The 57495-nt window shown below is 59.1% G+C and carries 47 protein-coding genes, 2 tRNA genes and 2 pseudogenes (1 of these 51 cut by a window edge); 17 read left to right on the forward strand and 34 right to left on the reverse strand.

Annotation, left to right across the window (positions count from 1 at the left end; all coding sequences use genetic code 11):
- Window positions 1-418, reverse strand: partial view of a LysR family transcriptional regulator gene (locus tag ACS5RD_RS16560; RefSeq protein ID WP_489928312.1) — the 5' end (the start) only. Its footprint begins 470 nt before the window's first position; the window shows 418 of its 888 coding nt (coding positions 1-418); its start codon is at window positions 416-418; its stop codon lies off the left edge, out of view.
- A 100-nt stretch (window positions 419-518) separates the two neighbouring features.
- On the opposite strand from ACS5RD_RS16560, the gene ACS5RD_RS16565 reads away from it, so the two are divergent.
- Window positions 519-2018, forward strand: a complete 1500-nt coding sequence (locus tag ACS5RD_RS16565; protein WP_489928313.1) for a CoA-acylating methylmalonate-semialdehyde dehydrogenase — start codon at window positions 519-521, stop codon at window positions 2016-2018.
- A 113-nt stretch (window positions 2019-2131) separates the two neighbouring features.
- Window positions 2132-2323, forward strand: a complete 192-nt coding sequence (locus ACS5RD_RS16570; RefSeq protein WP_054009074.1) for a YgaP family membrane protein — start codon at window positions 2132-2134, stop codon at window positions 2321-2323.
- 58 nt (window positions 2324-2381) lie between these two features.
- On the opposite strand, the gene ACS5RD_RS16575 is transcribed toward ACS5RD_RS16570, so the two are convergent.
- Window positions 2382-3812, reverse strand: a complete 1431-nt coding sequence (locus ACS5RD_RS16575) for an NCS1 family nucleobase:cation symporter-1 (RefSeq protein ID WP_054009073.1) — start codon at window positions 3810-3812, stop codon at window positions 2382-2384.
- A gap of 418 nt (window positions 3813-4230) precedes the next feature.
- Here ACS5RD_RS16575 and ACS5RD_RS16580 point away from each other — a divergent pair, with 418 nt between their 5' ends.
- Window positions 4231-4635 (forward strand): hypothetical protein, encoded by a 405-nt coding sequence (locus tag ACS5RD_RS16580; RefSeq protein ID WP_489928314.1) that lies wholly within the window; start codon window positions 4231-4233, stop codon window positions 4633-4635.
- 13 nt (window positions 4636-4648) lie between these two features.
- Here ACS5RD_RS16580 and uvrA read toward each other — a convergent pair whose 3' ends face one another.
- The 8 genes from uvrA to ACS5RD_RS16620 form a co-directional block, all read right to left on the reverse strand.
- Window positions 4649-7513 (reverse strand): excinuclease ABC subunit UvrA, encoded by a 2865-nt coding sequence (gene uvrA / locus ACS5RD_RS16585; RefSeq protein ID WP_489928315.1) that lies wholly within the window; start codon window positions 7511-7513, stop codon window positions 4649-4651.
- A gap of 108 nt (window positions 7514-7621) precedes the next feature.
- Window positions 7622-8788: an MFS transporter gene (locus ACS5RD_RS16590; protein ID WP_489928316.1), complete on the reverse strand. Its 1167-nt coding sequence runs from the start codon at window positions 8786-8788 to the stop codon at window positions 7622-7624.
- A 22-nt stretch (window positions 8789-8810) separates the two neighbouring features.
- Window positions 8811-9029: a DUF6500 family protein gene (locus ACS5RD_RS16595; RefSeq protein WP_054009070.1), complete on the reverse strand. Its 219-nt coding sequence runs from the start codon at window positions 9027-9029 to the stop codon at window positions 8811-8813.
- Window positions 9029-10423: a dihydrolipoyl dehydrogenase gene (gene lpdA, locus ACS5RD_RS16600; RefSeq protein ID WP_489928317.1), complete on the reverse strand. Its 1395-nt coding sequence runs from the start codon at window positions 10421-10423 to the stop codon at window positions 9029-9031. Before lpdA ends, ACS5RD_RS16595 begins: the two co-directional genes overlap by 1 nt.
- Window positions 10424-10498: 75 nt before the next feature.
- Window positions 10499-11086: a DUF924 family protein gene (locus ACS5RD_RS16605; RefSeq protein ID WP_054009068.1), complete on the reverse strand. Its 588-nt coding sequence runs from the start codon at window positions 11084-11086 to the stop codon at window positions 10499-10501.
- Between the two features lie 63 nt (window positions 11087-11149).
- On the reverse strand, window positions 11150-12382 hold the full coding sequence (locus tag ACS5RD_RS16610; RefSeq protein ID WP_489928318.1) for an MFS transporter: 1233 nt from the start codon (window positions 12380-12382) through the stop codon (window positions 11150-11152).
- An 87-nt stretch (window positions 12383-12469) separates the two neighbouring features.
- Window positions 12470-13501: a tRNA preQ1(34) S-adenosylmethionine ribosyltransferase-isomerase QueA gene (gene queA, locus ACS5RD_RS16615; protein ID WP_489928319.1), complete on the reverse strand. Its 1032-nt coding sequence runs from the start codon at window positions 13499-13501 to the stop codon at window positions 12470-12472.
- Entirely contained in the window at window positions 13498-16911 is a 3414-nt protein-coding gene (locus tag ACS5RD_RS16620; protein ID WP_489928320.1) for a YhdP family protein, read from the reverse strand. Before ACS5RD_RS16620 ends, queA begins: the two co-directional genes overlap by 4 nt.
- Window positions 16912-17052: 141 nt before the next feature.
- Here ACS5RD_RS16620 and ACS5RD_RS16625 point away from each other — a divergent pair, with 141 nt between their 5' ends.
- From ACS5RD_RS16625 to ACS5RD_RS16645, 5 genes are all read left to right on the forward strand, one after another.
- On the forward strand, window positions 17053-17514 hold the full coding sequence (locus ACS5RD_RS16625; protein ID WP_489928321.1) for a peroxiredoxin: 462 nt from the start codon (window positions 17053-17055) through the stop codon (window positions 17512-17514).
- Window positions 17514-18275, forward strand: a complete 762-nt coding sequence (locus ACS5RD_RS16630; protein WP_489928322.1) for a ferritin-like domain-containing protein — start codon at window positions 17514-17516, stop codon at window positions 18273-18275. The genes ACS5RD_RS16625 and ACS5RD_RS16630 overlap by 1 nt, the downstream gene beginning before the upstream one ends.
- 211 nt (window positions 18276-18486) lie before the next feature.
- Window positions 18487-19815 carry a DUF5930 domain-containing protein gene (locus ACS5RD_RS16635; protein ID WP_489931397.1) on the forward strand — a complete coding sequence of 443 codons (1329 nt, stop codon included), beginning with the start codon at window positions 18487-18489 and terminating at the stop codon, window positions 19813-19815.
- Window positions 19805-20314, forward strand: a complete 510-nt coding sequence (locus ACS5RD_RS16640) for a bactofilin family protein (protein ID WP_054009063.1) — start codon at window positions 19805-19807, stop codon at window positions 20312-20314. The genes ACS5RD_RS16635 and ACS5RD_RS16640 overlap by 11 nt, the downstream gene beginning before the upstream one ends.
- A 21-nt stretch (window positions 20315-20335) precedes the next feature.
- The gene (locus ACS5RD_RS16645; protein ID WP_489928323.1) at window positions 20336-21790 is read left to right on the forward strand and encodes an MFS transporter; all 1455 of its coding nucleotides are present in this window, start codon (window positions 20336-20338) and stop codon (window positions 21788-21790) included.
- Here the strand turns inward: ACS5RD_RS16645 and ACS5RD_RS16650 are convergent.
- The 6 genes from ACS5RD_RS16650 to ACS5RD_RS16675 form a co-directional block, all read right to left on the reverse strand.
- Window positions 21774-22547, reverse strand: a complete 774-nt coding sequence (locus ACS5RD_RS16650; protein WP_489928324.1) for a DUF2189 domain-containing protein — start codon at window positions 22545-22547, stop codon at window positions 21774-21776. The two genes, ACS5RD_RS16645 and ACS5RD_RS16650, sit on opposite strands and share 17 nt — an antisense overlap.
- Before the next feature lie 105 nt (window positions 22548-22652).
- Entirely contained in the window at window positions 22653-23780 is a 1128-nt protein-coding gene (gene prfB, locus ACS5RD_RS16655) for a peptide chain release factor 2 (RefSeq protein ID WP_054009061.1), read from the reverse strand.
- Window positions 23781-23849: 69 nt separating this feature from the next.
- Window positions 23850-26399, reverse strand: coding sequence for a penicillin-binding protein 1A (locus tag ACS5RD_RS16660; RefSeq protein WP_489928325.1), 2550 nt, complete (start codon window positions 26397-26399; stop codon window positions 23850-23852).
- Between the two features lie 130 nt (window positions 26400-26529).
- Complete coding sequence (locus ACS5RD_RS16665; RefSeq protein ID WP_489928326.1) at window positions 26530-27738, reverse strand: N-acetylmuramoyl-L-alanine amidase; 1209 nt, start codon at window positions 27736-27738, stop codon at window positions 26530-26532.
- A 37-nt stretch (window positions 27739-27775) separates the two neighbouring features.
- Window positions 27776-28930, reverse strand: a complete 1155-nt coding sequence (locus tag ACS5RD_RS16670) for a pyridoxal phosphate-dependent aminotransferase (RefSeq protein ID WP_489928327.1) — start codon at window positions 28928-28930, stop codon at window positions 27776-27778.
- Window positions 28931-29036: 106 nt separating this feature from the next.
- On the reverse strand, window positions 29037-29594 hold the full coding sequence (locus tag ACS5RD_RS16675; RefSeq protein ID WP_489928328.1) for a recombinase family protein: 558 nt from the start codon (window positions 29592-29594) through the stop codon (window positions 29037-29039).
- Window positions 29595-30392: 798 nt separating this feature from the next.
- On the opposite strand from ACS5RD_RS16675, the gene ACS5RD_RS16680 reads away from it, so the two are divergent.
- Window positions 30393-31064 carry a hypothetical protein gene (locus ACS5RD_RS16680; protein WP_489928329.1) on the forward strand — a complete coding sequence of 224 codons (672 nt, stop codon included), beginning with the start codon at window positions 30393-30395 and terminating at the stop codon, window positions 31062-31064.
- Between the two features lie 131 nt (window positions 31065-31195).
- Here ACS5RD_RS16680 and ACS5RD_RS16685 read toward each other — a convergent pair whose 3' ends face one another.
- Complete coding sequence (locus ACS5RD_RS16685; RefSeq protein ID WP_489928330.1) at window positions 31196-32071, reverse strand: SHOCT domain-containing protein; 876 nt, start codon at window positions 32069-32071, stop codon at window positions 31196-31198.
- A 106-nt stretch (window positions 32072-32177) separates the two neighbouring features.
- A complete protein-coding gene (locus tag ACS5RD_RS16690; protein WP_489928331.1) occupies window positions 32178-33371 on the reverse strand; it encodes a tyrosine-type recombinase/integrase in 1194 nt (397 codons plus the stop codon).
- Between the two features lie 312 nt (window positions 33372-33683).
- On the opposite strand from ACS5RD_RS16690, the gene ACS5RD_RS16695 reads away from it, so the two are divergent.
- Complete coding sequence (locus tag ACS5RD_RS16695; protein ID WP_489928332.1) at window positions 33684-34430, forward strand: DsbA family protein; 747 nt, start codon at window positions 33684-33686, stop codon at window positions 34428-34430.
- 129 nt (window positions 34431-34559) lie between these two features.
- Here the strand turns inward: ACS5RD_RS16695 and ispG are convergent, their stop codons facing one another.
- The 4 genes from ispG to ACS5RD_RS16715 form a co-directional block, all read right to left on the reverse strand.
- Window positions 34560-35690 (reverse strand): flavodoxin-dependent (E)-4-hydroxy-3-methylbut-2-enyl-diphosphate synthase, encoded by a 1131-nt coding sequence (gene ispG, locus ACS5RD_RS16700; RefSeq protein WP_489928333.1) that lies wholly within the window; start codon window positions 35688-35690, stop codon window positions 34560-34562.
- 94 nt (window positions 35691-35784) lie between these two features.
- Window positions 35785-36990 (reverse strand): helix-turn-helix domain-containing protein, encoded by a 1206-nt coding sequence (locus tag ACS5RD_RS16705; protein WP_489928334.1) that lies wholly within the window; start codon window positions 36988-36990, stop codon window positions 35785-35787.
- A 115-nt stretch (window positions 36991-37105) separates the two neighbouring features.
- Window positions 37106-38329 (reverse strand): 5-aminolevulinate synthase, encoded by a 1224-nt coding sequence (gene hemA / locus ACS5RD_RS16710; protein ID WP_489931398.1) that lies wholly within the window; start codon window positions 38327-38329, stop codon window positions 37106-37108.
- A gap of 108 nt (window positions 38330-38437) precedes the next feature.
- Entirely contained in the window at window positions 38438-38842 is a 405-nt protein-coding gene (locus ACS5RD_RS16715) for a hypothetical protein (RefSeq protein WP_054009055.1), read from the reverse strand.
- Between the two features lie 121 nt (window positions 38843-38963).
- On the opposite strand from ACS5RD_RS16715, the gene ACS5RD_RS16720 reads away from it, so the two are divergent.
- Window positions 38964-40334: a M20/M25/M40 family metallo-hydrolase gene (locus tag ACS5RD_RS16720; protein WP_489928335.1), complete on the forward strand. Its 1371-nt coding sequence runs from the start codon at window positions 38964-38966 to the stop codon at window positions 40332-40334.
- A 48-nt stretch (window positions 40335-40382) separates the two neighbouring features.
- Here ACS5RD_RS16720 and ACS5RD_RS16725 read toward each other — a convergent pair whose 3' ends face one another.
- Window positions 40383-40646, reverse strand: a complete 264-nt coding sequence (locus ACS5RD_RS16725) for a DUF1344 domain-containing protein (RefSeq protein ID WP_054009053.1) — start codon at window positions 40644-40646, stop codon at window positions 40383-40385.
- A 221-nt stretch (window positions 40647-40867) separates the two neighbouring features.
- Here ACS5RD_RS16725 and ACS5RD_RS16730 point away from each other — a divergent pair, with 221 nt between their 5' ends.
- Window positions 40868-41311: a GNAT family N-acetyltransferase gene (locus ACS5RD_RS16730; RefSeq protein ID WP_489928336.1), complete on the forward strand. Its 444-nt coding sequence runs from the start codon at window positions 40868-40870 to the stop codon at window positions 41309-41311.
- Window positions 41312-41463: 152 nt separating this feature from the next.
- Here ACS5RD_RS16730 and ACS5RD_RS16735 read toward each other — a convergent pair.
- From ACS5RD_RS16735 to ACS5RD_RS16755, 5 genes and pseudogenes are all read right to left on the reverse strand, one after another.
- Window positions 41464-41540: transfer RNA gene (locus ACS5RD_RS16735), tRNA-Asp, on the reverse strand.
- Between the two features lie 337 nt (window positions 41541-41877).
- Window positions 41878-42006 (reverse strand): HNH endonuclease, encoded by a 129-nt coding sequence (locus tag ACS5RD_RS16740; RefSeq protein ID WP_489931399.1) that lies wholly within the window; start codon window positions 42004-42006, stop codon window positions 41878-41880.
- Between the two features lie 56 nt (window positions 42007-42062).
- Complete coding sequence (locus ACS5RD_RS16745; protein WP_489928337.1) at window positions 42063-42236, reverse strand: hypothetical protein; 174 nt, start codon at window positions 42234-42236, stop codon at window positions 42063-42065.
- A 10-nt stretch (window positions 42237-42246) separates the two neighbouring features.
- Window positions 42247-42643, reverse strand: a pseudogene (locus ACS5RD_RS16750) (transposase); the annotation flags it as partial.
- 62 nt (window positions 42644-42705) lie between these two features.
- Window positions 42706-43417, reverse strand: a pseudogene (locus ACS5RD_RS16755) (IS5 family transposase); the annotation flags it as partial.
- A 155-nt stretch (window positions 43418-43572) separates the two neighbouring features.
- Between ACS5RD_RS16755 and ACS5RD_RS16760 the strand changes: the two are divergent.
- Complete coding sequence (locus ACS5RD_RS16760; protein WP_489928338.1) at window positions 43573-44691, forward strand: IS110 family RNA-guided transposase; 1119 nt, start codon at window positions 43573-43575, stop codon at window positions 44689-44691.
- 374 nt (window positions 44692-45065) lie between these two features.
- Here the strand turns inward: ACS5RD_RS16760 and ACS5RD_RS16765 are convergent, their stop codons facing one another.
- The gene (locus ACS5RD_RS16765; RefSeq protein ID WP_489928339.1) at window positions 45066-46493 is read right to left on the reverse strand and encodes an efflux transporter outer membrane subunit; all 1428 of its coding nucleotides are present in this window, start codon (window positions 46491-46493) and stop codon (window positions 45066-45068) included.
- A gap of 143 nt (window positions 46494-46636) precedes the next feature.
- On the opposite strand from ACS5RD_RS16765, the gene ACS5RD_RS16770 reads away from it, so the two are divergent.
- The 4 genes from ACS5RD_RS16770 (at window position 46637) to ACS5RD_RS16785 (ending at window position 52022) form a co-directional block, all read left to right on the forward strand.
- A complete protein-coding gene (locus ACS5RD_RS16770) occupies window positions 46637-47245 on the forward strand; it encodes a TetR family transcriptional regulator (protein WP_489928340.1) in 609 nt (202 codons plus the stop codon).
- Window positions 47246-47300: 55 nt separating this feature from the next.
- Window positions 47301-48476: an efflux RND transporter periplasmic adaptor subunit gene (locus tag ACS5RD_RS16775; RefSeq protein ID WP_489928341.1), complete on the forward strand. Its 1176-nt coding sequence runs from the start codon at window positions 47301-47303 to the stop codon at window positions 48474-48476.
- 3 nt (window positions 48477-48479) lie between these two features.
- Window positions 48480-51638, forward strand: coding sequence for an efflux RND transporter permease subunit (locus ACS5RD_RS16780; RefSeq protein ID WP_489928342.1), 3159 nt, complete (start codon window positions 48480-48482; stop codon window positions 51636-51638).
- Between the two features lie 183 nt (window positions 51639-51821).
- Window positions 51822-52022 carry a Fic/DOC family N-terminal domain-containing protein gene (locus ACS5RD_RS16785; RefSeq protein ID WP_489928343.1) on the forward strand — a complete coding sequence of 67 codons (201 nt, stop codon included), beginning with the start codon at window positions 51822-51824 and terminating at the stop codon, window positions 52020-52022.
- A 410-nt stretch (window positions 52023-52432) separates the two neighbouring features.
- Here ACS5RD_RS16785 and ACS5RD_RS16790 read toward each other — a convergent pair.
- The 5 genes from ACS5RD_RS16790 to tgt form a co-directional block, all read right to left on the reverse strand.
- A tRNA-Val gene (locus tag ACS5RD_RS16790) sits at window positions 52433-52507 on the reverse strand.
- A 13-nt stretch (window positions 52508-52520) separates the two neighbouring features.
- On the reverse strand, window positions 52521-52847 hold the full coding sequence (locus ACS5RD_RS16795) for an HU family DNA-binding protein (RefSeq protein WP_489928344.1): 327 nt from the start codon (window positions 52845-52847) through the stop codon (window positions 52521-52523).
- 313 nt (window positions 52848-53160) lie between these two features.
- Entirely contained in the window at window positions 53161-55569 is a 2409-nt protein-coding gene (gene lon / locus ACS5RD_RS16800; protein ID WP_489931400.1) for an endopeptidase La, read from the reverse strand.
- Between the two features lie 197 nt (window positions 55570-55766).
- Window positions 55767-56312 carry a hypothetical protein gene (locus tag ACS5RD_RS16805; protein WP_489928345.1) on the reverse strand — a complete coding sequence of 182 codons (546 nt, stop codon included), beginning with the start codon at window positions 56310-56312 and terminating at the stop codon, window positions 55767-55769.
- Window positions 56313-56321: 9 nt separating this feature from the next.
- The gene (tgt, locus tag ACS5RD_RS16810) at window positions 56322-57449 is read right to left on the reverse strand and encodes a tRNA guanosine(34) transglycosylase Tgt (protein ID WP_489928346.1); all 1128 of its coding nucleotides are present in this window, start codon (window positions 57447-57449) and stop codon (window positions 56322-56324) included.
- Window positions 57450-57495: the final 46 nt, after the last annotated feature.

A 57495-nucleotide genomic window follows, 5' to 3' on the forward strand; every position in this document is an offset into this window, starting at 1 on the left:
CCATATCAGCCTCGCGTTTCGAGAGGTTGAACACGCGCGGCAGGGCAACGATTTGCACCTCTAGCCCCGGATTGGCGTCGCAGATGCGGGCGATGACTTGCGGCAGCAGGTAGTTGGCGCAACCGTCGGGGGCACCGATGCGGATTTGGCCGGTAAGGCCTTCGGGACCGCTCAGGGCTTCGGAGGCGCCATCAACCGCCGCCTCGGTGCGAATCGCATGGGTAAGCAGGCGGGTACCTTCTTCGGTCAGGCTGTAGCCCTGCGGGGTTTTGGCGAACAAGCGGGAGCCTACGGCGTCTTCCAGCCGCGCGATGCGGCGGCCCACGGTGGCGGGGTCTATTTTCAATCGCCGCCCTGCCCCGGACAGGCTCTCAGAGCGCGCCACCGCCAGAAATACCCGCAGGTCATCCCAATCCATCTTGTCACCTTTGCAATTTTGCAAAACACATTTGAAACCTTGCCTCTACCTTCCGCAATTTCGCAAGGCTATTGTTGCGGCAACTCATGGGAGAGAAATGATGAAAGAGATCGGTCACTGGATCAACGGCAAGCTGGTTGCGGGCACCTCGGGCAAGTTTGCCGACGTGTTCAACCCGGCGACGGGCGAAGTGCAGGCGCGGGTGGCTTTGGCCTCCAAGGCCGAGTTGGACGCCGCCACCGCTGATGCCGCGAAGGCTCAGGTGAAATGGGGCGCCACCAACCCGCAGCGCCGCGCACGGGTGATGATGGCGATGGTGGGCCTTTTGAACCGCGATATGGACAAGCTGGCCGAGGCGCTTTCGTCAGAGCATGGCAAGACCATCCCTGATGCCAAGGGCGACATTCAGCGCGGGCTGGAAGTTATCGAGTTCTGCATTGGTGCACCGCATCTGCTGAAGGGCGAGTTTACTGACTCGGCTGGCCCCGGCATTGACATGTATTCGATGCGCCAGCCGATTGGCGTGGCGGCGGGGATCACTCCGTTCAACTTCCCGGCGATGATCCCGATGTGGAAAATGGGTCCGGCGCTGGCTTGCGGCAACGCGTTCATCCTGAAGCCGTCCGAGCGCGCGCCGACGGTGCCTTTGATGTTGGCGGCATTGATGAAAGAAGCGGGCCTGCCTGATGGCGTGATGCAGGTGATCAACGGCGACAAGGAATCGGTCGATGCGATCCTTGATAACGAGGCAATTTCCGGTGTGGGCTTTGTCGGCTCGACTCCGATTGCGCAATATATCTATGCGCGCGGCACGGCGAACGGCAAGCGGGTGCAGTGCTTTGGTGGTGCGAAAAACCACATGATCATCATGCCGGATGCTGACTTGGATCAGGCGGCGGATGCTTTGGTCGGCGCGGGCTATGGGGCTGCTGGCGAGCGCTGCATGGCGATCTCGGTGGCGGTGCCTGTTGGCAAAGCTACGGCGGATGCGTTGATTGAGCGGCTTATTCCGCGGATCGAAAAGCTGAAGGTCGGGCCTTACACGGCGGGCAATGATGTTGACTACGGCCCGGTGGTGACGGGGGCTGCCAAGGCCAACATTCTGAAGCTGATCGAATCCGGTGTGGCGCAGGGGGCCAATCTGGTCGTCGATGGCCGCGATTTCAAACTGCAAGGCTATGAAGATGGCTTCTTCGTCGGCCCGCATCTGTTCGACAATGTGACCACCGATATGGAGATTTACCGTAAGGAGATCTTCGGGCCAGTGCTGTCGGTGGTGCGCGCCAAGACCTATGAAGAAGCGCTCGGCATGGCGATGGACCATGAATATGGCAACGGCACCGCGATCTATACCCGCGATGGCGACACCGCGCGCGACTTTGCCGCAAGGATCAACGTGGGGATGATCGGGATCAACGTGCCGATCCCGGTGCCGCTGGCGTATCACACCTTTGGCGGCTGGAAGAAATCCTCGTTTGGCGATTTGAACCAGCACGGGCCGGACAGCTTCCGGTTCTACACCCGCACCAAGACGATCACCGCGCGCTGGCCGTCGGGGATCAAAGAAGGTGGCGAGTTCAACTTCAAGCAGATGGAATAAAACGCCTGATCTGACCCCGGAAATCTGGGGTCAGATCAAAGTCGATGTGGCGGATATGGGTTACCTTCCGGACAAAGCCGCCGTGCTGGCGGCGGTGTCTGGGAGGAAGCATCATGTTGAAAACCAATGTTGGAAATCTGGACCGCATTCTGCGCGTGGTGGTGGGTGTCGCTTTGCTGCTGTGGTTTTTCATGGATCAGGGCACGGGGTTTTGGCATTACGCCAAGCTGATCGGGCTGGTGGCCATCGGGACGGCGCTACTGCGCACTTGCCCGCTTTATACATTGTTGGGTCTGAAGACCTGAAGTTTAGGGTTGAAAAAGGGCGGGATGAACTCCCGCCCTTTTGCTTTGCTGTCAGGGCTTACTTCGCGCCCATCCGCAGCAGGAAATACACCCCACCGCCGATGCCGACGCCGAAGAACCAGCCATAGGTGCCCCACCAAGCGGGCAGGATCGTGGTGAAGGTCGGCAGGATCGACGAGAACACCATGCCAATCGCCAGTGCGACGAAGGCTTTGACGTGCCAGCCGCCTTCAAAGCGGAACTCGCCGTTTTCTTGATAGAGCGCGTTGACGTCGATCTTGCCTTGGCGGATCAGGTAGTAATCCACCATCATGATGCCGAAAATCGGGCCCATGGTGGAGCCGATGAAGTTGACGAAATGCGCGGCACCCGTCTCCCACGGTGCCCAAGGATACAGGATCAGCGCGATAGCCGCAGCGATATAGCCGCCGCGTTTGAAGCTGATGTGACGCGGGAACACGTTGGCAAAGTCGAAGGCCGGAGAGACAAAGTTTGCCACCACGTTGATGCCCAGGGTGGCGACGGCAAAGGTCAGGGCTGCGAGGGCTGCGAGGAACCAGCTGTCGAATTTGGCGCTGATTTGCTCGGGGTGCAGCAGAACCTCACCATAGACGGTGAAAGCGGCCGTGGTGGTGATGCCTGCGACCAAGCAGAACGCCAGCAGGTTGATCGGCAGGCCCCAGAGGTTGCCTTTGCGCAGGGCGGCCTCGGATGTGGCATAGCGCGAGAAGTCGCAGAAGTTGAGGTAAAGCGCTGCGAAATAGGTGATCCATGTCGCAGCTACGGCGGCAAGGGCTGCGGTAGAGCCGGGAACACCGGGGACACCTGCATCAGCGGTGGCTTTCAACAGAACATCTTGCGGGATTTCGGCACCGAATGAGAATGTGCCGGCTTTCACCACCAGATAGACGGCGAGCAACAGCATGGCGATCCAGACCGCCGGGCCTGCCCAATCCTGGAACTTGCGCACGGTTTCCATGCCGCTTTGGATGATCAGCAGCTGCAGGCACCAGACGACGAAGAAGCAGATCACCTCAAGCGTCGAGTGGCCGAGCAGGTGGGAATTGGTGTGAAACTCCAACATGCCGGGGCTGCGGATCAGCAAAGCCACGATGGCCCCTGATGCTGCCGAGGTCTGCGCACCATACCAAAAGCAGGCGACGATCGCCCGGACCAAGGCCGGGGCATTGGCGCCAAAGGTGCCAAACGAGGCCCGCGCCAGCACTGGGAACGGCACGCCTGTACGGACGCCTGCGTTGCCGACCATGCTCATCAGCACGAAGATCACCAAAGACCCCGCACCAATCGCGATGACGAAGTTAACGAAGCTGCCGCAGAGCAAAAACAGGCTGGCGGCCAGATAATAGCCCCAAAGGCTGTGAACGTCCGAGGTCCAGACGTTGAAAATCGAAAACGCGCCCCATTTTCGCTCAGTCGCGGGCGCCAGATCCTCGTTATGGAGCGAGGGTGACGGGTTGGTGAGTTGCATCGTGCTGTCCCTATCCTATAGCGCAGATACGCTTTTATCGACGCCAAAGCGCCCAGCATAACTTGCGAAAACCGTGTTGCCCGTTTTGGGCCTGTGTTGGTTTACCGAATGGCTGTTGGCTTTCGGTCGCGGGCCCGGTCTTGCGCCGGATTGTCGCAGGCGCAGGGTGCTCCTGATCAGGGTTTCACACAATCGTGTTAATCTGAAATGGACCTTTCGGGAAATTTTGAAAATGTTTCGGGTAACGCTGGTGAATTGCCCTGATTTTTGGCGAAAATGAAATCGGCCTTCGGGCGTATTATGACACCAATACCCGATCTCTGATGCGCGCCAAATCGCTGACGGGCTGATTTTGTCGGAACGGAAACCCTGGATTGGCGTTAAGGTTGCAGTGCCAATCTGTCGTCAGGATCTCACCATGAACATGATCAAAGCCCTCTGCATTCCCCTCACCGTTTTAGCCTTGTCGGCGGGCTCTGCCTTGGCTGACTCGAAAGGCCACGGCGACAAGGGCCATGGTAAAAAGCCAAAAGCGCATCACGCGACGCAGTTTTGCCCTCCGGGTTTGGCAAAGAAGTCACCGGCTTGCATCCCACCCGGCCAAGCGAAGAAACACGGACATGTTGACGATGACGACCATGAAGGCCATGTCATCTACTACCGCCTCGGCGACGTGGTGCGCGACGATTGTACGGTCGTGCCATACACACGCTATCGGTCGCTGCCCGCTGGTACCTACTGCCGCTACGAAGATCGGCTGATGCGGATTGACCCGGAGACCCGAGCGGTCCTGACGATTTTGGACATTCTGACCAATAATTGACGCGCAGGCGTGCTTACTCCGCCGCTGCCCGGCGCGGAGTAAGCAGGTCTTTCAGGTAATGCCCGGTGTGGCTGTGGCCCGCCTTGGCGATGGTTTCCGGCGTGCCAACCGCAACGATCTGACCACCGCCATCACCGCCTTCGGGGCCAATGTCGATCACCCAGTCAGCGGTTTTCACCACATCAAGGTTGTGTTCAATCACCACCACGGTGTTGCCCTGATCGACCAATTCATGCAGCACTTCCAACAGCTTGCGCACGTCTTCAAAGTGCAATCCGGTGGTAGGCTCATCGAGTATATACAAAGTGCGTCCGGTGGCGCGGCGGGAAAGCTCCTTGGAAAGCTTGACCCGTTGCGCTTCGCCGCCTGACAAAGTCGTCGCCTGCTGGCCGACCTTGATATAGCCAAGGCCAACCTGACACAGCGCATCCATCTTCTCACGAATGCTCGGCACGGCTTGGAAGAACACCTGCGCATCTTCACATGTCATATCAAGAACATCGGCGATGCTCTTGTTTTTGAACTTAACTTCCAAAGTCTCGCGGTTATAGCGATGGCCCTTGCAGGTCTCACAGGTGACATAAACATCCGGCAGGAAGTTCATCTCAATCTTCAAAACGCCGTCGCCCTGACAAGCCTCACAGCGCCCGCCCTTGACGTTAAAGCTGAACCGCCCCGGCAGATAGCCGCGGGCTTTGGCTTCGGGCAGGCCAGCAAACCAATCGCGGATCGGAGTGAACGCGCCAGTGTAGGTCGCCGGGTTCGAGCGCGGCGTGCGGCCAATCGCGCGTTGGTCAATGTCGATCACCTTGTCGAGATGCTCAAAGCCCTTGATCGTCTCACAGGGTGCCGGTGTTTCGTGCGCGCCATTGAGGCGGGTGGCGGCGGTTTTGAACAGGGTTTCGATGGTTAAAGTGGACTTGCCGCCGCCAGAAACCCCGGTGACGCAAACGAACATCCCCAGCGGAAATTCGGCGGTGACGTTTTTCAGGTTGTTGCCGGTGGCTCCCACCACGGTCAGCTTCTTGCCACTGCCCTTGCGACGGACCTTCGGCACCCTGACCTCACGCGCGCCGGAAAGATACTGTCCGGTCAGGCTGTTAGGGTCGGCAGCCACCTGCGCCGGAGTGCCATGCGACACCACGAAACCGCCATGCACACCAGCACCAGGCCCCATGTCGAAAACGTAATCCGCCTCACGGATGGCGTCTTCATCATGTTCCACCACCAACACCGTATTGCCCGCATCGCGCAGGTTTTTCAGCGTGGTCAGCAAGCGGTCGTTGTCGCGCTGGTGCAGGCCAATGCTGGGTTCATCCAGCACATAGAGCACGCCGGTCAGGCCGGAGCCGATCTGGCTGGCCAAGCGAATACGCTGGCTTTCACCGCCCGAAAGCGTGCCTGCGTTGCGCGAAAGTGTGAGGTAGTTCAGGCCGACATTCACCAAGAACCCCAGACGCTCACGGATTTCCTTCAGGATCGCCTTGGCGATTTCGTTCTTTTGCTTGGTCAGATGTTCAGGGGCGGCGCTGATCCAATCATGTGCTTCCGAGATCGACATTTGCACCACCTGCCCCGCATGCAAGCCGCCGATTTTCACCGCCAGCGCCTCGGGTTTCAGACGATAGCCGCCACAAGCGCCGCAGGGGCGATTGTTCTGAAACCGCTCCATTTCCTCACGGCTCCACGAGCTGTCGGTTTCACGATAGCGGCGTTCCATATTGGGGATGACGCCTTCAAACACCCGAGAAACTTGGTAAACGCGGCCACCTTCATCATAGCGGAACGAGATTTCCTCACCGCCCGAGCCGCGCAGGAACACCTGTTTGACGTTTTCGGGCAGATCCTTCCATTTGGTTTTCTTATCAAAGACATAGTGCTTTGAGATCGCCTCGATGGTCTGGGTGAAATAGGGGCTTTTTGACTTTGACCACGGCGCGATTGCCCCACCGAGCAGGGTTAACGATTGATCCGGCACGACGAGGCGTTCGTCGAAAAACAGCTCCATGCCAAGGCCATCGCAGACCGGGCAAGCGCCGTAGGGGGCGTTGAACGAGAATAGGCGCGGCTCAATTTCGGCAATGGTGAAGCCAGAAACGGGGCAGGCGAATTTTTCGGAATAGGTGATGCGTTGCGGATCGCCTTCGCCCTCGGCAGGGGCGGTTTCAATCACCGCGATGCCATCGGCAAGGTTCAAAGCAGTGCGAAAACTGTCGGCAAGGCGGGTTTCCAAGCCTTCACGCACGACGATGCGGTCGACCACCACGTCGATATTGTGGCGGAATTTCTTGTCCAGAACCGGAGGCTCCTCCAGCTCGAAAAACTCGCCATTTACCTTAATGCGCTGGAAACCCTGTTTGCGCAGGTCGATAAATTCTTTCTTATATTCGCCCTTACGGTCGCGGATGATCGGGGCCAGCAGATACGCGCGGCTGCCCTCGGGCATCGCCATCACCGCATCGACCATATCCTGCACCTGCATCGCGGTGATCGGCAGACCCGTGGCGGGGCTGAACGGGGTGCCGACGCGGGCGAACAACAGGCGGAGATAATCGTAAATCTCGGTCACAGTGCCAACGGTCGAGCGCGGATTTTTTGAGGTGGTTTTCTGTTCAATCGAAATCGCAGGGCTCAGGCCGCTGATATGATCCACATCAGGTTTTCCAGCCATATCAAGGAATTGCCGCGCATAAGCCGACAGGCTTTCGACATAGCGGCGTTGGCCTTCGGCATAGATCGTATCAAACGCGAGGCTGGATTTACCCGAGCCCGACAGCCCGGTGATCACCACGAACTGGTCGCGCGGAATGTCCACGTCGACGTTTTTTAGGTTATGCTCGCGCGCGCCGCGCACTTCGATGAACTTATGTTCGGCCATGACCCACCCCATTCGACGCCGTATAGATAGGGTGAATGTGGTGAGTCTCCAACTGCAAAATGTGAACGAAGTGTGAACAATCGACGGGGTGCAGCATATTTTCTAGGGTTAACGCGGCTGACGCTGCCTGCGACGGGCCTGCCACGCATGGATCGCGATGCCCGAAGCCGAAAATCCGATCAGGAACAGCGCGAACCCGGTGGCCCCGGCCTGCACCATGATCAGCGCCAGCAAGGGCGTGCCAGTGGTGGTGCCGAGATTGCCCAGTTGCGCAATCGCCCCAGCACCCCGTGCGCGATCCTCAGCCGAGGGGTTGATCTGCGCAAGGCTGGCGAAACTCGCACCCTGCACCACGCCCAAGGCGGCGGCCATCAGCAGCGCAAACGCGGCCTCTGGCGCGCCCTGCCCCCATGTTGCCCAAAGGCCGAGGCTGGCGAGCATGGCCACCGCAAAACCTGCTTGCACAAGGCGGAAGGCCGCGATTTTGGACAGCAGCCAGACGCCGAGGGTCAGCGAGACGGTGATTGACACCAAGGGCATGAAGACACCGATGAACGGTCCCCAGCCGGGGGTCACGGCGGCGGGCAGCAGGGTCAGCACCGCGACGTAAGTCACTGTATAGAAAACGAAACCCATTGCTGGGGCTGCGATGTAGGGTGAGGCGTAGATCGCCAAATGCTGCGCCAGTAAATTGCCCTGCCCCGCCACAGGATGATGCTCAGGATCCGTCGGCAGCAACACAAACAGCACCGCGAAGCACAGCAGCATCCATAGCCCATGCAGTTGAAACAGCGCGCCGGGGCCGTGAAGCGCTATCAAACCGGGCGCGAAAAAGGCCAGCGCCGCATAGGTGACGCCAAAAAACGACGACCACAATGTCATCGCCAAGCCCTGATGCCGCGCTGAAGTCACGCCTGCAATCGCGGTGGGGCCGACGACCACGATGGTCAAATGCGATACGCCCTCCAGCACGCGGGTCAGCATCATCAGCGGATAGGACGGGAAGCTGGATTGGATCAGGCTGACCGCAGCGCCCAAAGCCAAGGCGGAGAGGATGGCGCGACGGGGGCCGATTTTGGCCACCAAAAGCCCCGCCGTGGTGCCAAAGATCAGTCCGACGATGCCGACGATGGACACCATCAACCCGATGCCGAAACCTGCATGGCTGGCGTAGGTGGTTTGAAGCGTTTGATACAGAACGGATATTTTACCGAACTGCGCAGCCGCCCCGAGGCCCGCCGCCCAAAGCGCTAGGACGGTTAAAACGCTGCGCATCGATCATCCTTCCGGCAAGATTTTACAGCCCCGCCAGAATCATCGCCTTGATCCGGCTGGCTTTAACAAAATGGTCCAGCTTATGGGTCTCAATCCACCAGGTTGCGGCCTCCATCAAGGCTGCGGGATCGTGGTTTTTATTGGCAAAGAACGCGTAGAACGACAGCCCAACGCCGTCGCCCTTCTGCGCAATTTTAGCATCACAAACCGCCAGCACCTTTTGTCGCAAGGCGGCGCGCATCACATATGCAGGGCGCGGCCGTAAGCGTCCAATACGGATTCGTGCATCATTTCCGACAGAGTGGGATGCGGGAAGACGGTGTTCATCAGGTCTTCCTCGGTGCTTTCCAGCCCGCGTGCCACCACATAGCCCTGGATCAGCTCGGTCACTTCGGCACCGATCATATGGGCGCCCAGCATCTCGCCGGTTTTGGCGTCGAAAATGGTTTTGATGAAACCCTCGGCCTCACCCAAAGCAATCGCTTTGCCGTTGCCGATGAAAGGGAAGCGGCCGACTTTTATATCATAGCCAGCTTCTTTGGCTTTGGCTTCGGTCAGGCCGACGCTCGCCACTTGCGGGTAGCAATAGGTGCAACCGGCGATGGAGTTCGGCTTGATCGGATGCGGATGTTTGCCCGCGATCAGTTCGGCCACCATCACGCCTTCATGGCTGGCTTTATGCGCAAGCCAAGGCGCGCCTGCGATGTCGCCGATGGCGTAAAGGCCAGCTACGCCGGTGCGGCAGAATTCATCGGTGACGACATGGGTGCGGTCGATTTTGGCTCCCAAGGTTTCAAGCCCAAGGTTTTCGATATTGCCGATGATGCCGACAGCGGAGATGACGGTGTCGAACTCCTGCGTCGTAGTGCCTTTGGCGTCTTCGAGATGCGCCACCACTTTGCCTAGTGAGCGATCCAGTTTCTTCACCGTGGTTTTTTCTAGAATCTTCATGCCCTGTTTTACGAAGGCTTTTTTCGCGAAGGCGCTGACTTCGGCATCCTCGACAGGCAAAACGCGGTCCATGACTTCGACGACGGTGGTATCCGCGCCCAAGGTGTTGAAGAAGCTGGCGAATTCGATGCCGATGGCACCCGAGCCGATCACCAGCAGCTTTTTCGGCATCCGTTTGGGCTGCAAGGCGTGGCGGTAGGTCCAGACCAGATCGCCGTCCGCCTCCAACCCCGGCAATTCACGCGCACGGGCTCCGGTGGCGAGGATAATCGACTTGGCGGTCAGTTCATCAACGCCCTTGTCGGTTTTCACCGATACCGTCCCGGCTTTCGGCAGGGTGGCGGCGCCCATGAACACGGTGACTTTGTTTTTCTTCATCAGATGGCCGATGCCGCCGGACAGCTGTTTGGCGACCCCACGCGAGCGGGCGACGACGGCGTTCAGATCAAAATCCAGCCCGGTCACCGACAGGCCAAATTCCTTGGCGCGGTGCATCAGATGGAACACCTCGGCCGAGCGCAGCAGCGCCTTGGTCGGGATACAGCCCCAGTTCAGGCAGATGCCGCCGAGGTTTTCACGCTCGACAATCGCCACTTTCAGGCCAAGCTGGCTGGCCCTGATGGCGGCAACATAGCCCCCCGGACCTGCGCCGACCACGATCACGTCAAAATTTTGAGCAGCCATCTTTCCCTCCTCCGAAAAAGTAGTTTGCCATTAAACTATTTTTAAAACTCCAGCAACATTGGCGGTGCTGCAGGCCTATGCGCTGGCTGCATGGCTGGCTTTCAGCGCGTTGACCACCGCGCCATAGCCGCCAGAGGCAAGAAATTCGGTCTCCTCAGGCGTGTTTTCTCGGCCCAAAGCCGCGTTGCGGCTGGGGAAGCGGCCAAAGCGGGTGATGATTTCGCGATGCGCTTCAGCGTGCAGCGCCATGTCTGGATCTGAAGCCAGACGTTCGGTCAGCAGGGCCACCGCTTGATCTTGGTCGGCCAATTCCTCGGAATGCTCAAACGGCATGTAGAAAAATTGCCGCTCGGGTTCAGGGGCATTCATATCCCAGCCCTCGGCCACAGCCTTTTTCGCAGCCGCCAAGGCCTGTGGGTCGGTGGCGAATGCGCGGGCGGTGTCGCGGTGCATGTTGCGGGAAAACTGATCGCACAGGATCAGATAGGCCAGCGTGCTGACGGTGCCTTCGACCCAATGCTCTAGTCCGCCGTCAAACGCGGCTTGCCAGATTTCGCTGAAATGGTCGCGGATGGTGGCATCAATCTCGTCGCCGCCCGCATACCAGCCGTCGGGGCCGATCTCGCCCAGCCAGAAGTCGAGAATCTCAATCGGATCAGACATAAGCATCCCTCTTTGCAGCAAGGTGGCAGGTTCACAGGACCACCGCAACCGCTTTGGAGGCCGTCAGCGGCGCGGTTCTTCTTGCTCTTGCAGGACTGCATCCACTGCCAGCGCCGACACGGTCGGCGTCAGGCCCGCGTAGGTGTTGGTTTGCACCGGGGCCACCCGCTTGGTCATCCGGTAGCCCGCATAGCCTGCAAGGGCGGCAAAGAAGCCGCCGATGATCAGGAAATAGCCTTTCGGGCCAATCGCGCTCATCAGCCAGCCTGCCAGCAGCGGGCCAAAGATCGCACCGAAGCCGTTGAGAAAGATTAGCCCCGCCGAAGCGCCGGGCATTTCCTCTTTGCTGAGGTAGTCGTTGGTGTGGGCAATCAGCAGCGAATAGAGCGGGTTGATGATGCCGCCCAACAGGGCCGCCACCAGCACCTCCAGCGTGAACGGCAACGGCACGGCGGCGGCAACGGCCATCACCACGGCCCCGGCGGTGGACATCCACAAGATCAGCACGCGGCGGTCGGCACGATCAGACAGCCAGCCCACCGGGTATTGCAGCACAAGGCCGCCGACATACATCGCCGCCACAAAGATCGCGATCTGGCCGATCGTCATCGCCGACATCGCACCATAGACCGAGGCCATCCCGAACATCGCGGCGAACACCCCCCCTGTCAGCAGCATCCCGGCGCAACCAAGCGGCGAGGTGCGGAACAGTTGCGCAAAGCTCATGCGTTTGATGGTGGCGAAGGTTGGCGCGGGGGTGTCAGCGAGCAGGATCGGCATGAAAGCCAGCGAGACGAGAACCGAGGGGATGATGAACAGCCCAAAACCGCTGGGGTCGCCCATCGCCAACAGGCCTTGGCTGGCGATGATGCCCAGCATCTGCACGATCATATAGGCGGATAGCGCCTGACCACGGGTTTCGTTGCTGGCAGTGTTGTTCAGCCAGCTTTCGGCGGTGACATAGATGCCCGAGAAACAAAAGCCGATCAGCACCCGCATCACCGCCCAAGCCTGCCAATCCAGCATCAAGGGATACAGCACCAGCACGGCGGAAATCATTGATCCTAGGGCGGAAAAAACCCGCACATGACCAACACGGCGGATCATTTCGGGGGCCATGCGGGAACCGCCGAGGAAGCCGAGGAAATAGGCCGACATCACAATCGAAAGTTCAAAGGTGCTAAAGCCTTCCAGCGCGCCGCGGATGCCCAAAAGCGAGCCTTGCACGCCATTGCCAACCATCAGCAGCATGACGCCCAGTAATAGGGGCCAGGATTGGGCGAGGACTTTCAGCATCGAAGGCTCCGGTTTCGGCGGCAAGATAGCATGGTAAACCTTGCTGAGTGATTTATTTGCGACATGAAACACCCGTGGCGCGGCAGGCTAGGGAATCAACAAAGACGCATCGCCGTAGGAGAAGAAACGGTACTCATGACCCACCGCATGGGCATAGATCCGGTCCATCCGCGCCTTGCCCATCAGGGCCGAGACCAGCATCAGCAGGGTCGACTTCGGCAGGTGAAAATTGGTCATCAGCGCATCGGCGACGCGGAAGCGGTAGCCGGGGTAGATGAAAATGTCGGTGCTGCCCTCCCACGGCTCCACCCTGCCCGAAGTTGCCGCCGATTCGATCAGGCGCAGGGCGGTGGTGCCGACCGGGATCACTCTGCCACCTGCGGCTTTGGTGGCGTTGATCTCAGAGGCTGCCTGTGGGCTGACTTGGCCCCATTCGGCGTGCATTTTGTGGGTGGTGACGTCTTCGACTTTAACAGGCAGGAAGGTGCCCGCGCCGACATGCAGGGTGACTTCGGTGAACGCCACGCCTTTCGCCGCTAAAGCTGCCAGCAACTCCGCGTCGAAATGCAGGCTCGCGGTGGGGGCGGCAACCGCGCCTGCATGGCGGGCGAAGACGGTCTGGTAATCGGTGTTGTCTTGCGCATCAGCGGGGCGTTTGGCGGCGATATACGGCGGCAGCGGCATCGCCCCGGCGGCATTCAGCGCGGCGTCGAAATCATCGCCGGTGAGGTTAAACTCCAGCCGCAGATCGGTTTCGGATTTGGCGGCGACAGTCGCCGAAAGCTGATCGGAAAATCGGATCACCTCGCCGATATTGACCTTGCGCAAAGGTTTGGCCAGCGCGCGCCAGCCTTGCGCTTGCGGTTCCAGCAAGGTGATTTCGACCTTGGCCACCGCCTCACCGCGCTGTCTGTGGCCGAACAGGCGGGCAGGAATGACGCGGGTGTTGTTCAGCACCAAGCGATCACCGGGACGGAAGATGTTGATCAGATCAGAGACATGCAGATCCATGATCTGATCGCCCTGCGCCAACAGCAACTTAGCTGCCGTGCGGGGCCGTGCCGGGCGAGTGGCAATCAGCGCCTCGGGCAGATCAAAGTCAAAATCCGACAGCTTCATCCGCCACTTCCTTCTGTGCCTTTGCTGCCGATCACCGGCGCGGGGCTGCGGAAGATCTCGCGGAACATCCCCGGCGTCAAGATCGACAGCGGGTTTACACTAACCTGCGGATCGGTCGCCGTGCCGCTGAGCGCATAGTTGAAGCCAAACAACCCTTCGCCGCGTTTCGTCAGAATCGATCCAATGCCGTTCAGCATATAGATCGGTGAGATCGTGCCCTGCATGAACAACTCGGCGCTGGAGCTTTTATAGACACCCGCCATCGACACCCCCAAGGATGCACCGATTGCCGAGCCGTGATGCACCTGTATAGCATTGGGCGTCAGCAGGAAGGCGGCCTCAACATTGTTGAACAACAGGCCCTCGCCGTTGAGCTGCTCCAGTATCCCCACCACCGAGATGGCGTTCAACAGCTCTGCCAGCACATTGGTGTTGCGCACCCGCAGCGCGCCCATTTTCACCACTCCGTCATAGCTGCCCGCCTCGGGGCGGGGTTGCAGCGTCAGATCCAAAGAGCCACCCCGCGCCGAGGCGAAAATGCCCGCCGCCGCCATCACCGCCCCCGCATCATCCGACAACAGCCGCACCGCCGTGCCGTTGCGGGCAGGCACCACGGTGCCTTTCACCTGCGCTTTACCGTTGACCCCGGCGATGAAATTGCCGTTCAACCCGCCTGTCAGCGAGAAATCACCCCGGAAGCTGTTCAAAGCGATGCTCTGCGACACCTGCAAACTGTCCAGCCGCAGGCTCAGCGGGCTGCCCCCCGACTTGCCGCTGGATTTGCGCTCAGACGCCGAAGGCATCCGGCGCATATCCACCGATCCCCCCGTCACCGCCAAGCCCACCGATTTACCCTGACCGCGTCCGCGAATTTCCACTGGCGCATCCAGCCAATCGCCCAAGCGCACCCGGTTAAACTTCGCCACATCAAGGCCGCCGCCTGGCTTCATTGTGACCGAGCCCGAGGCATCCAGACCGCTCGCCTTCAGGCTGATGCTTTCCACCAAAGGCGGCTTGCCCAGACGAACTTCGGCGGTCAACTGGCCCTTGGCGGCTTTCGGCTTCGACCAGCCCACCTCGGGGATGGTCAGACCGATATTGGCCAGATCGGACACCAGCGAAAGATGCCCCGGTTGGCCGCGCACCAGATCAATCTTCACCTGCCCACGCCCCTGCCCCGATACCATGCCATCCGGCAGGCCCAGACCAAACTCCGAGGCGGTTTTCTGCGATAGCGTGACAGCGCCTTCGATGCGGGCCTTACCCTTCTGATCCAACGCGAAGCCTTGGCGATAGGTCACATCAAACGGCACAGCCCCGATCTGGCCCGCGCCCGCAATGGTCAGACCGGTGGTATCTGCAGAGACCGCCAAACTGTCCGCAGTGATCTTGCGCCCCGGCACCACCGTATCCGACGAAAATCCCGAAACCGTGCCCGCCACCTGATATTGCACATCTTTCAGCGCGATTTTCTTTTGCAGCGGCATCTTCAGATGCGTCTCAATCGCCGCAGTGCCCTGCCCCAAAGTCACCGGCTGGTCGGCTTTCGACATGAAGTGAAACGGCGGTTGATCCAGCAGCGACAAAGCGGCGGTCAGGCTGGATTGGGTTTTCAGGGTGATCTCTGCTGTGGCGGGGCGCTTGGTCACATCGGGGATGGCGAAAACCGAGCCTGCGACGTTGATCTCACCGCCCTCTGGTGGCGTTACCGTACCGCTCGACATCACCATCGTATAGGTTTGCCCGTCGACCGAGGCATAGCCATCGCCCGCCTTGATCGGTGGCAAGGTCGCCAGAAACCGCACATCGGCGTCGTTGAAATTATAGCCCAGATGCAGGCGCGGAGCAGCGCCCGGCTCGATCCGCAACGCCGCGCGCACGTCGGTTAAAGAGCCGCTGAGCACGTTCTTATCGACCCAAAGCCGGGTATTCGGCAGCAACGTCACCGGCCACAGCGCCACCAGTCGATCATGCTGGATCTCATTCAGCGCCAGATCAATCGCCGCGCGCCAGCCCTGCTGATCGGCGCCAATCTTCCCCGAAGCCGTCAGCCGCCGCCCGGCCTCGGTCAGCGCCAGTTGACCGATCTCGACCGAGAACGGCTGCAAGCGCATCCGCGTGTCCAACGCACCATGGCTGAACTCGACCGGCTCTTGGAACAGGCCCTCGGGGTCAATCATCACTTGGCTGAACTCAAGCTGGGTGAGATAGGCATCCGGCACTTCGCGGGCCAAGGGGCCGAGGATGCGGCTGCCATTGGCGCGGATCATATAACTGTGGCCGGAGGCTTTCACCCGCAACGTCGGGCTTTGCACCGAAAGTGCTGTCAGGTCCATCCGACCTTGTTCGGGCACAAAGCGCATCGCCATGCTGGCACTGTCAAACGTGATCGGGCGGGCTTCCGGGCTGGGCTGCAACGCGCCTTTGCCGAAGCTTAAGCTCGCCTCCAGTGCCGCGACACCTTCGGCGCGCAAAGTGGTGTGAATCTCGCCCGAAATCGGCGCATCCAGCAGCCCGGCCCAAGCAAAGGGGGCTGCAAGGGCCGCGACATCCTTGGCCGCCACGCCGTCAATCTGCGCCGAAATCCGCGCCTGATCATCGGTCTTTTGCGACACGATGGTCAGCACGGCGCGCGCAGGCGCAGCACTGCTGATCAGCGACAAGCTGACCTCTGCCGCGACTTCCGTGGCACGGTTTTCCAGCTGCAAGCGGCCATCGCCCAGATCAAACTGCCGGCCCGAGCTTTGATCTTGCAGCGTCAGGGTCAGCGCCTCGGCCTCAATCGTGGTCAGATGGGCGGCGGCGGGGCTGGCAAAGGCGCGGTCCACCGCATCGAAAAGTTCGGGCAAGGTGCGGATTTTCGGCTGCATCTCAGTGCCGCCGAGCGAAAGGTCAAAATTACCATCGCGGTCACGGGTGACTTGCAAGTGCGCTCCGACGATTTTCAGGCTGCGGGCGCGGAATTGGCCGTGCAGCAAAGCGCCGGGGTCCAGTGTGACGCGCAGGTCGGGGAGTGTCAGCAGGGCTTGGTTGTTGGCCTTGAGCAAGCGCAGATCGTCAAGGCGCAGCCGGGGCACCCAACCCTCGACGGTGATCTCAACCCCGCCGATGGCGATGGCGGCTTCCGGCAGGGCCTTGGCGATGGATTTGTTGGCGCGCTGTTCGATCTCGGCCACCACCCAAGTCGGCATCGGGATGGGTTTGCCGGACAGGCCCAAGATGCCAAAGATGATGCCGAAGATCAGCGCCAGACAGAACAACCGCCCGCCAAGCCCGGTGCGGTGGCGTTTGCGCGGTTTGGACGTGGTCGCAGCAGGTTGCGCGGAAGGCGCAGACGCATCAGCAGCAACCGACACAACGGGGGCGGCGACCGGATCGGCCCCTGCCTCGTTCTGCGGATCACTCGTCATCTCTGCCGTCGCCTTTCCAAATGCCCGGCGTTTGCCACCGGTGCCGTCTCTCGCCGTCCAATTCCTGAGGGCTTGCCTTTATCTTTGCCCAAAGGCAACTAGATCGCAAAGGGTTGATCCCCAAAAGGCAAGGAGCCGCGCATGATTGAGATTGGCCAAACCGCCCCCGATTTCACCCTACCCCGTGATGGTGGCGGCACCGTCACATTGTCAGAATTGCGCCCCAGCCGCGTGGTGCTGTTCACCTATGGCGGCGACGGCACGCCGACCTGCACCAATGAGGTGATGGATTTCAACGCGTTGCAGGCGGAATTTGCCAAAGTGGGCTGCGTGGTGTTGGGGCTATCGAAGGATACGGCGGCCAAGCACGACAAATTCATCGCAAAAATGGGGATCACTTTGCCACTGGCCTCGGATGCGGGCGGTCAGGTGATGCAGGATTGGGGCGCGTTTGGTGAAAAATTGTTCTTCGGAAAATTGGTGCAAGGTGTGCTGCGCTCGACGTTCCTGATTGAAGCGGATGGCACGCTTGCCCGCGTCTGGAAGGTGGACCGGGTCAAGGGCCATGCTGCCGAGGTTCTGGCGGCGGTGCAGGTGCTGTGATGCAAACTTTGGCCGAAATGGCGGTCGAGGTGCTGACCACCGCCGATGGCCGCGCGAAAACCGCGTTGTCGCATGCCCATGCCGCCCGTTGGCGCGCTGCCCGGGCGGCGGGTACGCCGTTAGCCGTAGGGCAAGCCAGCCCCCCGCAGAGCCCTGCTCGCCCCGAAAAGCCCGATCTGCTGAACCCGCGCGAGGTGCCGCGCCGCCGCGCCGGCTCGCCTTTGGGCCGCATCGCCTTGCTGCATGCGGTGGCGCATATCGAGCTCAACGCCGTCGATCTGCATTGGGACATCATTGCGCGGTTTACCGACACCCCGATGCCGTTGGGGTTTTATGACGATTGGGTGCAGGCGGCGGATGACGAATCCAAGCATTTCAATCTGCTGTGTGATTGTCTGGAGGCGATGGGCAGCTTCTATGGCGCGATGCCCGCGCATGCCTTCATGTGGCAAGCCGCCGAGGATACCGCCGCAGATCTGCTGGGCCGCCTCGCCGTGGTGCCGATGGTGCTGGAAGCGCGCGGCTTGGATGTGACGCCGGGGATGATCGCTTTGTTCACCCAAGCCAAAGAAACTCAAGCCATCGCCGCGCTGAACACTATCTATGCCGAGGAAGTGGCGCATGTGGCCTATGGCTCGAAATGGTTCAACTGGCTCTGTGGCCGTGCCGGGGATGATCCGAAAGAGATATTCCACACGCTTGTACGCAAGTACTTCCACGGCAATCTAAAGCCGCCGTTCAACGAAGAAAAGCGTGCCTAGGCCGGGTTGCCGCCCGATTTCTACTGGCCACTCGTCGATCAGGCTTAAGATTTATCGGCGGAATCTCGCCGATGCTGGCGAGTTTCCGCCCCGGTTCCCCCCGCTTTGGTCAAATTTGTTGCGACTGGGCCAAGCGCTGGCTAATCAGGCAAGAGCCCGGCAAATGGGCACCCCACCGCCCTTTGTGCCTAAAGAACCGGAACATGCCGCTGTGCTGACACGCCTCACCTATCGGATTCACACCACGTTGGAGCGGTATCTGCCGGAACAACGTCTGTTTTTGAAATCCGACACCGAGACGCGCTTCATCCGTCTGCGCCCCAGCACGCAAGCGATTGCTTTGGTGTTCGGCTCTTTGGCCTTGGCTTGGACGATTCTAGCGACGGCGGTCCTGCTGCTGGATTCCATTTCGGCAGGCACCTCGCGGCAGCAAGTGGCGCGCCAGCAGGCGCTTTATGAACAACGGCTGAACGATCTCTCCGCCGACCGCGATCTGCGCGCCGATGAGGCGGCTTCGGCGCAGGGGCGGTTTAACCTCGCTCTCGCACAAGTGTCCCAGATGCAAGCACGGCTGCTGGCCTCGGAAGACCGGCGGCGTGAGTTGGAAACCGGCATAGACGTGATCCAGAACACCCTGCGCGGCGTGATCAAAGAACGCGATTCTGCGCGCGATCAGGTGGCCTCGCTGTCCACCGCCCCCACGGCGGGCCGGACTGAGGCCGAGAAGCTCGCCGATGCCGATGCCACGCTGGAAATGATGACCGCCAGCTTGGGCGAAACCGCGCAAGCCCGCGATGTGATGCAGACCGAGGCCGAGAAAGCCGATGCGCGCACCGCCAAAGTGACCCAAGAAAAACAACAGCTTGAAACCCGGAATGACGCGATTTTCGCGCAGCTGGAACAAGCGATGAATGTCTCGGTTGACCCCTTGGACAAGATGTTCCGCGCCGCAGGCTTGTCGCCGGATGATCTGCTGTCAGCCGTCCGCAAAGGCTACAGTGGTCAGGGCGGGCCTTTGACACCGATTTCGCTGTCGACCTCGGGGCAAGCGGCGTCGATGGATGAAATCCGCGCCAATGCGATCTTGAAAAGCCTTGATAACATGAACATGTACCGCATCGCCGCCTTCAAAGCGCCGTTCGGGATGCCGGTGAAAACCGCTGTGCGCTACACCTCAGGCTTTGGCGGCCGCGATGATCCGCTCGGCAGGGGCCTGCGGATGCATGAGGGGCAGGATTTGGCGGGCGATTACGGCGCGCCAATTTATTCCACCGCTGACGGCGTTGTGACTTTTGCGGGCTGGTCAAACGGCTATGGTCGCTTGATCAAGGTCCAGCACGCCTTTGGCATCGAGACCCGCTACGGCCATCTTTCGCAGATCAGGGTGGAAGTCGGCCAAAAGGTATCGCGCGGCGACAGGATCGGTGATATGGGCAACTCGGGCCGCTCGACTGGCACACATCTTCACTACGAGATCCGCATCGGTGGATCTGCGATAAATCCGATGACCTTCATAAAGGCAGCGACCAATGTTTTCTAAAAGCCGCATCAACGAACCGGGCCCCAAGGCTGGCGAGAGCGATAAACCCAAAGCCCCGGAGGCTCCTGTGACCAAACCCTCGATGGAATTTACCCCTTCGGCGCCGAAGGGCAAAGTGGCGGCCTCTGTGCTGTCCGCCGATCTGACCGTGGTGGGCAATCTGCGCACCACCGGTGATATTCAGGTCGAAGGCACGGTTGAAGGCGATATCCGTGCGCATTTGCTGACCGTGGGCGAAACCGCAACCATCCGTGGTGAGATTGTCGCCGATGATATCGTCGTCAACGGCCGGGTGATTGGCCGGGTGCGTGGGCTGAAAGTGCGCCTGACCTCGACCGCCAAGGTTGAAGGCGACATCATTCACAAGACCATCGCGATTGAATCGGGTGCGCATTTTGAAGGTTCGGTGCAGCGTCAGGATGATCCTTTGTCGACCGGGCGCGTAGCAGCCCCGACCAGCCGGATCGTGCAAGCTCCGGCCTCCAGCGAAGAATCCTAAGTTCTCGCACAAGTGTCCAAGATGGAAATGACAGCACGGGCATCGGGGGAAACCTTGGTGCCCGTTGCCATTTGTGCGCCCGAACACCGGCGGGCGATCCTGTGGGCGGCGATTTTGGCTTCTTCGATGGGGTTTATCGACTCGTCGGTGACGGCCAACGCCCTGCCTGCGATGCGCGCATCTTTGGCGGCGTCGTTGCCACAAGCCCAATGGTTCAGTGGAATTTACCTGTTGGCGCTGACCTCGCTGATCTTGGTCGGCGGCGCGTTGGGCGATCGCTTTGGCACGGCGCGCGGCTTCGGCTTGGGGATTATTCTGTTCGTGGTCAGCTCGTTAGGCTGCGCTTTGGCGATTAGCCCGACGGGGATGATCGTGGCGCGCGGCTTGCAAGGCGTGGCGGCGGCGCTGATGGTGCCGGGCTCGATGGCGATCATTGGCCGCGCCTTCCCGCGCGAAGAACGGGGGGCGGCGCTGGGGTTGTGGGCGGCGGCGTCGATTGCGACGGCCTCGGCGGGCCCGATCCTGGCGGGGCTGTGTTTGATGGTCGATCCGGTCGCCGGATGGCGCTGGATTTTCGCGTTGAACCTGCCGCTGGGCGGGGTGTCGTTGTGGCTGCTGGCGCGGTTTGCTTTGGCAGACAGGGGGCGCCCGGGAGTGCCGATTGATTTCATCGGGGCTGCTCTGGCCACCTTGGGCTTCGGATTGGTCGCCTATGGCCTCAGTACTGAGACTGGAGAATCGCTGGCACTGATGGGGTTGGGCTTTGTGATCCTCGCCGGGTTTCTGCTGTGGGAGGCGCGCTGCCCTGCTCCGATGATCCGGCTGAGCATGTTCCGGGTGCGCAGGTTTTCCACCATCAACCTCGCCACCTTCCTGCTCTATTTCGCGGTGACCGGGATCGGGTTTTACCTGCCAATGACCGCCGTTTCAGCCTGGGGCGCGGATGCTTTGGCGATGGTGGCGGCGTTCTTGCCGGGGGCGTTGATGATCGCCACCCTTTCGACGCGGATGGGCAAGCTGGCAGATCGCATTGGCCCTGCACCGTTCTTGGTGGGCGGTGCCGTTCTGGTGGCTTTGGCGCAAGGCGGCTTGGCGATCACCGCGCATGAAGCTTTGTATTGGACCCGCGCCGTGCCTTTGATGTGGCTGTCGGGGTTTGGCATGGCGCTGCTGGTGGCCCCATTGACCACCGTGGTGATGACGTCCGCTAGCGACGCCGATCAGGGGGCTGCCTCGGGGATCAACAACGCAGTTGCACGGGCCGCAAGCCTGCTGGCGATTGCGCTGATGGGGCGGATGGCGGCAGCGGGATATGGAGCGATTGGGCCCGAGACTCCGGGATTTGGCGTGATAGCCCACGGGCCTGCCCATATCGCGGCGACCAGCCTGGGCTTTGCGCATCTCGCAGCTTTGGCCGCTGTCGCCTCGCTTGCCTCGGCGCTTGTGTCGGCTTGGGGCCTCAGGCGTTCCAACTGACCGCGCGGCGGTAAAGATGCCAACTGGCATGGCCCAGCACGGGCAGCACCACGAACAGCCCCAGAAACCCCGGCAACATCGCCACAAACAGCGCCGCCGCAATGAACGCGCCCCAGCACAACATCACCGCAGGGCTTTCGGTCACCACCGCAAACGAGGTCAGCATAGCGGTGACAAAATCCACCTCGCGCTCCAGCAGCATCGGCAAACTGACCACCGTCAGGCAGAACAGCAGCGTCGAGAACACCGCCCCCACAGCTGTGCCCACCGCCAGCATGGTCAGCCCCGCAGGCGAGGCAAACACCGCCAGCGACGACGACACATTGGTCATCACCGTATTGCCGAGAAACAGCGCGAAAATCATATGCGACAGGAAATTCCAGAACAGAAAGAACACCACGATCACTGCCGCCATCGAGGGGATTTGCCGATCTTTTTGCCGGAAGATCACCAGCAAGGTCTGGTGAAGGTCCCTCGGCAGGCCCGCCTCAAGCCGACGCGAGACGTCATAAAGACCGCAGGCGATGAACGGCCCCAGAATCGGAAAGCCCGCAGCGGCGGGCAATGTCCACCACAGCTGCCCGGTCCCGGTCAGCGCGAAATAAATCAGCCAGCCGCCGATAACGTAGATGCAGGCGAACAGTAGTCCATACTGCGGGGCGGTCCGAAAGTCCTGCCAGCCCGCGCGCAAGGCCGCCGCCAGATCACTGACCTCGACATGCATCACCTCTGGCCTGTCGGCTTGGGCGTGTTCCATGCGTCTCCCCCGCTTTTGATCAGCCTACGCGGGGAGGGCCATTTCAAGAAAGATGTATTTTTGACAAGGCATTAAGCGCTGATCTTAATCTGAGAAGATCAGGACTTAATCCTCGGCATTGGCCTCTGCGCGGGATTTCCCGGCCACGTCCATCGCCAGCGTCGCCGCCATGAACTTGTCCAGATCGCCATCCAGCACACCGCCAGTATCGCTGGTCTCATGCCCGGTGCGCAGATCTTTCACCATCTGATAGGGCTGCAACACATAAGAGCGGATCTGGTTGCCCCAGCCCGCGTCGCCCTTGGCATCGTGCTGCGCGTTGATGCTGGCGTTACGCTTGTCCAACTCCACCTGGTACAGCCGCGAGCGCAAAGCGTTCATGCAGGCCTCACGGTTCTGGTGCTGCGATTTCATCGACGAGGTCACCACGATATTGGTCGGCAAGTGGGTGATACGCACCGCCGAATCGGTGGTGTTGACGTGCTGCCCGCCCGCCCCCGAAGACCGATAGGTGTCGATGCGGATGTCACGATCAGGAATGTCGATCTCGATGTTGTCATCGACCACGGGATAGACCCAGACCGAGGCAAAAGAGGTCTGCCGCTTGTCGGCCGAGCCATAAGGGCTGATCCGCACCAGACGATGCACACCGGATTCCGATTTCAGCCAGCCGTAGGCGTTCAGCCCGGAAATCTTGTAGCCTGCCGATTTGATGCCGGTCTCATCCCCAGCACTTTCCGACTGCAACTCAACCTTATAACCCTTTTTCTCGGCCCACCGCACATACATCCGTGCGAGCATCGACGCCCAATCGCAGGACTCGGTGCCCCCTGCACCTGCGTTGATCTCCAAGAACGTATCATTACCATCGGCCTCGCCATTCAGCAAAGCCTCCAACTCTTTCGCCCCCGAAAGCTCTACCAGAGCTTTCAGCGCCGCCTCGGCCTCGGTGATGATCTCCTCATCGGCCTCAGCCTCACCGAGTTCAATCAACTCGACATTGTCGCGCAGGCCAGATTCGATCAGGCGGTAGGTTGACATCTGGTCCAACAGACCCTGCCGCGCGCGCATCAGCTTTTGCGCCTTGGCGGGGTCGTTCCACAGATCGGGGGCCTCGATCATCGCGTCAAACTCTTCCAACCGATGCGCAGCCGTCTCCCAATCCATCCGCTGGCCCAGAAGGCGCAGCGACTTGGTGATGGCATCGACATTGTATTGCGTCTCGGTGCGCATGGCGGAGTCCTTAACAGATCGTGATTTGGCGGCGGTGATAGCGTGGAGTGGCGGTAGCGGCAAGCGTCGCTAATACAACCCACCCGAGGACAACGTGCCGAAATTCGCCTTCTTCGGCACTGATTTCGTCTGTCCATCCGAGGTGGTCACCGTATCTGAGCCGCCGCCATCGCTTTCACCATTGGCAAACAGCGGCAGGTTCGAGCCCATCGCAAAGCCGCCGTCGATGATTTCGCCCAAGGCAAACAAAGGCTCCTCGCCCTCGCGGAAATATTCGGCAACCACATTGGCCCCCGAAGCATCCGGGCCCAGCAGTGCGCCGGTAAAGCGGTCGATATTCTGGAAATAACCGCCCGGCGGCACTTTGAACGTGGTGCCACCCCGGCGCTTGACCACCTCTTTCATGAATTCCTGAAAGATCGGCACACATAGAGTGCCGCCAAATGCGCCCGGACCAAGCGTGCGCGGTTGGTCAAACCCCATATAGCAGCCCGCGACGGTGTTCGAGGTATAGCCAATAAACCACACATCCTTCGCGTCATTGGTGGTGCCGGTCTTGCCCGCAACCGGAACCGGCAGTTTGACCCCAGTGCCAGAGCCGCGCTGAATGACGCCCTGCATCATCGAGGTCAACTGATAGGCGGTGATCGCATCCATCACGCGTTCGCGGTTGCTGTCGATCTTCACGCCGTCGCCTTTGGGCAGGCGTGGAGAATTACAATCCTCGCATTTGCGCTGATCGTGGCGGTAGATGGTCTTGCCGTAACGGTCTTGCACGCGGTCAACCAACGTGGGTTCCACCCGTTCCCCACCATTGGCGAACATCGCATAGGCGGCGACCATCTTGTACAGCGTGGTTTCCTGGGCGCCCAAGGCATTGGCGAGGAACGGCTGCATCGGTTTGTAAACGCCAAACTTTTCGGCATAGCTCGCCACCAGCGGCATGCCGATTTCCTGCGCGATCCGCACCGTCATCAGGTTACGCGACTGCTCAATCCCGGTGCGCATCGGGGTGGGGCCATAGAATTTGTTGGTGGAGTTCTTCGGCGTCCACAAGCCTTGCGGGGTTTCCACCTCAATCGGCGCATCGACGATGATGGTGGCGGGGGTGAAACCCGAATCCAAGGCTGCGGCATAGACGAACGGCTTGAAGCTGGAACCCGGCTGCCGTGTGGCTTGCGTCGCACGGTTGAACACCGAGGATTGATAGCTGAAACCGCCCTGCATCGCCATCACGCGGCCAGTGTTCACGTCCATCGCCATGAAACCGCCCTGCACTTCCGGCACTTGCCGCAAAGACCAGCGCACGAAATCACCGGTCTTGTCGTCAGTGATCTGGCGCACAAGCACCACATCGCCAACAGAAACCAGATCAGCAGGCACCCGGGCCTTCTTGCCCAGCTTGCCACCCTCAAGCCGCTTGCGGGCCCAAGTCACATCATTGGCAGGAATTTCCTGCGTGCCATCGACCCCCTCTATCCCGACCTCGGCAGTGGTTTCGCCCAAAGACAGCACCACGGCGACATGCCAGCCTGTCACATCGCGCGGCATATCCTTGACCTCGGACAGAGCCTTGCGCCATGCGGCCTCATTGCCCAAAACCTCGGTCGGGATGGTCTTACCCGTGCCGCGCCAAACGCCTTGATTACGGTCGTATTTCTCTAGCCCCCGGCGCAAAGCCACGGCGGCGATTTCCTGCAATTCGGGATCAGCGGTGGCGCGAATAGACAACCCGCCGCCGAAGAATTCTTCCTCGCCAAAGGTGCCCGACAACTGACGCCGAATTTCATCGGTGAAGTAATCACGCGGAGGCAGTGCCTCGCGGAACGCCGGGTAATCGCCGTTCTGCACCGATTTCAGCGGCTCATCCTTGGCCTCGTTGTAGCTGGCCTCGTCGATATAGCCGTTCTGGAACATCTCATTCAGCACATAGTTCCGCCGGGTTGTCAGGCGTTCTTTCTGCGTCACCGGATTGTAATCGCTGGGCGCTTTCGGCATCGAAGCCAAGGTTGCAGCCTCGGCGGGGCTCAGTTGATCCAGCGATTTATTGAAATAAGTCTGCGCGGCAGCCGCCACCCCGTAGGAGTTCTGGCCAAGGAAAATCTCGTTCAGATAGAGCTCAAGGATCTTATCCTTTGACAGCGTTTGCTCCAGCCTAGATGCCAGAATCAATTCCTTGACCTTGCGCTCAACCGACCGCGATCCATCGAGCAAGAAGTTCTTCATCACCTGCTGGGTGATCGTCGAGGCCCCACGGGTGTTCTTGCCGCGCGATTTGATCGCATCCCAAGCCGCCGAGATCATGCCCTGCACGTCATAGCCGCGATGAGTGTAGAAATGCTTGTCCTCGGCCGAGATGAACGCATCGCGCACCAGCACCGGAATATCCTCGATCGGCACGAACAACCGGCGTTCCTTGGCGAATTCGTCAATGATCCGGCCCTCGCCGGAATAAATCCGGCTGATGGTGGGCGGCGAATATTGCGCAAGGCTTTCATGGCTCGGCAGGTCCGCCGAATACATCCAAAACACTGCGCCCAGAGTCAAAGCGCCGAACAACAGACCAAGCGTGATCGTCGTGAAAATGCCCCCGAAGAAAGAGCCGATAAACCTGAGCACGCCTGTCATTCCCGTCAATGCGTCAAGCCCTCTGCCCGCGCACGCGCGCTTATACACGCGGGCGGGCGGAAAGGTCAAAACACTCCGCTGCGATTTTTCAATCCGGGCGAAGTGCTGCCAGTCGTCAAGGCTATTTCAACGGCAAAGCCTGCAGGCCCGCATCCTGCTTGGCCCAAGCCTTCAAAGCCGAAACCAAAGCCTGCGCCATGCTCGCCCGCCATTTCGGATCGTCCAACCGCTTCAGATCACGCGCAGACGACAGGAACCCCAGCTCCAACAAAACCGACGGAATATCCGCCGATTTCAGCACCGAAAAACTCGCCTGCTGCCGGGGGTGGCGGTGCATTTTCAGCCCCTGCGCCTTGATCGCCGCCTCCAACGCCATCGCCAGCCGTTCGGTGCGCGGGCTGGTGTCAGTGCGTGCCATATCCATCAGCACTTCGGCCACCAGATCATCTTGCTGCGAAAGATCAACCCCAGCCAGCAAATCATCACGGTCATGACGCTCCGCCAAAGCTGCCGAGGCCGCATCGCTGGCGTCCGCAGACAGGCTATAGATCGTCGCCCCCACCGCATCACCCTCGGCAATCGCATCGGCATGCAGCGACAGGAAAACATCCGCACCCGCCTGATGCGCAATGGAAATCCGGGTCTCCAGCGGCACGAACACATCCTCGTCCCGTGTCATCACCACGTCAAAACCGCCATCGCGCAGCAATGCCTCTTTCAACTCGCGCGCAAATGTCAGAACCAAGGTCTTTTCGTTCTGCCCGTCGCTCTCAGCCCCCGGATCAATGCCGCCATGGCCGGGATCCAGCACCACCACCAGCTTGCCATCCTTCTTCACCGATGCTGCGGGCAGATCGACAGGCTTTGGCAAGGTCCAATCAGCAGGCTCAGGTAAAGCCGCAAGGGCTGCAAAGGCGGCCTCGGTCGCAGACTCCAACCGCAGATGCACGCCAACAGCGCCGCTGGTGCGCATCTCGGCAGACGTCACCTGCATCGGCCCCGCAAGCTCGATCACCAACCGCGACCAGCCGGGGCGAAACACCCCGGCCCGCAAGGCCACAACCGCTTTGCTGTCCAAGGGCATATCAGCCAGCCCGGTCCAATCCACCTCGCGGAAATCCACCACCAGCCGCGCCGGATCATCGAGCACCCGCACCCGCCACGGCACCGCTTGCGAGAGGCCAAGATCAATCTGCACACCCGATCCCGCGTCTGCAATTTCAGACGCGCCGGAGTTAAATTTCGCCAAACCCGACAATTGCTGCGCCCGACCCTGCCCCGCAAAGGCCAGCGCGCAGATCAGTAAGATAAGACTAAAAAGCGCTTTCATCTTGGCCTAAATATCCCCGCCGGAGGCAAAAAGGAACTCACCTTTGCGCCATATACGCGGCCAATCGCTCCAGCCCTTCGACAATATCCGCCGTGCCGCGCGCATAGGAAAACCGCAAGGTCTGCACGCCCCGCACCGGGTCAAAATCCAACCCCGGCGTCACCGCCACCCCGGCCTTGTGCAGAATGTCGCGCGCAAAGCCCAAGCTGTCGTCGGTGAAGTCGCTGACATCGGCATAGATATAAAACGCTCCATCCGGCGGTGCGATCTTGTCAAACCCCGCGCGCGGCAGACCTTCCAGCATCAACCGACGGTTTTCGGCATAAACCGCACGATTGGCCTCCATCTCCTCGACGCAACCCAGTGCTGCCAAAGCCGCCACCTGCGACACATGCGGCGCGCAGATGAACATGTTCTGCGCCAACCGCTCGACCGTGCGGATATGATCCTCGGGCACCACCATCCAGCCCACCCGCCAGCCGGTCATGCTGAAATACTTCGAAAACGAGTTGATCACATAGACATCATCACTGATCTCCAGCGCCGAATGCGCCCGCTCGCCGTAATGCAGCCCGTGGTAAATCTCATCCGAGACAAAGCTGATCCCCCGCTGATGCGCATATCCGATCAGATCGGCCAAGGCGGATTTGGACAGCATCGTCCCCGACGGATTCCCTGGTGAGGCCACGATCAGCCCCTTCATCTCGACCCCCACCAAATCCTCCGGCACTGGCTGCAAGCGGTTCTCCGCCCGTGTCGCGATCCCCACCGGCTGCAAAGACAGCGCCTTCAAAATCTGCCGATACGATGGATACCCCGGTTCGCCGAGGCCCACCCGATCCCCCGCCTCAAACAACGCCGTAAAGGCAAGCAGGAACGCGCCGGATGAGCCTGCGGTGACAATCACCCGCTCAGGGTTCAGCGTAACCCCATACCAGCGTTGATATAATGCTGCGATCCCCGCCCGCAATTCCGGGATACCAAGCGACACGGTATAGCCCAAAGCCTCGGTCCCCATCCGCGCCGACAGCGCCGCAATCGCGCCCTGCGGTGCCGGAGTGGACGGCTGCCCCACCTCCATATGAATAATCCGCTGCCCCAAAGTCTCCAAGGCGGCGGCTTCCGCGACCATATCCATCACAATGAAGGGATCAACCTGACCGCGCTTTGATTTTGTTAATTTTTCTGACATTTTTATATATACTTCATTGCTGCATGTCTACCTTTGTGTATACCTTAAATTCTTTGCAATATGATCATATTTTCTTCAAACTTATCCTGCCCCCGCTGGGTTAGCCTCATACATCCGCCTTTATCACATTATAGACGCTCGCCCGGCTCATGCCCAATTTTTTCGCAATTTCAGTTGGCCCGACACCCTTGGAAATCAGCTCCTCAATCTCGCCCTTCATGCGCTGGGCTGTCGGTACACGCCCACGATACTTACCCGCCTGCTTCGCTTTCTGGATGCCCTCTCTTTGACGTTCAAGCATGATCTCGCGTTCGAACTGAGCAACGCTTCCCAACAGGTTCAGCATAAGCAGTCCTGTTGGGGTAGAGGTATCAATGTTCAGGGCAAGAATGCGGAGGGATGCACCTTTGGCCTCGATGGCTTTAACGAGCTCGCACATGTGACCCACAGAGCGGGCCAGACGATCCAGCTTCGTGACGACAAGTACATCGCCCTCACGGATAAAGTCTAACGCTTGGGCAAGAGCGTGGCGCTCCTTCACATCTACCGATGAAACTTGCTCGCGGAACAACTTTTCACAACCAGCCGTGATCAGCTCGCGCTCCTGAGCTTCAATACCAGCAATCTGGTCAACGGTAGAAGTGCGCATGTATCCGACGATCATTTTCAGCCTCATTGTATAATATGATTCTAAGACATTGATACACAATATGTCCAAAAATATCAACACCATTCTATTTGTACGGAAAAATTGTAGGTCAGCCGTGTCCAGTATGAGCTTGGTCCATCTATACAGTCAGCCAATCTTAAGGCACAAAATCTTGGCCAACTTATTGTAAACAAATACATATCTGCGATATTTTCTTGACTCTCATCTTCAAGTGTGATATGGTTCTGGTGTGCTAATAATGGGCAATTCAGGCCTGCAAGGCATACTCCCAAGCTCAAGCCTAAACCACTGGTTGCGTGTGCGTAGTCTCGCGCGCTGCCGTAAACCTGCATCACGCAAGTGGCTGGAGCTGATTGAGAAATACGTACTTTCGCGAGCGAGGATGCAAAAAAGTTCGAAGAAATCTGCGCGAATGTGATCCTGGGGTGAACACGCGATATAAATAAATGTGTTCTATCAAGGAGGTAATAGCATGGAGCATCTTCACATAAGGTTGCCAGTAGAACTGAAGTCACATTTGAAAAAGCACTGCCGCGACCAAAATATTGCGGTCACAAGTGCCATCATTACTATGATCGTCAGAGAATTGCGGGAGCGATCTATGACACTGAGCGACGGGGTTACTGACGACAGTGACGCCGCTTTTCTCGGCTTCGTCCTGAGGCAGTAAAGGCAAAATGGGTGGCTCCTGCGGGAGCTACCTGAGCCTTGTAACGCCCATTTTCACATCGTCAGAACGCCCATTTTCAGGGTGAAGGTTAACGCTATCTAAAACATAAAAAGGATAACATATTGAATTATATTAATAAAAGTAAGATAAGATCATTTTGGAAGTACGATCTACGAGATGAATCAATAGCCGCTGCCGTTGCGGGAATGTCTGCATACACTGAACTTGATCGGCGCTGCATTGTCTTTACTATTCATCTTCAGGAAAGAAAAAAACACGACCTTTTGTGTCAAATAATCTTCGAAAAAACTGAAGAATTTCTGGTAAAACTGGGCAAAAAGCGTCGGAGTGCGTCACATAGCGGTATCGCATCTTTCGTTGACGTTAACGGAAGCAAATTTAGAGGTGCTGATCGTGATTTGAACAATGTTCACTGTCACGGGTGCATTTTCATACCTCATGGGATCACCGATCAACAAGTAGACGATCTTGTGATAAGTTTGATCCTAACGACCACGCATTCGCTGCGCTGCGTTGGCGTGGTTAAGGCTGCCCCTTATGCGATCCACTTCGCACGGTTCCAGCGGAAGCTCGCAGGCACAAGCCTGAGGGATTGGGTCGGATACTGCCAGAAAGATGCTACGCGGCTCGATGTAGAAGAAAAAATTGGGGTGTTTATACCCTTCGACAGTCGAGAAGCCTACGGCCTTGAGATCACCAAGAAAATGGAGCGTAAGCGTGACAGGGTGCTGGAGGTGCTGCGAAGCTCAAACAGCTTCAAGGTTTTCCGATAGCCGATGGCAATGCACTGATCCGACAAGCCGCAAATGAAACCGCCAGTCTGGGCCAGTGCTGCTTCAACAGCGCCCGACTTTTCGCTGGGGGCCAACAGCAAGCAGATAGAGGTTGTCGATCTGCTTGTTTCCTAAATTCTTTGAAGCAAATCTTGCCGTTTTGAGTTGTATTCGTCACTTGTAATCAAGTCTTGGTCGAGAAGTTCCTTCAGTTCTTTCAACTTGTTAGAAAGAGACTTATCGCCTTCGGGTGGCATGACTTCAACCTTCGGACGGTTTGGGCGACGCTCGTCCAGCGCCGTGGCAGGATTTTGCTTTGACTGGGCGACGGCCCCGGCAACACCTGCATATTCCCTGAAACGAATTACGTTTGCAGCTTCAGTCCCAGACTGAAGCCGATACCCGTCGGCTATGAGGTTGCGTGCGAAAAGCTTGTTCGCCTGCATAGAGAAATAGATGGTGAACGCTGTTATGAAGATGAAGAATGCGACCATGATCGTAAGAAATTGTTCTGCGGGCATCAGAACACCAAACAGGCGCACGATCTCTTGGTCATAGATACTAACATACTGCCCCGTGAATATGATCAAGTAGTAGAAGACCATGATCGCCGTCATGATGGCAGCTTGGGGATATAACTTCCTAAGCCACAGTGGAATGCCGAAGAAAAACGCAAAAAAGAATGTGGTCCAGCTAAACCCCATTTTGACCTCGGCTGTAAGGCCTGTCTTCGGATGCTCCAAAACCACCATCTTGTCATATTGCAGCGGAGAATTTTCCGAAATATGGTTACCGGCCAGCACATTACTGACTATAATTCCACTTTTAGACTTGCCGAAATCAATGTCAGCCTCGACCGTGATCACACAGTTGGGGTAGAAATCTTCCATGGAACCTTGAAGCAGAGCACCTGAAAAATTTGCAAATACCCCCGAGTCAGTTTTCAAAGTGGCAATATTCTTATTTGTGGGACTGGGTAGCGAAGTCAATGTAGCCAAAAACTGCATCTTGTCACCTAAGTTACTGCAATCGTTTAAGTTTATGAGAATTTCTCTGAGATGCAACATCAAAGAGGCAGTCCTCCAGAAATGTTGCGATTTATGTCAGCTTATGTCACGCCATCATGCCGATTTTTGTCAGATAGTCCTCAACCACTGGCACCATGATCTTGCGCAACGCCTCTAACCGCCCTTCTTTTGATCCGTAGTTCCGGTTACTCGTATCCTTCGCAGCATGTCCGAGGTAAAAATCTTCTATGTTTTGAGGCACTTCCGAATATCTGAAATGGTCTGTTATCGAGTGTCGAAGTGAGTGCGCAGTCAGTTTGCGTTTTCCAGCCAGCTCTTTCGGGATGTGCTTGTTAATCTGCCTTTGGAAAGTCTGAGAAACCGCCGAAACTGTTGACATATCGGCCCAGTAATACTCGCCTTTTCTTGCCTCCATCTTGATAGGAACCGGGATTTTCCTCTCAGAAGCCTTGTTTTTCAACCTTCGCCGTTTGTTTTTCTCGATATTGATCGTGCCAGCAACAACATCTGTACTCTTAAGCCCATAAATCTCATTCAACCTCGCCCCAGTAGCTGCAAGCCAAAGCCATAATTTTTTGTGATCGCCATGAAGATTTTCATAAACCTTTCTGATCACATCAAGCGGTAAAGGATCGCGATTGTTTATCGCGTCCTCCTGTTTTTTGAATCTCACCCCCTCAAGCGGGTTCACAATGCTTGTCGCATTGTCGCTTGTGTAGATCGTGAACAACGTTTTCATCTGTCGAAGGTATGTAAGCACGGTGTTGTCGGCGCGCCCCTTCGCCACCAACATATCCCTGTACGCAACGCCCATATCCTTCGAGAATTTCGGCCCAAAATCTTTGTAAACCTTCTCAAAGTGTAGAAGGTAAGAATTTAGGCTTTTCCGTTCTACTCCCTTGGTCTGACAGTAGTAGTCGACAATTTCGTCAAGCGTCGGGTAGTTCCGCCTGCTGACCGCCTGCGCAGGTAAGCCGCTGGCAATGTTACGGCGATACTCTGCCGCCTTCGCCCTTGCCTCGCTTAGTGAGGCCGCAGCACGTTTCGTTGGCAAGTCGGAACCCGCCAGATCACCCAATGCTTTGACAGCCCCTATCGTGTAGTTGATCTTGCGCGTCTGCATTGTCCGGATGAAAATCCAAGACGCCGCGTTGTTGCGAACCTTGCAGTATAAACAGCCCCCATCAGCGTAGAGCGCAGGCAGTTCCTCGCCTCGCATCACCCTTTCCACGAACTTTTGATTGAGACGGTGCAGCTTTCCTTTCACATATTCAGCCATGTCTACCCTTACGTCTACCTTTTGAAATTTGAGACTATTCAGAAAATACATTACTTTACATATGCTTACAGATCATATTATCTCTGCCGTGAACTCAAATTTATTAACAAAATCAGAAGTTTACTTACATTATCACATAGATTCAGATGCTTATAGCAAAATACATGCACTATATCCATCACAATGAAGGGATCAACCTGACCCCGGCTTGATCTATCCATCACCCTGCCCCTATTGTTGTGCCCAATAGTCCCGCCTACAAGGCGTTCGTCAACCCCGGCCGACCCGTCCGGCCCAGCCCGAGGTTCCCTGATGCGCCTGCCCCTGATTGCCGCCCTGCTGACCTATACCCTTGCCGCCCCCAGCCTCGCCGGAGGCATCGAATCGATGACCGAAGCCGAGCGCACCGCGTTCCGCGCCGAAGTGAAAGCCTATCTGATTGAGAACCCCGAAGTGCTGGTCGAGGCGATGAATGTGCTGCAAGACCGCCAAGCGCAGGCCGAACAGGCGACAGATAAGCAGTTGGTGACCGATCACAAAGCCGATCTGTTCGCCGATCAAGCCTCATGGGTTGGCGGCAACCCGGACGGCGATATCACCGTGGTCGAGTTCATGGATTACCGCTGTGGCTACTGCCGCAAGGCCTATCAAGAGGTCGAAGATCTGGTGAAAGCCGACGGCAACATCCGTCTGGTGCTGAAGGAATACCCGATCTTGGGCGACGATTCCGTCACCTCCGCCCGCTTTGCCATCGCTGTGCTGCAACTGCACGGCAACGACGCCTACAAGAAAGCCCATGACGCGCTGATCACCCTGCGCGGTGCCCCCGATGCCGAAACTTTGGGCCGCCTTGCAACAGATCTGGGCTTTGATGCGAAACCCGTGCTCGACAAAATGGCTTCGCCCGAAGTCAGCGCCGTGATCGCGGCCAATCAAGAGCTTGGCAATAAAATGGCGATCAGCGGCACCCCGACCTTCGTGATCGACAGCCAAATGCTGCGCGGCTATGTGCCCTTGGACGGAATGCAGCAGATCGTCGCGTCCGAGCGGAAAAGCTAAGCCTCTAAAACTTATCTAAAATTATCATCCTCTGTGCTCAAATATCCCACGGAGGAAGCTGCATTGCTGTTTCGGCAATGCAGCGCGGGGGTGTGAAACCGCCGTTCGCCAAATGATATATGCGCAGCCCTAGACAGCTTGAGTTGCTTCAACCTCAGCCGCTTCAATCTCCGCCGCCTTCTTCTCAACCAGTTCGACAATGTGATCGACCATGCCTTCATTGCCCAGCTTGTGATGTTGTTTGCCTGCGAGATAGACCATGCCGGACCCCGCCCCGCCGCCGGTGAAGCCAATATCGGTCATCAACGCCTCTCCCGGCCCATTCACCACGCAACCGATGATCGACAGGCTCAAAGACGTGGTGATATGCGCCAAGCGATCCTCCAGCGCCGAAACCGTCTTGATCACATCAAACCCCTGCCGCGCGCAGGAGGGGCAAGAGATGATCGTCACGCCGCGATGGCGCAGGCCAAGCGATTTCAGAATCTCAAAGCCAACCTTGACCTCCTCGACCGGATCGGCCGAGAGGCTGACCCGAATGGTATCGCCAATCCCTGACCAGAGCAGATTACCAAGCCCAATCGCCGATTTCACCGTGCCAGACACAAGCCCCCCGGCCTCAGTAATTCCAAGATGAATCGGTGCATCGGTGGCCATCGCCAGTTGCTGGTAAGCTGCGGCAGCCATGAACACGTCTGACGCCTTCACAGAAATCTTGAACTCGTGGAAATCATTGTCCAGCAGCAGCCGGATATGATCCATGCCGCTTTCCACCATCGCATCCGGGCAGGGTTCGCCATATTTATCCAGCAGATGCTTTTCCAACGACCCGGCGTTGACCCCAATGCGGATCGAGCAACCATGATCCTTCGCCGCCTGCACCACATCGCGCACCCGTTGCGCATTACCGATATTGCCAGGGTTGATGCGCAGACAGGCCGCCCCCGCCTCGGCGGCTTCGATCGCGCGTTTATAGTGGAAATGGATGTCGGCGACGATCGGCACCGGGCTTTCCCGCACGATCTCGCGCAAGGCAAAGGTGGAACCCTCATCGGGCGTCGACACCCGCACAATATCGGCACCCGCCACCGCACAGCGCTGAATTTGCTCAATCGTTGCCGCGACATCTGTGGTCAGAGTGTTGGTCATGGTCTGCACCGAAATCGGCGCATCGCCGCCGACCAAGACCTTGCCAACGCGGATCTGCCGCGACACCCGCCGTTCGATGTTGCGCCAAGGGCGGATCGGATTATGGGTCATGGCGGGCTCCTTTAAGCTGCCCCTTAGATAGACAAGCCAAAGTCCCGGAGCAACCGCCCGGGGCCATAAGCCGCAACAACTTTGGGTATTTGGCTTATTCCGAGGGCGCTACAGGCGCGGCAGGCACGCTTGCATCAGCCACATTCACAAACTGCGCCAGATCAGCATCGCCCGAAATATCAGCCGTTTGATAACCCGTCGTCAAAGCTTCCGCAGACAAAGCCACATTTTTGATCACCTGCGCACCGGGGGCGGCAGGACCGTAAGTCTTGCCATTCACCACGAAATAGATCGAGCCGGAATTGCCCGAGCGCAGCAAAGCCGCCTGCTGCAACGGCGGCACTGCATACCGCTCGCCCGCATCGAGGATTTTCTCAAACAACACCGTGCCATCGGCAGCCGACACCCGCACCCAAGACGGCCGCACCGCCAGCACTTCGACGCCGGGTTTGGCCTCGGCCACAACCTGCACCGTATCGTCAATCGCCGCTTGCAAGCTGTCCTGCGCCGTGGGCGCCACGCCTGCATCCGCCGTCAGCACGCCAGCCGCGCGCGGATTGATCGTGCCAATCGGGCCATCGCGCGCCGTCAGCACTGGAGCCTCCAACGCCTCGGGCTGATACAGCCGATCCAACTGATCGCTGCCTGCCTGCGCATCGGTGCCCGCATCCGCCACTTGTTCGGGTGCCGCTTTGACACCAGCCAGCGGGTCCAACTCAGCCACCACCACCGGAGCCTGCTCAACCGGGGAAAGCTGAACGCGCTGCACTTCTTGCAACACCGACCAGCCGCCATAGCCTAGCGCGCCAATCAACGCGACCAGCACCGCCAGCGAGCCAATCGCCCCCGGCTCGACCCGTGCAAACAGGCCTTCGCTGCGCGGAATGAACGCGGTGTTCAGATCGCCAAAGCCTTCGCGGCCCTCATTCGCCACTTGCCGCGCCCGCAAAGCTGTCATCGACACCGAAGACGCCGCCGCCGACATGCCATGCGCGACTTCGAAATTCGCCTCGCGGCAGAATTTGGCAAATGCCCAATCCGGGTCCATGCCCAGATAACGCGCATAAGATCGCACGTTGCCTGCGATAAAACCCGGAGTTTCAAACGCCGACACATCGGCATTTTCAATCGCGGCAATGTAGGTGGCCTTGATCTTCAACTCGCGCTGAATATCCAGAAGCGATTTGCCCAGCGTGGCGCGCTCGCCCCGCATCAGGTCGCCCAAGCGCAGCTCAAAATCGTCAAAGCCTTTCGGCTTGTCCGCTTCAGCTGCCGGAGTTTTCACTCTCCGCCCGATCATGCGCTGAGCCCCATTTCTGCCCCGATATCCCTGCCACCCTTAAGGGCGACTCATATTTTGTCTATTGGGCAAAACCTAGCACGGGGCAAGCGATTCTGCATGTGCAGAAAGACATTTACGCCACAGCTTCGGCACGATTCAGCGCACACTGCCCCCAAAGCGAGTCCATCGCCATCACAACTGCGTCAATCGCCCGCGAATCATGCACCGGAGACGGCGTAAACCGCAGCCGTTCGGTGCCGCGCGGCACCGTCGGGAAGTTGATCGGCTGCACGTAAATGCAAAACTGCTCCAGCAGCATGTCGGACAGCATCTTGCAATGGATGGGGTTGCCAACATGAACAGGCACAATATGCGTGCCATTGTCGATGATCGGCAGGCCCAGCCCGCGCAACCGCAGCTTGAGAATGCTGGCATTGGTTTGCTGCGCATCGCGCAGGTGTTGCGCCGTTTTGAGATACCGTACCGAGGCCGCAGCCCCCGCCGCCACCGCAGGCGGCAAAGACGTGGTAAAGATGAACCCCGGCGCGTAGCTGCGCACCGCATCAACCATCTTCGCAGTTGCAGCAATATATCCGCCAAACACCCCATAAGCCTTGGCCAACGTGCCGTTGATGATGTCGATCCGACCCATCAAACCGTCGCGCTCCGCCACTCCTGCCCCACGCGGACCGTACATACCAACGGCGTGAACCTCGTCGATATAGGTGAGTGCCCCGAACTCATCCGCCAGATCGCAGATCGCCTTGATCGGGCCAAAATCGCCATCCATCGAATAGATCGATTCAAACGCGATCAGCTTCGGGATGCTGGGATCATCCGCCGCCAAAAGCTCGCGCAAATGTGCCACATCATTATGCCGGAACACCCGTTTCGCGCCGCCATTGCGCCGCACACCTTCGATCATCGAGGCATGGTTCAGCGCATCAGAATAGATGATCAGGCCGGGGAACAGCTTGGGCAAAGTCGAAAGCGTGGCGTCATTGGCAATATAAGCGCTGGTGAACACCAAGGCCGCTTCCTTGCCATGTAGATCAGCCAGCTCCGCCTCTAGCTGGTTGTGATAGACCGTGGTGCCCGAGATGTTCCGTGTGCCACCCGAGCCTGCCCCGGTCGCATCCAAAGCCTCGTGCATCGCGGCCAAAACCACCGGATGCTGCCCCATGCCGAGATAATCATTGCCGCACCACACCGTGATATCGGCCTCGGTCCCGTCCGGCTTGCGCCAGATCGCATGCGGATAAGCGCCCTTGCGGCGCTCGATGTCGATGAACGTGCGATAGCGGCCCTCGTCATGCAAACGGCCAATCGCGGTATCAAGGGCGGCTTCGTAATTCATCATCTTCTCCATCATCTTGCAGCCCTGCTAAAACATATGGCCACAAGATACCTTGATGTGCGTCAAACCAGCCTCGGGCGAAAGACGGCATTTTGCCACGCCATCGGGTCAGCCCTTCGGTGCAATCTCCAGCACCAGCACGCAAGCGGCCTCACCCTTACGCAATTTATCACAGGCCGCCAGCGCATCTTTTGCCGCCGACGCGGCATCCGGCAAACCGCCGATTGCCTGCGCGGAAGCCGCTGGCGCACCCGCAGGCAGGAACCCGTCATCCGGCGAGACGGCCAGCGCGGCAAAACCTTTGCTGCTGTCGGGCACGAAAATCGCCAGCGCATCCGGGTTGGTCATCACCACCCGCAACGTGCTCACCTCTGCCTCGGTCAGAAACGGTTGCAGATGCAGGGTGATGCTGGAACTGCCCAAAACGCCCGTTTCTGTCTTGACCGCTTCCGCGGCACCCGCTGTCGCCAACCCGAGCGCCAATGCTACGCCAACCCCTAAATATTTCATCATGCCACGTCTCCGGCTGCCTGAATTTCAGGCTTTCTAGCGCAGCCCGCCGCCACTGGACAGTCCCCCCCGTCCTGTTAGGCTCCGCCTCGCCAATAATCGCCGATATATCAAGGAGAGCCCGATGAGCTTGGATGCCGTCCTGTCCCGCATCGACACCGATCTGCCAGAGGCGCTGGACCGCCTGCTAGAGCTTTTGCGCATCCCGTCGATTTCGACCGACCCTGCCTACAAGGCCGAATGCGCCAAAGCCGCCGACTGGCTGGTCGAATATCTGAAATCTTTGGGCTTTGAAGCAGCCTCCCGCCCCACCCCCGGCCATCCGATGGTGGTGGCACACGGCGGCAAAGGCGACAAACACCTGCTGTTTTACGGCCATTACGACGTGCAGCCCGTCGATCCGCTGAACCTATGGGACCGTAACCCGTTCGATCCTGAAATCCAGGACACTGCTGCCGGAAAAGTGATCCGCGCTCGCGGCGCGTCCGACGACAAAGGCCAGTTGATGACCTTTCTGGAAGCCTGCCGCGCCTGGAAAGCCATCCACGGCACCCTGCCCGGCAAGCTGACGATCTTTCTTGAGGGCGAGGAAGAATCGGGCTCGCCTAGCCTGATCCCGTTCATGCAGGAAAACGCCGCCGAGCTGAAAGCCGACATCGCGCTGATCTGCGACACCGGGTTGTTTGACGACAACACCCCCGCCATCACCACCATGCTGCGCGGGTTGTTGGGCGAAGAACTCACCATCCACGCCGCCAACAAAGACCTCCATTCCGGCTCTTACGGTGGGGCTGCGGCAAACCCGATCAAAATTCTGTCGAAAATCCTTGGCAATATGACCGACGCCACCGGGCGCATTGTCATCCCGAACTTCTACGATGGCGTCACCGAACTGCCCGACAACATCCGCGCGCAATGGCAATCCCTCGCCTTCGATCACGCGAAATTCCTCGGCGACGTTGGCCTGTCGATTCCCATCGGCGAACAAGACCGCACGCCGCTGGAAATGCTGTGGTCGCGCCCCACAGCGGAAATCAACGGCATGTGGGGCGGCTATACCGGTGACGGCTTCAAAACCGTGCTGCCCGCGCAGGCCCATGCGAAAGTCTCGTTCCGTCTAGTGGGCGATCAAGATGCCGATGCGATCCGCAAGAGTTTCCGCACTTGGGTCGAGGCGCAACTGCCCGCGGATTGCCGTGTTGAATGGAAAGGCCACGGTGCGGGCGGGGCCAGTGTGATGTCGATTGAGGATCCGGCTTTCGAAGCTGCACGGTTGGCTTTGGGCCAAGAATGGGGCAAGCCCGCGGCCTATATCGGCTGCGGCGGCTCGATCCCCATCGCGGGCTATTTCAAAACCTATCTGGGTATGGACGCGATGCTGATCGGCTTTGGCCGTGACAACGACCAGATCCACTCCCCGAACGAGAAATACGATCTCGAATGTTTCCACAAAGGCATCCGCTCTTGGGCGCGCATCCTCGCGAAACTCACATAAAAAAACGGGGGCCAGCTGGCCCCCGTTCCCCCAGCCCTGCGGCCAGTCTCAGCTTTTAACGATACTCACCGCCGATGCCTCGTGGATCTTGCCCTTCAGATCCCAGACCACCGCGACCTTTTCGCCCACCTTCAGCCCCGGATCCTTGAAGCCTTTCGGCAGCATATAGGCCGTGCCATCCGCCAGCGTGATGGTGTTGGTTTTCATATCCAGCGATTTGATCACCCCATCCGTGGTGGTGCCAGCGGCCATCGCCAATGAGGCCGAACCAATGGACAAAATGATCGCTGCGGGAAGCATGTAAGCACGCATCTGCGTAACTCCGAATTTTGGACCGGGGGCGCACCCCTTCGGCCTTGTGTCGAAACCGTCTCGGTCTGTCGCGTCGGCGGAAGCTATTCCGTCCGGCAGATCCCGGCTTCAACGAGGGTTATACACCCGCAAAATCAAAAGGAAATCCGGGGGCACCGCCTTGTGAAACCCTGTGAAAACTGCGAGATTCCCCCGTGATCGCCCAACCGGAAGGCCCTGAAATGACTGTTCAAATCCGCAATACCACCCCGGAGGACGAGACCGCATGGCGCGGGCTTTGGGCGCAGTATCTGGCCTATTACAAGGTCGATCTCGCCCCCGAAGTCACCGCCAACACTTGGGCCCGCGCGCATGACCCGGCCAGCCCGATGCGAATCCGTTTGGCCGTGGAAGACGACACGGTTTTGGGCTTTGCCGTCCACCTCCACCACCCCTCGACTTGGGTGATCGGCGAAGATTGCTATCTGGAAGATCTGTTCGTCAGCCCAGATGCGCGCGGCAAAGGCGTCGGCCGCGCGCTGATCAAAGACCTCGCAGCCCTCGCCAAAGCCAACGGCTGGCAGCGCCTCTACTGGCACACCGATGAGGGCAACGCGACCGCCCGCCGCCTCTATGACAGCATCACCCCCAGCGACGGCCATGTGCGCTATCGCCTGAAACTGTAGATCACTTGGCTCAAACTTAGCTAAAATTTGCTTTCATACTGGCTTAAATATTCTGCGGGGTGCGGGGGTGCAACCCCCCCGCTCAAACCAATGCAGCAGGTAAACGCTGCAAGCACATATACAGGCTGAAATTTCTGTGGAAATTTTTGAAATGGCGCGGTGGACGGGGCTCGAACCCGCGACCCCCGGCGTGACAGGCCGGTACTCTAACCAACTGAGCTACCACCGCGCGATTGCCCGCTTGCTAAGGGATGCGCCGGGGGGCGTCAAGGAGGAAAATGCCCGAATGTTGGCTTGACCCACCCGCCGCCGCCCCACATGTTGAACCCGAGCAAGCAGGGGCATCAAGGTGGCAGAAACGGCAGCGGACAAAGCCTATGCAGCAGCACTGTCAGAGATCGAGCGGGTAAGATTGGCGGGCGAGACAGAACTACCCTGACCGGAGTGCTTCACTGCAATTCAAGCAGTCCATGGGGCAGTTGTTGGCGGAACTGCCCCAAGCGATGCCCCAGTGCGGGTGGAATGGGTGACGGGGTTTGGCGTCGGCGGGGCCAGTGGAACGGTAATCAGAGCAGACCGAAATCCACCCAGTTTGCCGCAAAGTCCCGTTCATCCTGAAGGTTCTCCCCCCTAGAGCCAATCTCAAGATGGTCTGGATTGATGCAACGGCGATTATTGCAGCGATGGCGAACCACATCGTCATAACCCGCCAACCCCCCATTCAGGATGCAGAAGACGAAGCGATAGGCTGTTAGGTGTGCAGGGGTTCTGTGCTGATCGAGGCGAGAAAGCGCTCTGCGGCGCTGTGATCGGTTGTGGCGATGATGATCATGGCGCGGATGGTGGCGGTGCCGAATTGATCGAGTTTGGTGATCAGCGGGCCGAAGCCATCATGTAGGCGCTCAAGGCGAAGTGCTGACCGCAAAGACGCACGCATCCGCATGATCAGGCGGACGGGCGCACCGCACGGTCTTGGGATCGACACCAACCAGGTCGCAGACCCGACGCTGCGAGATTTTGTGGTCCCGCAGCGCCTTGATCGCCGCTTCGCGCCGCTGGGCAGGTGTCGTCAGCGCTTTCCCAGCAGGTCTTGCAGCACGACAACGTCCAGCATCGTGTCCGCCACAAGCCGCTTGAGCTTTGCGTTCTCGTCCTCAAGCTGCTTAAGGCGTCGGCCATCAGACACGTCCGTCCCGCCATATTTGGCCTTCAGCTTGTAAAAACTCGCGGGGCTGATGCCGCGCTTGCGGCAGACCTCTGCCACAGTCAGCCCGGCTTCCTGCTCTTTGATCATCCCAATAATCTGGTCTCGGTGAAACGGCTCTTTCGCATTCGTCTGCTCCTTCAGGGTTGGCCAGACTCTACATTAAAATGAGGGCGTTTCCGGGGAGCAGGTCACGTCGTTTGTAGCGGCGGCGGTCGAAGCGGACTTTCTTCCTGCGGCTCTTCCTGCCTGAGATGCAAACCCGTATCCCCTTGTCTTTCAATGCTTCTCGATACCAATCGGCGTCATACCCCCGGTCGGCCAGAAGCCACTCCGCCTTTGGCAAACCGCCCAGAAGGGCCGCAGCACCTGTGTAATAGCTGACCCGCTGCCCGGCAGGCGATGCATGCATCGCCGAGAGGGGGCCTGCCGTCATGAAGAACTTCAGCGGCCGTCCCTTGGCGTCGGCGATGGCATGGAGCTTGGTGTTCAGGCCGCCTTTCGTGCGCCCGATGGCCCGTCCGCGCCCCCATTTTTCACGCGCAGGCTGGAGGCCGTGCGGTGCGCTTTCAGATAGGTCGCATCGATCATGATGGTCTTGCGTTCTGCCGCATCGGACGCGAGGCCCTCCATGATCCGGGCGAAGACCCCCATCCCGCTCCACCGCTTCCAGCGGTTGTAGAGCGTCTTCGCAGGCCCATATGCGCGAGGCGCATCGCACCAGCGTAACCCATTGCGGTTGATGAAGATTATGCCACTCAGAAGCCGCCCCCTCTCACGGTTTGCAGGCAAACCGTTGCCGGGCAACGGGATCATCCACCCCTTGGACGCCCGTGGCTCTTGGGGGAGAAGGGCCGAAGACGGTCCATCTGCGCTTCAGTCAGCCAGAACAAGTTGCTCATCGATCAGGTCCCCTTGCGGAGGCTGAATCATGAAACCAAAGTCAAATCCATGAGATGCCGTAACGGGGCCTGCGTCGCGACCCGCCCGTTACCGTTGCAGAATCGCGGGCAAGCTGGCGCCATTCCCGTATCGGATCCACAGGGAGGAGTGCGGGATGAAGCTGTTTGTCGGACTGGATGTGTCGCTGGAGAAGACCGCGATCTGCGTGATCAGCGAGCATGGGAAGATCGTGAAGGAGGCGCAGGTGGCGAGCGAACCCGAGGCGCTGTTGCGTTGGATCAACGATCAGGACGGCGCAATCGCTGCCGTCGGGCTCGAGGCTGGCCCCTTGTCGCAGTGGTTGCATCGCGGGTTGTCCGAGGCTGGGCAGCCTGTCGTGCTCATGGAAGCCCGGCAAGTGAAGGGCGCCCTTAAGGCTATGCCGATCAAGACGGACCGCCGTGATGCCGAAGGTATCGCGCGTCTTCTGCACCTCGGCTGGTTCCGGCCTGTTCACTGCAAATCGGTGTCCGCACAAGAGGTTCGGGCGGTGCTCACTGCTCGAAAGGCCGTGCAACAGGGGTTCATCACGCTGGAAATGTCTTTGCGCGGGCTGCTTCGGAACTTCGGACTTAAGGTCGGCACCATATCGCAAGGCCGGTTCGAACAGCGTATCCGCGAGCTGGCGGCCGGTAATCCGATGCTGGAAGCAGCAACCGAACCCATGCTCAGCGCGCGGTTGCCGCTGCGGCGAGAGTTGGCGGGCCTTGAACGCCATGTCCGGCAACTCGCGCAGGAAGATCCGGTCTGCCGCCGGTTGATGTCGATGCCCCCTCTCGGCAGATTTTCTTCGCAAATCGCCTGCCGGGCAATGGGGATCGGCGCTGTTGTGGCACTGACCTATCGATCTGCGGTCGATGATCCAGACCGGTTCACTTCCTCGAAGAGGGTCGGGCCGTGGGTCGGCCTGACTCCCTCGCGAAACCAGTCGGGCGAGCGAGACATCTCGGGTGGGATCACCAAGGCGGGCGACGTCAACCTTCGACGCGCGCTGTGTCAGGCTGCCACGGTCATGATGTATGAGGAGGGTCAGAAAACGGTCCGGTGGACTGTTTTCCCGACGATTGGTGGGCGGGCGAGCTGGCTGCGAACCTGGGCCGCAAAACTTGCGCGCCGTCGTGGTGCCAAGCGCGCGATGGTTGCGCTGGCGCGGCGTATCGCCGTGATCCTGCACCGCATGTGGAAGGATGACATCGACTTCCGCTTCGATACTCCGGTGATCCATGCCGGCTGAAGACACAAGCTCCAGACTGCTGCCCGCCTGATCGCGGGCCTTCGAGGTCCCGACGGGACACGGTTGCGATGATGCCGTGCTCAGGACTGACGCCGATCACATAGAGCACGCCAATGAGATGGGCACATCGGAATTGCATTGAACCAGCATCATGTTGGCGGCCATCGCGCTGACCCGGACCGAAGCATGCCCCCGGGTCGACCTCAGGCGAAGGCTGCCGAGAAGGGAAGCAGACTAAGCTCTCAAAGCACAAAACCGCAGTCCAGCGGAGTATGCCGCATGCGCAAAACCGCTTGACTGGGACGACCCCGTTACTGAAGTCCCGAACCTAGATCTAATAGAGGTTATCCAATGCCGCCCCGGCGTCGTTGCGCTTAGCCTGCACCGCCGGTTCCGCCTGCGCTGGCGGCGCTGAGCGAGACGAAGTTTGCCGCCTGTTGCCGCAGGGCTGCGGCCAGCGCTTGCTGTGCCGTAAGATAACTGCGCTCTGCGGTCAGGACGTTGGAAAACTCGGTGCCGCCGGCGCTGAAGTTGGTGCGGGTCAACTCGACCGCCTCGGCTGAGGTATCGACCAGACGTTGCTGGGCGGCAACGTTGCGGTTGTCGCGGCGATAGGCGGCGAGGCTGCTTTCTACCTCCTCGATGGCGTTCAGCACGGCGCTTTCCCAGCCCAGCCGCGCCTGCACGGCCCGGCTTTCGGCTTTGTTGAGATTGGCAGTGTTTGCGCCTGCGGTGAAGATCGGCAGGTTGATTGCGGGGCCAACGGCCCAAGTGGTGATACTGCTGCCGTGAGATCCATTGGTTGGGGTGATATTGCCGGACAGAGAGATTGACGGGTAGAACGCGGCTTTTGCCACGCCGATCGCGAACACGGTGGAGGCATAGTTGCGCTCGGCCACGCGCAGATCGGGGCGCGCACGGATCACATCGGCGGGGATGCCAACACTGGCGGAAAACCGCGGACGGGGCTGGGCGGCCCCGCGTTGCAGGATCGGGCGCAGATCGGCAATTTTGCGGGCGGTCAGCGTGGCCAGCCGCGCCAGCGCCTGATCAAAGCCGGTCTCATAGCCCGGCAGTTGCGCTTCACCTTCGGCGACCAGTTGCTCGGCTTGCAGCACAGCCAGACGGTCTGTCGCCCCGGCGTCGAACTGGCTTTTCGTCAGCTTCAGACTGCTGCGACGGCTTTCCAGCGATTTGTGGGTCAGCGCGATGCTGGCCTGCTGAAAACGCAGATCGACATAGGCATTGGCAATGCCGCTTTGCATCACTAACCGCGCCACATCCGCCGTGGCATAGGCCGCGTCGAGCTGTGCGGCTGCCGAGCGGCGGGCATTGCTGTTGGCCCCGAAAACATCCGCCACCCAAGAGACGTTGCCCGCCACCGACGAGGTTTCGTTGACGCCCGCGCCCTGAAGATCGCCGCGTTGCGCTGTGCCTTGGGCGGAAATCTGCGGAAAGTCGTTGGCGATCACCCCTGCCGAGGTGGCGCGGGCTTCGTTGATGGCCTCAACCGCCTGGCGCACATCCAGGTTGCGGGTCATGCCCGCGTCGATCAGTTGATTGAGGGTGGTGTCGCGGAAAGACAGCCACCAGTTGCGCGTGGCGACCGCGTCTTTGCGGAAGGGCGCACCCTTTTCAAAATCGGCGGCGACACTGGCTTTGGGCGATTCGTAGGCGATCTGCGTGCAGCTTGCCAATGTCAGGGCAGCGCCAGACCACAGCAGAAGCGCGCGGCGCGATGGATGCGCCGGGTATGCGGAAAGACCTTGCGTGCTTGGGATTGCAGCCGGATGCTGGGGCATGGGGGAAACTCCTTGATGTGGTATCGCGATGTCTGGCTGGTGCATCGGGAACGGTCCCCCTGTATCGGTCATGGATTTTTCAGCGTCTCTTTACATACATCCCTGAATGTTTGTAAAGAGACGCAAAGCCGCCGGAGATTCGTATGCGCAGAAGCAAGGAAGACGCCGAACAGACTCGCAGCGCGATTCTGGATGCGGCAGAGCAGATGTTCTGCGAACAGGGGGTTTCGGCCTCGACGCTGGAGAAAATATCGCGCAGGGCCGGGGTCACCCGTGGCGCGCTTTATTGGCACTTCAAAGACAAGATCGACTTGCTGCGCGCCCTGCACAAACGTAACGAGTCACCGCAAAAGATGCTGATCCGCAAAGCGGCACAAGAGGGCCACAGCGATCCGCTGGGTCTGCTTGAGCAAGTTGCTGAAGAAGTGCTGATCAGTTTTGAACAAGACGAGCGTCAGCAGCGGCTCTTTATCATCTTGAACACGCATTCTGCCGATGCTGAAGGCATGGCCTGGATGCAGGAAATGAACGCCGATATGTTTCTGACGCTTTCGGCTTTGATCGGACTCGCCCACGACCAAGGCAATCTCTCGGCCGATTTCACGCCGAAAGAAACGGCGGGAATTTTGATGGCGACGATGAATGGTTTGCTGAGTGAGTGGTTACGCTCGGGCAAATGTTTCTCGCTGTCTGACCTTGGCAACAGATTTCTACGCAAGCAAATGGCGATCTTCCGCAAACCCGCCGCCTGACTTTCGCTTTACCGACCTATTCCTGACACCTCCTCAACTGAGAACAGGCCAATCCATGCAAAACTTCATCCGACATGCACCTCTGCGTGCATCCTTCCTCGTGCTGGCGCTTTGCGTGGCGCCTGTTGCAGCCCTTGCCCAGCAAGCCCCGCCGCCGCCCACCGTGGGTGTCTTGGCCGCGAAAGTCGGCGAATATACCTTGACCACCCGCCTGCCGGGCCGGATCAAAGCCTCAACCGTCGCAGAGGTCAGGCCGCAGGTGTCCGGCCTCATCCGCGAGCGTCTGTTCGAGGAAGGCACTTGGGTCGAAGCGGGCCAGCCTTTGTATAAGATCGAAGACGAGCTTTATGCCGCCACCGTCGCTGCGGCCAAAGCCGCTGTGGCGCAAGCGCAGGCGAATTATAATCTTGCGCTGTCGGACGGAAACCGCGCCGAAGAATTGCTTTCGAGCAATGCAGGCTCTGCCGCCAACCGTGACAAAGCCATTGCTGCGCGCGATGCGGCGGCGGCGGCGCTGCAATCGGCCAAGGCGCAGCAAGTCAGTGCCGAGATTGACCTGGACCACACCACGATCCGCGCCCCCATCACCGGGGTGATCGGGTTGTCGCAAGCCAATACCGGATCACTGGTGGGTGCGCAGCAAGCGGCCACTTTGGCGACGATCCGCACGCTGGACCCGATTTTTGTCGATGTCACCCAATCCGCAAGCGACCTACTGCGCTGGAACAGTCCCGGTGCGGCGCGCGACTTTTTGAAAAGCGCCGAAGCCACGATGATCCTGCCAAATGGCGCGACCTATGGTCAGAAGGGTCAGCTGAAGGCGGCCGAGCCGCAGGTGGAGCCGACCACTGGCATGGTGACGCTGCGGATCAGCTTCGCGAACCCGGATTTCTACTTGTTGCCCGGACTTTATGTTGAGGTCGAGCTGCCGCAAGCCGTCGAAAAGAATGCGATCCTTGTGCCGCAGAGCGCTGTGATGCGGGATATCAGTGGTGGTGCCAATGTCTGGATCGTCGATGGTGGCGCAGAGGGTGGCAAAGTGGCCGTGCGGCCTGTCACCATTCTGGGGGCCTCGGGCAGCAACTGGGTGGTGACCTCGGGGCTGAATGCGGGGGATCAGATTGTGACCTCGGGCTTTCAGAAGGCCGGGCCGGGCGCTGATGTTGTGATCTTGCCGCCAGAGGGTGCTGCTGTGGCGGCTCCGGCGGCTGCCCCCGCTGAAGGGAACTGATCGATGTCGCGTTTCTTTATCAATCGCCCGATCTTTGCATGGGTGTTGGCGATCATCGTGATGGCGGTGGGCGTGTTGTCGGTGATGCGTTTGCCGATCTCGCAATATCCGGCGATTGCGGGGCCTTCGATCGTGATCAGTGCCAGTTACCCCGGTGCATCTGCGGAAACCGCTGCCGATACCGTAGTGCAGATCATCGAGAAAGAGATGACCGGGCTGGATGGGCTGCGTTATATCAACTCGTCCACCACCTCGACCGGGCAAATCTCGATCACGCTGACCTTCCGCATCGGCACCGATCCCGACATTGCGCAGGTGCAGGTACAAAACAAGCTGGCGCAGGCACAGGCCGGTCTGCCCGAAACTGTCACCCGTCAGGGCGTTGTTGTTGAGAAATCGGCAACCGGGTTTCTGATGATTGTCGGTCTTGTCTCAGAGGGCGGCGCACAAAACGCCATCGACCTTGCCGACTATCTTGCGTCAAACTTGGTCGAGCCGGTGTCGCGACTGGACGGCGTCGGCAAAGTGCAGGTGTTTGGTTCGGAATATGCCATGCGGATCTGGCTCGATCCGCTGAAGCTGAAGTATTACGATCTGTCGCCTGCGACGGTGATTGCTGCAATCCGGGCGCAGAACGCGCAGATTTCTGCTGGCAGCTTTGGGGCGATGCCCGCGCCCGAGGGGCAGGAACTGAATGCCACCATCACCGCGCAATCCTTGCTGAAAACACCCGCGGATTTTGAACGCATCGTGCTGCGCGCCGATACGGACGGCGGCCTTGTGCTGCTGCGCGATGTGGCGCGGGCCGAGTTGGGCGCCGAAACCTACGAAATCTCGGGCTTTTACAACGGCAAACCAGCGGCGGCGATGGCGGTGCAGCTCGCGTCTGGCGCGAATGCGATTGAGACTGCGGATTTGGTCAAAGCGAAGGTCGAGGAACTGTCGCACAGCTTTCCTGCGGGCACGACCTATGTGGTTCCCTATGAGACCACACCGTTCGTGCTGCTGTCTATCGAGGCGGTGATCGAAACACTGATCGAAGCCATGGTGCTGGTGGTTTTGGTGATTTTGATTTTCTTGCACAACTTCCGCGCCACGCTGATCCCGACGCTAGCGGTGCCAGTGGTTCTGCTCGGCACCTTCGGCATCATGGCCAGTTTGGGTTTTACCATCAATACCCTGACCATGTTGGCTATGGTTTTGGCCATCGGTCTGCTGGTGGATGACGCCATCGTGGTGGTCGAAAACGTCGAACGCGTCATGCAAGAAGAAGGGTTGGGCCCAAAAGAGGCCACTGAGAAGTCGATGGACGAAATCTCGGGCGCGCTGGTTGGCATTGCGATGGTGGTCTCGGCAGTGTTTGTGCCGATGGCGTTCTTTGGCGGTGCTACGGGTGAGATGTATAAGCAGTTCGCCGTCACAATCGTCTCGGCGATGGGGCTTTCGGTGCTGGTGGCGTTGATCTTTACCCCTGCACTTTGCGCCACGATGCTGAAACCGCACGCGCATGGGGCAAAGCGGCAAGGGATGCTGGCGAAACTGGGCAGCGGCTTTTCAAACTGGTTCGAGCGTAATTTTGGCCGATTGACCAGCGTCTATACCAGCCTTGTCCGAGGGGCGACAGCTCGACCGCTCAGCATGATGGTGTTCTATGCTCTGATTGTTGTGGCTATGGCGGCGTTGTATTTGCGCACGCCAACCTCGTTTCTGCCCGATGAAGACCAAGGCGCGCTGATCACTATTGTGCAGCTTCCATCGGGGGCGACCGCCGGGGCGACCGAAAAGGTTCTGCGCAAAGTTGAAGATTACTACATGAAAGGCGAGGCCGCGAACACCGACGCCGTGTTCTCTGTGCGCGGATTTTCGTTTGGTGGGCAGGGGCAGAATATGGGGCTTTTGTTCACCAAGTTGAAGGATTGGGGTGAACGCACAAGTGCCGAGTCCTCAATCTCGGCCATTGCAGGGCGCGCGTTTGGGCCGCTGTTCTTCGGGATCAATGAGGCGATGGTGATCCCCTTCGCCCCACCCGCGGTGCCAGAGCTTGGCACATCGAACGGCTTCAGTGCCTATCTGCAAGCCACCAGCGGCAAGACCCATGAAGAACTGCTCGAAGCCCGCAACATGCTGCTGGGGATGGCCGCACAAAGCCCGGTTCTGACGGGTGTGCGGCCCAGTGGCGTGGAAGATGCACCGCAGTTCCGCCTGAACATCGACTGGGCCAAAGCGGGTGCCGTCGGCGTGACGGCAGCAGATGTCGGCACCTTCCTGAACACCATCTGGTCCAGCGCCTATGTCAACGATTTCCTGTATCAAGGCCGCGTCAAGCGGGTCTTCGTGCAGGGCGAACCTGCGGCACGCTCGACCCCGGAAGATCTGGCGCTGTGGCGGGTGCAGAACGTGAATGGCGATTTCGTCGATTTCTCGACCTTCGCGACGCAAGAATGGGTGTACGGGCCGCAGCAGGTGACCCGTTATAACGCCATGCCCTCGATGGGCATTGATGGCACCGCAGCGCCCGGCTTTACCTCGGGTGACGCGATTACGGCGATGGAGGCGCTTGCCACCAAACTGCCGCCGGGGTTCAGCTTGCAGTGGACAGGCATGTCGCTGGAGGAAAAAGAAGCCGGAGCCGGGGCGATGGCGCTCTATGGCCTCGCACTTGCGGCGGTGTTCCTGTGCTTGGCCGCCCTCTATGAAAGCTGGACAATTCCGATCGTGGTGCTGTTGGCGATGCCTGTCGGCGTGCTGGGCGCGCTGATTGGCGCGTGGATTGGCGGGCAGTCGAATGGGGTTTACTTCCAAATAGGTCTTTTGACCGTGGTGGGTCTGACTGGCAAGAACGGCATCATGATCGTGGAATTTGCCCGCGAACGGATGGCCAGCCTTGGCGAGACGGCGGTGGAAGCGGTGACGCAGGCGGCCAGACTGCGCTTCCGTCCGATCCTGATGACCTCGCTGGCCTTCGGTCTGGGGGTGGTGCCCTTGGTGCTGTCTTCGGGCGCGGGTGCCGGGGCGCGCGAGGCTATCGGCTATGCCACGCTGTTTGGCACCATCACTGGCACGGCATTGGCGATCATCTTCGTGCCGGTGTTCTTCGTGCTGATCAACCGCCTGTTCTCACGCGGCCAGACCAAGGCACCGATCGCAGCTACACCTGCGTGAAGCGAACTCAAACGCTGGCGGCGATGCCCCGACTGGAAACGGTCGGGGCGTTTTTATGCGAAACTGACGATGCAATTCTGTTCAGCGCGGGTCCGCTGGGCGGAATTTTAGATCTTCATACTACCAAACAGTCCTTTCAAACACATCGCGGCGAACATGTTAAAGTCGACATAAAATCTGCCAATGTTGCCGCCTGCTACGATGCTGGAAACGGTGGCGGTGCTGAAGGGGCTCAACCACGCCTCCCGCGCACTGGCAGCCCTGAAGGGTCACGCCAAGACGATCCCGAACCAAGGCAGCCTTATCGACACGTTGGCACTCCAGGAGGCGACGGCGTCGTCGGAGGTTGAAGGCATCGTCACCACCCAGGATGAGCGGTTTTAGGCTGATGTGTTTGCCGAGAGCCCCCGGTTCCCGGCTGCTAAAGAAGCGGCGCGCTGAGCTGTCGGCCTTGCCGCTGTGCCGCTTTCACTACTCCGGCCCCTGCCCGGCTCCACGGCGTTCTGCAAGGGCGATCTGGTGCTGTAGCGCAGTAACGGCATCGGGCAGCAGTTTGAGCGCTTAGCGGTAGTCTGCGGCTAGGGCACGGTACGCAACGCGCTCTTGCCATCCATGTACGGGCGCAAGTCCTTCGGAATCACAAGGCGCGCAAAGTAGCAGCCGTCGCGATTCAACATGTGTCTGACCTTGCCCGCCACTGTGTCGCCCGGTCGTTTTGCGACGTGATTTATAACACCAAAACGTAAAAAACCCCTTGTTTTGCAAGGGGTTTCTTTAAGATCAATAAATTATGATGGTGGGAGATAAGGGATTTGAACCCCTGACATCGTCGATGTGAACGACGCGCTCTACCACTGAGCTAATCTCCCGTTGGCGCGGTGTTTAGCTGGCTTCGCTGGCCTCTGCAAGTGCCTCTCCGGCATTTTTACCGGGCTTCTTTTCGCCACCACGGCGCAGTTTCAGCGTCATGATCTGCCCAGAGGCGTCCGACTTCTGGTTGGCAATCCGCACCCGACCCAGCGGCGGCAGGATCAGGGTTTCGCCCGCTTCCAAAGCCTTGCCAAGTTCGGCCAATGTCGCCTCAACAATGGCGCGCACGTCTTTCTTGTTCTGATCCGAAGCCGTAGCGACCCGGTCGATCAGGTCTTTTACTTTCATCATCGCCACAACTTTTGCGCCAGCCTCATTGATTTCGGTAACCTCGTTCATGCTTTGCTCTTTAATTTGGGGCTTGGCCGCTGCTGCGGCGATCTTAGGTTTTGCGGGGGTCTTTCTGGCGGTCGCAGGCTTAGCGACTGCCGCTTTGGCCGTGGCTTTTGGCGCAGCTTTGCTGGGTTTTGCAGCTGCGGGTTTCGTCGGCATCTATGCTCTCCCATTGGTTCTTATTTTGAAACGACCATAGAAGATAATTTCTTAACGGGAAACCAATACCTGCCAAATCTTCGCAAAACCAAGACCTGCGGGGCATAAATGCACAAAAGCGCAGGGTTGCCCCCGCGCCTTTGCTTAACTTTTGAACCGCTTAGTGAGCCAGTGATGCCGGAGTATTGCCCGCCGACAAAGCCCGCGCAGCGGCTGCGGCTTCCTCAGCGGCTTCGTCCCATTCCACCGGCTCTGGCTGGCGCACCAAGGCCTGTTTCAGCACTTCGCGCACATTGCTGACCGGGATGATCTGCAAGCCTTGCTTCACATTGTCCGGTATCTCGATCAGGTCTTTTTCATTCTCAGCCGGAATGAACACCGTCTTGATCCCGCCGCGCAACGCCGCCAGCAGTTTTTCTTTCAAGCCGCCAATCGGCAGAGCATTGCCACGCAGGGTCACCTCCCCGGTCATCGCGATATCCTTGCGCACCGGGATGCCGGTGATCACCGACACGATTGAGGTCACCATCGCCAGACCAGCCGAGGGCCCGTCTTTCGGCGTCGCCCCTTCCGGGACGTGGACGTGAATGTCCATCGTCTCAAACTTCGGCGGCTTCACCCCTAACTCGGGGCTGATCGAGCGCACGAAGCTTGCCGCTGCTTCGATGGATTCCTTCATCACATCGCCCAGCTTGCCGGTGGTCTTCATCCGGCCCTTGCCCGGCAGCCGCAACGCTTCGATCTGCAACAGATCGCCGCCCACCGATGTCCAGGCCAGACCCGTCACCACGCCAACCTGATCGGTTTGTTCCGCCAGACCATAGTGATAGCGCTTCACGCCAAGGTAGCCTTCCAGCTTATCCTCCGTCACCTCGACCGTTTTCGCGGTTTTCTTGACAATCTCGGTCACGGCTTTCCGCGCCAGTTTGGCGATTTCTCGCTCCAGATTCCGCACCCCGGCTTCCCGGGTGTAAGTGCGGATGATCTCGGTCAAAGCGCCATCGGTGATGCTGAACTCGCCCTTCTTCAAAGCGTGCCCAGCGATCTGCTTCGCCACCAAATGGCCCTTGGCGATCTCGCGCTTTTCATCTTCGGTGTAGCCCGACAGCGGAATGATCTCCATCCGGTCCAACAACGGCCCCGGCATGTTGTACGAGTTCGCCGTGGTGATGAACATCACGTTCGACAGGTCGTATTCAACCTCCATATAGTGGTCCACAAACGTCGAGTTTTGTTCCGGGTCCAGAACCTCCAACATCGCCGACGCCGGATCCCCGCGGAAATCCTGCCCCATCTTGTCGATCTCATCCAACAGAATCAATGGGTTGGTGGTTTTCGCCTTCTTCAGCGCCTGAATGATCTTACCGGGCATAGAGCCGATATAGGTCCGCCGATGGCCACGAATTTCCGACTCGTCACGCACGCCACCCAAAGAAATCCGGATGAACTCACGCCCCGTCGCCTTCGCCACCGACCGCCCCAGCGAGGTCTTACCCACACCCGGAGGGCCAACAAGGCACAGGATCGGCCCTTTCAGCTTGGTCGAGCGCGCCTGCACCGCCAGATATTCAACGATGCGTTCCTTGACCTTTTCCAAGCCATAGTGATCAGCATCCAGCACCTTTTGTGCAGCAGCCAAGTCTTTCTTAACGCGGGAAGACACCCCCCACGGCACAGCCAAAAGCCAATCGAGATAGTTGCGCACAACGGTCGCTTCTGCAGACATCGGCGACATATTCTTCAGCTTTTTCAGCTCGGCCTCGGCCTTGTCACGGGCTTCTTTTGAGAATTTGGTGGCCTTGATCCGCGCCTCAAGTTCGGCCATTTCATTCTGGCCATCCTCGCCATCGCCGAGTTCCTTCTGAATGGCCTTCATCTGCTCATTCAGATAATACTCGCGCTGGGTGCGCTCCATCTGGCTTTTCACCCGGGTTTTGATCTTCTTCTCAACCTGCAAGACCGACATTTCGCCCTGCATCTGGCCGTAGACCTTCTCCAGCCGCTCGGCCACATCCAAGGTCTCCAGCAGATCCTGCTTCAGACCAACATCAACGCCCAAATGCCCGGCAACCAAATCCGCCAACCGCGCAGGCTCGCGGGTTTCCGAGACAGCAGACAAAGCCTCCTCAGGAATATTCTTCTTGATCTTGGCGTAGCGCTCAAATTCCTCGGCAACCATCCGCACCATCGCTTCGGCGGCTTGCTTATCGCCAGGCAGTTCAACCAAACGCGTCGCCCGCGCTTCAAAGAAGCTAGGATTTTCAACGAATTCGGTGATCTTCACCCGCGCCTTACCCTCAACCAGCACCTTCACGGTGCCATCGGGCAGCTTCAACAGTTGCAGCACATTGGCGAGCACGCCAATCTGGTAAATGCCATCGGTCGCCGGGTCATCGACGGAAGGATCAATCTGCGACGACAGCAAAATCTGCTTGTCATCCGCCATCACCTCTTCCAGCGCCCGCACCGATTTTTCGCGACCCACAAACAGCGGCACGATCATATGCGGGAAAACCACGATGTCGCGCAGCGGCAGAACCGGGTAGCTCGTGGCGAGAGTATCAGTCATATCGCGTTCCTTCTCTGGCAGGAAAGCCATGGCCCCGGTGATCGGCAGCGTGGAGGCTTTCCCCTTCGGATTATGTATTTGGGTGTGGCAAGCCCGGCTGTCAACCACTGCATCTGGCGCAATCATGCGCCCGTGATCTGGCGGGGGCAAGTGTAGAATGGTTCAGATTTGCGCCCTGCCCTTAACCCCGCAGCAAGCTATCGGCTATAGCGCAGCACCACCCGCACGCCCGCGCCGCTTGGCTTGGCGACGGGCCCAACCTGCCCGACCTGCATCACCATCAGCAGTTGGCTTTTGCCCAGCACAAAGGCGCTAAACCGCACCGCCATGCCCGCCGCCATCGCGGCAGCGCCCTCAAACTGCGGCAGATCGCCAACCGCACACCCGCCTTCAAGCATCAGTGGGCCAAGCAATTCCTCGGCCCCCAGCGGCGATTCTCCCGGCAATGCGAAATCCTCGGTCGCGGCCGTCGCACTCAGCAGCACAGGCTGGGGCGTCGTGGCATCGGCAAAGCTGATCGCCGCCCCAGCCACCGCCAAAGTTGCAGGCGTGGGCTGGCCTCCCTCGGGCAAAAGGCTCGGCTTGCCGCCCTGCACCGCGATGCCCTGCACAATCTCGCCCTGCCAATCGCCGGCAAGCAACCCCGGCAAAGCCACCAATTCCGACGCACTCGGCTTGCAAAAAGGATCGGCCACCGCCACCCCCGCCAGGCCAAGCCAAACCGCGATCCACAAACCCCGCATCATGCCCCCTCAGATCGGCTCAATATCGCCCTGCGCGCGCTGCGCATGGAACTCGGCCACAAACCCCGCCAACCGCCCATGCGCAATCGCATCGCGCAACCCCTGCATCAGCACCTGATAATAATGCAAATTGTGCCAGGTCAGCAGCATCGAGGCGATGATCTCACCCGATTTGAACACGTGATGCAGATAGGCGCGGGAGTAGTTTGAGCAGCATGGGCACCCACAACCCTCATCCAAAGGCCGCGGATCATCCATATGCCGCGCGTTCTTGATATTGACTTGTCCGCGATGCGTCCAAGCCTGCCCGGTGCGCCCTGACCGCGACGGCAACACGCAATCCATCATATCAATGCCGCGCTCCACCGCGCCCACAATGTCGTCGGGCTTGCCGACCCCCATAAGGTAGCGCGGCTTATCGGCAGGCAGCATCCCCGGCGCGTAATCCAACACGCCAAACATCGCCTCCTGCCCCTCGCCCACCGCGAGGCCGCCCACCGCATAACCATCAAAGCCAATCGCCGTCAGCGCCTTGGCCGATTCTTCGCGCAAATCCTTCGTCACCCCGCCCTGCATGATGCCGAACAGAGCATGCCCAGGCCGGTCGCCAAACGCATCGCGCGAGCGCTGCGCCCACCGCATTGACAGCGCCATCGACTTCGCCACCTCGGCATCCGTCGCAGGCAGTGCCGGACATTCATCGAAACACATCACGATGTCAGAGCCCAAAAGCTTCTGAATCTCCATGCTACGTTCCGGCGACAGCAGGTGTTTAGAGCCATCAATATGGCTGGAAAACCGCACGCCTTCCTCGGTCAGCTTGCGCAAAGCGGCAAGGCTCATCACCTGAAACCCGCCCGAATCCGTCAGAATTGGCCGCTCCCAATTCATAAACTTATGCAGCCCGCCCAAATGCGCGATCCGCTCCGCCGTGGGGCGCAGCATCAGATGATAGGTGTTGCCCAGCAGAATATCGGCCCCGGTGGCGCGCACAGATTCTGGTAGCATCGCCTTCACCGTCGCCGCCGTCCCCACCGGCATGAAAGCAGGCGTGCGAATATCCCCGCGCGGCGTGTGGATCACACCCGTCCGTGCTGCCCCATCCACCGCCTGTAAATCAAAGCCGAATTTTGTCATGCTGGACCCCTGTAAGCGTTGCCCTTCTGCGGGAATACGGGCAGAA

It is taken from the genome of Cypionkella sp. PAMC25878 (assembly GCF_058135695.1).

Excerpts from the sequence above, each read along its gene's own strand:
- ACS5RD_RS16695 (WP_489928332.1), top strand. The coding sequence starts at position 33,684 with ATGCGCCTGCCCCTGATTGCCGCCCTGCTGACCTATACCCTTGCCGCC.
- ACS5RD_RS16685 (WP_489928330.1), bottom strand. The coding sequence starts at position 32,071 with ATGCAGTTTTTGGCTACATTGACTTCGCTACCCAGTCCCACAAATAAG.
- ACS5RD_RS16765 (WP_489928339.1), bottom strand. The coding sequence starts at position 46,493 with ATGCCCCAGCATCCGGCTGCAATCCCAAGCACGCAAGGTCTTTCCGCA.
- ACS5RD_RS16605 (WP_054009068.1), bottom strand. The coding sequence starts at position 11,086 with ATGTCTGATCCGATTGAGATTCTCGACTTCTGGCTGGGCGAGATCGGC.
- ACS5RD_RS16775 (WP_489928341.1), top strand. The coding sequence starts at position 47,301 with ATGCAAAACTTCATCCGACATGCACCTCTGCGTGCATCCTTCCTCGTG.
- ACS5RD_RS16620 (WP_489928320.1), bottom strand. The coding sequence starts at position 16,911 with ATGACGAGTGATCCGCAGAACGAGGCAGGGGCCGATCCGGTCGCCGCC.
- ACS5RD_RS16580 (WP_489928314.1), top strand. The coding sequence starts at position 4,231 with ATGAACATGATCAAAGCCCTCTGCATTCCCCTCACCGTTTTAGCCTTG.
- ACS5RD_RS16720 (WP_489928335.1), top strand. The coding sequence starts at position 38,964 with ATGAGCTTGGATGCCGTCCTGTCCCGCATCGACACCGATCTGCCAGAG.
- ACS5RD_RS16590 (WP_489928316.1), bottom strand. The coding sequence starts at position 8,788 with ATGCGCAGCGTTTTAACCGTCCTAGCGCTTTGGGCGGCGGGCCTCGGG.
- ACS5RD_RS16630 (WP_489928322.1), top strand. The coding sequence starts at position 17,514 with ATGCAAACTTTGGCCGAAATGGCGGTCGAGGTGCTGACCACCGCCGAT.
- ACS5RD_RS16665 (WP_489928326.1), bottom strand. The coding sequence starts at position 27,738 with ATGAAAGCGCTTTTTAGTCTTATCTTACTGATCTGCGCGCTGGCCTTT.
- ACS5RD_RS16575 (WP_054009073.1), bottom strand. The coding sequence starts at position 3,812 with ATGCAACTCACCAACCCGTCACCCTCGCTCCATAACGAGGATCTGGCG.
- ACS5RD_RS16785 (WP_489928343.1), top strand. The coding sequence starts at position 51,822 with ATGTTGCCGCCTGCTACGATGCTGGAAACGGTGGCGGTGCTGAAGGGG.
- uvrA (WP_489928315.1), bottom strand. The coding sequence starts at position 7,513 with ATGGCCGAACATAAGTTCATCGAAGTGCGCGGCGCGCGCGAGCATAAC.
- ACS5RD_RS16645 (WP_489928323.1), top strand. The coding sequence starts at position 20,336 with ATGGAAATGACAGCACGGGCATCGGGGGAAACCTTGGTGCCCGTTGCC.
- ACS5RD_RS16760 (WP_489928338.1), top strand. The coding sequence starts at position 43,573 with ATGAAGCTGTTTGTCGGACTGGATGTGTCGCTGGAGAAGACCGCGATC.
- queA (WP_489928319.1), bottom strand. The coding sequence starts at position 13,501 with ATGAAGCTGTCGGATTTTGACTTTGATCTGCCCGAGGCGCTGATTGCC.
- ACS5RD_RS16595 (WP_054009070.1), bottom strand. The coding sequence starts at position 9,029 with ATGCGCGCCGCCTTGCGACAAAAGGTGCTGGCGGTTTGTGATGCTAAA.
- ACS5RD_RS16640 (WP_054009063.1), top strand. The coding sequence starts at position 19,805 with ATGTTTTCTAAAAGCCGCATCAACGAACCGGGCCCCAAGGCTGGCGAG.
- ACS5RD_RS16725 (WP_054009053.1), bottom strand. The coding sequence starts at position 40,646 with ATGCGTGCTTACATGCTTCCCGCAGCGATCATTTTGTCCATTGGTTCG.
- ACS5RD_RS16705 (WP_489928334.1), bottom strand. The coding sequence starts at position 36,990 with ATGATCGGGCGGAGAGTGAAAACTCCGGCAGCTGAAGCGGACAAGCCG.
- ACS5RD_RS16610 (WP_489928318.1), bottom strand. The coding sequence starts at position 12,382 with ATGCTGAAAGTCCTCGCCCAATCCTGGCCCCTATTACTGGGCGTCATG.
- ACS5RD_RS16795 (WP_489928344.1), bottom strand. The coding sequence starts at position 52,847 with ATGAACGAGGTTACCGAAATCAATGAGGCTGGCGCAAAAGTTGTGGCG.
- ACS5RD_RS16770 (WP_489928340.1), top strand. The coding sequence starts at position 46,637 with ATGCGCAGAAGCAAGGAAGACGCCGAACAGACTCGCAGCGCGATTCTG.
- tgt (WP_489928346.1), bottom strand. The coding sequence starts at position 57,449 with ATGACAAAATTCGGCTTTGATTTACAGGCGGTGGATGGGGCAGCACGG.
- ACS5RD_RS16730 (WP_489928336.1), top strand. The coding sequence starts at position 40,868 with ATGACTGTTCAAATCCGCAATACCACCCCGGAGGACGAGACCGCATGG.
- ACS5RD_RS16675 (WP_489928328.1), bottom strand. The coding sequence starts at position 29,594 with ATGATCGTCGGATACATGCGCACTTCTACCGTTGACCAGATTGCTGGT.
- ispG (WP_489928333.1), bottom strand. The coding sequence starts at position 35,690 with ATGACCCATAATCCGATCCGCCCTTGGCGCAACATCGAACGGCGGGTG.
- lon (WP_489931400.1), bottom strand. The coding sequence starts at position 55,569 with ATGACTGATACTCTCGCCACGAGCTACCCGGTTCTGCCGCTGCGCGAC.
- ACS5RD_RS16690 (WP_489928331.1), bottom strand. The coding sequence starts at position 33,371 with ATGGCTGAATATGTGAAAGGAAAGCTGCACCGTCTCAATCAAAAGTTC.
- lpdA (WP_489928317.1), bottom strand. The coding sequence starts at position 10,423 with ATGGCTGCTCAAAATTTTGACGTGATCGTGGTCGGCGCAGGTCCGGGG.
- ACS5RD_RS16625 (WP_489928321.1), top strand. The coding sequence starts at position 17,053 with ATGATTGAGATTGGCCAAACCGCCCCCGATTTCACCCTACCCCGTGAT.
- hemA (WP_489931398.1), bottom strand. The coding sequence starts at position 38,329 with ATGAATTACGAAGCCGCCCTTGATACCGCGATTGGCCGTTTGCATGAC.
- ACS5RD_RS16715 (WP_054009055.1), bottom strand. The coding sequence starts at position 38,842 with ATGATGAAATATTTAGGGGTTGGCGTAGCATTGGCGCTCGGGTTGGCG.
- ACS5RD_RS16780 (WP_489928342.1), top strand. The coding sequence starts at position 48,480 with ATGTCGCGTTTCTTTATCAATCGCCCGATCTTTGCATGGGTGTTGGCG.
- prfB (WP_054009061.1), bottom strand. The coding sequence starts at position 23,780 with ATGCGCACCGAGACGCAATACAATGTCGATGCCATCACCAAGTCGCTG.
- ACS5RD_RS16805 (WP_489928345.1), bottom strand. The coding sequence starts at position 56,312 with ATGCGGGGTTTGTGGATCGCGGTTTGGCTTGGCCTGGCGGGGGTGGCG.
- ACS5RD_RS16570 (WP_054009074.1), top strand. The coding sequence starts at position 2,132 with ATGTTGAAAACCAATGTTGGAAATCTGGACCGCATTCTGCGCGTGGTG.
- ACS5RD_RS16670 (WP_489928327.1), bottom strand. The coding sequence starts at position 28,930 with ATGTCAGAAAAATTAACAAAATCAAAGCGCGGTCAGGTTGATCCCTTC.
- ACS5RD_RS16650 (WP_489928324.1), bottom strand. The coding sequence starts at position 22,547 with ATGGAACACGCCCAAGCCGACAGGCCAGAGGTGATGCATGTCGAGGTC.
- ACS5RD_RS16565 (WP_489928313.1), top strand. The coding sequence starts at position 519 with ATGAAAGAGATCGGTCACTGGATCAACGGCAAGCTGGTTGCGGGCACC.